This window comes from Streptomyces sp. NPDC028314 (assembly GCF_055565795.1).
The window spans coordinates 1-55,521 of record NZ_JBVHTP010000013.1 but is presented as its reverse complement, the minus strand read 5'-3'; the positions used below and the strand labels follow the sequence as shown (position 1 = coordinate 55,521).

At 72.3% G+C, this 55,521-nt stretch carries 56 protein-coding genes and 1 pseudogene (1 of these 57 only partly in view); 33 read left to right on the top strand and 24 right to left on the bottom strand.

What is annotated here, in order from left to right:
- From ACZ4TG_RS27535 to ACZ4TG_RS27525, 3 genes are all read right to left on the bottom strand, one after another.
- On the bottom strand, positions 1-356 hold the 5' portion of the coding sequence (locus ACZ4TG_RS27535; RefSeq protein WP_468167413.1) for a succinate dehydrogenase hydrophobic membrane anchor subunit. It extends 127 nt beyond the left edge of the window; only the first 356 of its 483 coding nucleotides appear in the window; it begins with the start codon at positions 354-356; the stop codon falls past the left edge of the window.
- A gap of 5 nt (positions 357-361) precedes the next feature.
- Complete coding sequence (gene sdhC, locus ACZ4TG_RS27530) at positions 362-742, bottom strand: succinate dehydrogenase, cytochrome b556 subunit (RefSeq protein WP_468167411.1); 381 nt, start codon at positions 740-742, stop codon at positions 362-364.
- A gap of 152 nt (positions 743-894) precedes the next feature.
- Complete coding sequence (locus tag ACZ4TG_RS27525) at positions 895-1,521, bottom strand: 2-oxo-4-hydroxy-4-carboxy-5-ureidoimidazoline decarboxylase (protein ID WP_468167409.1); 627 nt, start codon at positions 1,519-1,521, stop codon at positions 895-897.
- A 329-nt stretch (positions 1,522-1,850) separates the two neighbouring features.
- Here ACZ4TG_RS27525 and ACZ4TG_RS27520 point away from each other — a divergent pair, with 329 nt between their 5' ends.
- Together ACZ4TG_RS27520 and ACZ4TG_RS27515 are read left to right on the top strand one after the other, a co-directional pair.
- Positions 1,851-2,594: an RNA polymerase sigma factor gene (locus ACZ4TG_RS27520; RefSeq protein ID WP_468167736.1), complete on the top strand. Its 744-nt coding sequence runs from the start codon at positions 1,851-1,853 to the stop codon at positions 2,592-2,594.
- Positions 2,594-3,595, top strand: coding sequence for a hypothetical protein (locus ACZ4TG_RS27515; protein ID WP_468167407.1), 1,002 nt, complete (start codon positions 2,594-2,596; stop codon positions 3,593-3,595). Before ACZ4TG_RS27520 ends, ACZ4TG_RS27515 begins: the two co-directional genes overlap by 1 nt.
- 308 nt (positions 3,596-3,903) lie before the next feature.
- Here the strand turns inward: ACZ4TG_RS27515 and ACZ4TG_RS27510 are convergent, their stop codons facing one another.
- Complete coding sequence (locus tag ACZ4TG_RS27510; RefSeq protein WP_468167405.1) at positions 3,904-4,524, bottom strand: L,D-transpeptidase family protein; 621 nt, start codon at positions 4,522-4,524, stop codon at positions 3,904-3,906.
- On the opposite strand from ACZ4TG_RS27510, the gene ACZ4TG_RS27505 reads away from it, so the two are divergent.
- From ACZ4TG_RS27505 to leuE, 3 genes are all read left to right on the top strand, one after another.
- On the top strand, positions 4,523-4,834 hold the full coding sequence (locus ACZ4TG_RS27505; RefSeq protein ID WP_468167403.1) for a hypothetical protein: 312 nt from the start codon (positions 4,523-4,525) through the stop codon (positions 4,832-4,834). The two genes, ACZ4TG_RS27510 and ACZ4TG_RS27505, sit on opposite strands and share 2 nt — an antisense overlap.
- Positions 4,835-4,981: 147 nt before the next feature.
- Positions 4,982-6,574: an acyl-CoA mutase large subunit family protein gene (locus tag ACZ4TG_RS27500; protein ID WP_468167401.1), complete on the top strand. Its 1,593-nt coding sequence runs from the start codon at positions 4,982-4,984 to the stop codon at positions 6,572-6,574.
- Between the two features lie 125 nt (positions 6,575-6,699).
- Positions 6,700-7,344: a leucine efflux protein LeuE gene (gene leuE / locus ACZ4TG_RS27495; RefSeq protein ID WP_468167399.1), complete on the top strand. Its 645-nt coding sequence runs from the start codon at positions 6,700-6,702 to the stop codon at positions 7,342-7,344.
- A gap of 78 nt (positions 7,345-7,422) precedes the next feature.
- Here leuE and ACZ4TG_RS27490 read toward each other — a convergent pair whose 3' ends face one another.
- Positions 7,423-8,820 (bottom strand): polysialyltransferase family glycosyltransferase, encoded by a 1,398-nt coding sequence (locus ACZ4TG_RS27490; RefSeq protein WP_468167398.1) that lies wholly within the window; start codon positions 8,818-8,820, stop codon positions 7,423-7,425.
- Complete coding sequence (locus ACZ4TG_RS27485) at positions 8,817-9,791, bottom strand: glycosyltransferase family 2 protein (RefSeq protein WP_468167397.1); 975 nt, start codon at positions 9,789-9,791, stop codon at positions 8,817-8,819. The genes ACZ4TG_RS27490 and ACZ4TG_RS27485 overlap by 4 nt, the downstream gene beginning before the upstream one ends.
- A gap of 176 nt (positions 9,792-9,967) precedes the next feature.
- Between ACZ4TG_RS27485 and ACZ4TG_RS27480 the strand changes: the two genes are divergently transcribed.
- The 12 genes and pseudogenes from ACZ4TG_RS27480 to ACZ4TG_RS27425 all read left to right on the top strand — a co-directional run bounded on the left by ACZ4TG_RS27480 (position 9,968) and on the right by ACZ4TG_RS27425 (position 24,308).
- The gene (locus ACZ4TG_RS27480; protein WP_468167395.1) at positions 9,968-11,404 is read left to right on the top strand and encodes a DUF6716 putative glycosyltransferase; all 1,437 of its coding nucleotides are present in this window, start codon (positions 9,968-9,970) and stop codon (positions 11,402-11,404) included.
- Positions 11,401-12,327 (top strand): annotated as a pseudogene (locus ACZ4TG_RS27475) (cytidylyltransferase domain-containing protein); the annotation flags it as partial. The gene ACZ4TG_RS27480 and the pseudogene ACZ4TG_RS27475, both read left to right, overlap by 4 nt.
- A 396-nt stretch (positions 12,328-12,723) precedes the next feature.
- Positions 12,724-13,632 (top strand): N-acetylneuraminate synthase family protein, encoded by a 909-nt coding sequence (locus ACZ4TG_RS27470; protein WP_468167734.1) that lies wholly within the window; start codon positions 12,724-12,726, stop codon positions 13,630-13,632.
- An 82-nt stretch (positions 13,633-13,714) separates the two neighbouring features.
- Entirely contained in the window at positions 13,715-14,911 is a 1,197-nt protein-coding gene (locus tag ACZ4TG_RS27465) for a hypothetical protein (protein ID WP_468167393.1), read from the top strand.
- A 137-nt stretch (positions 14,912-15,048) separates the two neighbouring features.
- A complete protein-coding gene (locus ACZ4TG_RS27460) occupies positions 15,049-16,317 on the top strand; it encodes an amidohydrolase (protein ID WP_468167732.1) in 1,269 nt (422 codons plus the stop codon).
- 281 nt (positions 16,318-16,598) lie between these two features.
- Positions 16,599-17,663, top strand: a complete 1,065-nt coding sequence (locus ACZ4TG_RS27455; RefSeq protein ID WP_468167391.1) for a BMP family lipoprotein — start codon at positions 16,599-16,601, stop codon at positions 17,661-17,663.
- Between the two features lie 240 nt (positions 17,664-17,903).
- Positions 17,904-19,568, top strand: a complete 1,665-nt coding sequence (locus tag ACZ4TG_RS27450; protein WP_468167730.1) for an ABC transporter ATP-binding protein — start codon at positions 17,904-17,906, stop codon at positions 19,566-19,568.
- Positions 19,565-20,680 (top strand): ABC transporter permease, encoded by a 1,116-nt coding sequence (locus ACZ4TG_RS27445; RefSeq protein ID WP_468167389.1) that lies wholly within the window; start codon positions 19,565-19,567, stop codon positions 20,678-20,680. Before ACZ4TG_RS27450 ends, ACZ4TG_RS27445 begins: the two co-directional genes overlap by 4 nt.
- Positions 20,677-21,942, top strand: a complete 1,266-nt coding sequence (locus tag ACZ4TG_RS27440) for an ABC transporter permease (protein ID WP_468167387.1) — start codon at positions 20,677-20,679, stop codon at positions 21,940-21,942. Before ACZ4TG_RS27445 ends, ACZ4TG_RS27440 begins: the two co-directional genes overlap by 4 nt.
- Positions 21,939-22,337 (top strand): cytidine deaminase, encoded by a 399-nt coding sequence (locus ACZ4TG_RS27435; RefSeq protein ID WP_468167385.1) that lies wholly within the window; start codon positions 21,939-21,941, stop codon positions 22,335-22,337. The genes ACZ4TG_RS27440 and ACZ4TG_RS27435 overlap by 4 nt, the downstream gene beginning before the upstream one ends.
- 132 nt (positions 22,338-22,469) lie before the next feature.
- Positions 22,470-23,747 carry a thymidine phosphorylase gene (locus tag ACZ4TG_RS27430; protein ID WP_468167383.1) on the top strand — a complete coding sequence of 426 codons (1,278 nt, stop codon included), beginning with the start codon at positions 22,470-22,472 and terminating at the stop codon, positions 23,745-23,747.
- Between the two features lie 225 nt (positions 23,748-23,972).
- Entirely contained in the window at positions 23,973-24,308 is a 336-nt protein-coding gene (locus ACZ4TG_RS27425) for an STAS domain-containing protein (protein WP_468167381.1), read from the top strand.
- Here ACZ4TG_RS27425 and ACZ4TG_RS27420 read toward each other — a convergent pair.
- The gene (locus ACZ4TG_RS27420) at positions 24,195-25,202 is read right to left on the bottom strand and encodes a sigma-70 family RNA polymerase sigma factor (protein WP_468167379.1); all 1,008 of its coding nucleotides are present in this window, start codon (positions 25,200-25,202) and stop codon (positions 24,195-24,197) included. The two genes, ACZ4TG_RS27425 and ACZ4TG_RS27420, sit on opposite strands and share 114 nt — an antisense overlap.
- 175 nt (positions 25,203-25,377) lie before the next feature.
- Positions 25,378-26,661 carry an MFS transporter gene (locus tag ACZ4TG_RS27415; RefSeq protein WP_468167377.1) on the bottom strand — a complete coding sequence of 428 codons (1,284 nt, stop codon included), beginning with the start codon at positions 26,659-26,661 and terminating at the stop codon, positions 25,378-25,380.
- 119 nt (positions 26,662-26,780) lie between these two features.
- Here ACZ4TG_RS27415 and ACZ4TG_RS27410 point away from each other — a divergent pair, with 119 nt between their 5' ends.
- Positions 26,781-27,701: a LysR family transcriptional regulator gene (locus tag ACZ4TG_RS27410; RefSeq protein WP_468167375.1), complete on the top strand. Its 921-nt coding sequence runs from the start codon at positions 26,781-26,783 to the stop codon at positions 27,699-27,701.
- Positions 27,702-27,795: 94 nt separating this feature from the next.
- Here the strand turns inward: ACZ4TG_RS27410 and ACZ4TG_RS27405 are convergent, their stop codons facing one another.
- A complete protein-coding gene (locus tag ACZ4TG_RS27405; RefSeq protein WP_468167373.1) occupies positions 27,796-28,833 on the bottom strand; it encodes a helix-turn-helix transcriptional regulator in 1,038 nt (345 codons plus the stop codon).
- A gap of 263 nt (positions 28,834-29,096) precedes the next feature.
- Here ACZ4TG_RS27405 and ACZ4TG_RS27400 point away from each other — a divergent pair, with 263 nt between their 5' ends.
- Positions 29,097-30,227, top strand: coding sequence for an ATP-grasp domain-containing protein (locus tag ACZ4TG_RS27400; protein ID WP_468167371.1), 1,131 nt, complete (start codon positions 29,097-29,099; stop codon positions 30,225-30,227).
- A 128-nt stretch (positions 30,228-30,355) separates the two neighbouring features.
- Here the strand turns inward: ACZ4TG_RS27400 and ACZ4TG_RS27395 are convergent, their stop codons facing one another.
- Positions 30,356-30,727: a cupin domain-containing protein gene (locus tag ACZ4TG_RS27395; protein WP_468167369.1), complete on the bottom strand. Its 372-nt coding sequence runs from the start codon at positions 30,725-30,727 to the stop codon at positions 30,356-30,358.
- Positions 30,728-30,814: 87 nt separating this feature from the next.
- Complete coding sequence (locus tag ACZ4TG_RS27390) at positions 30,815-31,537, bottom strand: alpha/beta hydrolase (RefSeq protein WP_468167367.1); 723 nt, start codon at positions 31,535-31,537, stop codon at positions 30,815-30,817.
- 114 nt (positions 31,538-31,651) lie between these two features.
- On the opposite strand from ACZ4TG_RS27390, the gene ACZ4TG_RS27385 reads away from it, so the two are divergent.
- The 3 genes from ACZ4TG_RS27385 (at position 31,652) to ACZ4TG_RS27375 (ending at position 34,128) form a co-directional block, all read left to right on the top strand.
- Positions 31,652-32,800, top strand: coding sequence for an adenosine deaminase (locus ACZ4TG_RS27385; RefSeq protein WP_468167365.1), 1,149 nt, complete (start codon positions 31,652-31,654; stop codon positions 32,798-32,800).
- Positions 32,801-32,939: 139 nt separating this feature from the next.
- The gene (locus ACZ4TG_RS27380) at positions 32,940-33,212 is read left to right on the top strand and encodes a hypothetical protein (RefSeq protein ID WP_468167363.1); all 273 of its coding nucleotides are present in this window, start codon (positions 32,940-32,942) and stop codon (positions 33,210-33,212) included.
- A gap of 133 nt (positions 33,213-33,345) precedes the next feature.
- Entirely contained in the window at positions 33,346-34,128 is a 783-nt protein-coding gene (locus tag ACZ4TG_RS27375; protein WP_468167361.1) for a hypothetical protein, read from the top strand.
- Positions 34,129-34,161: 33 nt separating this feature from the next.
- Here ACZ4TG_RS27375 and ACZ4TG_RS27370 read toward each other — a convergent pair whose 3' ends face one another.
- The 5 genes from ACZ4TG_RS27370 to ACZ4TG_RS27350 all read right to left on the bottom strand — a co-directional run bounded on the left by ACZ4TG_RS27370 (position 34,162) and on the right by ACZ4TG_RS27350 (position 37,435).
- Complete coding sequence (locus ACZ4TG_RS27370) at positions 34,162-34,374, bottom strand: PspC domain-containing protein (protein ID WP_468167359.1); 213 nt, start codon at positions 34,372-34,374, stop codon at positions 34,162-34,164.
- Positions 34,375-34,414: 40 nt separating this feature from the next.
- Positions 34,415-34,969, bottom strand: a complete 555-nt coding sequence (locus ACZ4TG_RS27365; RefSeq protein WP_468167357.1) for a VanZ family protein — start codon at positions 34,967-34,969, stop codon at positions 34,415-34,417.
- 64 nt (positions 34,970-35,033) lie between these two features.
- Positions 35,034-35,630 (bottom strand): PH domain-containing protein, encoded by a 597-nt coding sequence (locus ACZ4TG_RS27360; protein WP_468167355.1) that lies wholly within the window; start codon positions 35,628-35,630, stop codon positions 35,034-35,036.
- Positions 35,631-35,655: 25 nt separating this feature from the next.
- Positions 35,656-36,327 carry a class F sortase gene (locus ACZ4TG_RS27355; protein ID WP_468167353.1) on the bottom strand — a complete coding sequence of 224 codons (672 nt, stop codon included), beginning with the start codon at positions 36,325-36,327 and terminating at the stop codon, positions 35,656-35,658.
- Positions 36,328-36,457: 130 nt separating this feature from the next.
- A complete protein-coding gene (locus ACZ4TG_RS27350; RefSeq protein WP_468167351.1) occupies positions 36,458-37,435 on the bottom strand; it encodes a hypothetical protein in 978 nt (325 codons plus the stop codon).
- Positions 37,436-37,678: 243 nt separating this feature from the next.
- Here ACZ4TG_RS27350 and deoC point away from each other — a divergent pair, with 243 nt between their 5' ends.
- Genes deoC through ACZ4TG_RS27335 form a run of 3 tightly spaced genes read left to right on the top strand, consistent with a single transcriptional unit; the run spans position 37,679 to position 40,972 of the window.
- Positions 37,679-38,641, top strand: coding sequence for a deoxyribose-phosphate aldolase (deoC, locus tag ACZ4TG_RS27345; protein WP_468167728.1), 963 nt, complete (start codon positions 37,679-37,681; stop codon positions 38,639-38,641).
- A gap of 5 nt (positions 38,642-38,646) precedes the next feature.
- A complete protein-coding gene (locus ACZ4TG_RS27340) occupies positions 38,647-40,083 on the top strand; it encodes an aldehyde dehydrogenase family protein (protein WP_362800398.1) in 1,437 nt (478 codons plus the stop codon).
- Positions 40,076-40,972 (top strand): aldehyde dehydrogenase family protein, encoded by an 897-nt coding sequence (locus ACZ4TG_RS27335; protein WP_468167348.1) that lies wholly within the window; start codon positions 40,076-40,078, stop codon positions 40,970-40,972. Before ACZ4TG_RS27340 ends, ACZ4TG_RS27335 begins: the two co-directional genes overlap by 8 nt.
- Before the next feature lie 132 nt (positions 40,973-41,104).
- Here the strand turns inward: ACZ4TG_RS27335 and ACZ4TG_RS27330 are convergent, their stop codons facing one another.
- On the bottom strand, positions 41,105-41,470 hold the full coding sequence (locus ACZ4TG_RS27330) for a hypothetical protein (protein ID WP_468167346.1): 366 nt from the start codon (positions 41,468-41,470) through the stop codon (positions 41,105-41,107).
- A 114-nt stretch (positions 41,471-41,584) separates the two neighbouring features.
- Between ACZ4TG_RS27330 and ACZ4TG_RS27325 the strand changes: the two genes are divergently transcribed.
- Positions 41,585-42,256 carry a uridine kinase family protein gene (locus tag ACZ4TG_RS27325; RefSeq protein WP_468167726.1) on the top strand — a complete coding sequence of 224 codons (672 nt, stop codon included), beginning with the start codon at positions 41,585-41,587 and terminating at the stop codon, positions 42,254-42,256.
- A gap of 200 nt (positions 42,257-42,456) precedes the next feature.
- Here the strand turns inward: ACZ4TG_RS27325 and ACZ4TG_RS27320 are convergent, their stop codons facing one another.
- A complete protein-coding gene (locus ACZ4TG_RS27320; RefSeq protein ID WP_468167344.1) occupies positions 42,457-43,149 on the bottom strand; it encodes a SigE family RNA polymerase sigma factor in 693 nt (230 codons plus the stop codon).
- Between the two features lie 171 nt (positions 43,150-43,320).
- Here ACZ4TG_RS27320 and afsQ1 point away from each other — a divergent pair, with 171 nt between their 5' ends.
- From afsQ1 to ACZ4TG_RS27305, 3 genes are read left to right on the top strand one after another with little or no spacing between them, the layout of a single operon-like run.
- Positions 43,321-43,998, top strand: a complete 678-nt coding sequence (gene afsQ1 / locus ACZ4TG_RS27315; protein WP_468167342.1) for a two-component system response regulator AfsQ1 — start codon at positions 43,321-43,323, stop codon at positions 43,996-43,998.
- A complete protein-coding gene (locus ACZ4TG_RS27310) occupies positions 43,995-45,482 on the top strand; it encodes a HAMP domain-containing sensor histidine kinase (RefSeq protein ID WP_468167340.1) in 1,488 nt (495 codons plus the stop codon). The genes afsQ1 and ACZ4TG_RS27310 overlap by 4 nt, the downstream gene beginning before the upstream one ends.
- Positions 45,466-46,083 carry a hypothetical protein gene (locus ACZ4TG_RS27305; protein WP_468167338.1) on the top strand — a complete coding sequence of 206 codons (618 nt, stop codon included), beginning with the start codon at positions 45,466-45,468 and terminating at the stop codon, positions 46,081-46,083. Before ACZ4TG_RS27310 ends, ACZ4TG_RS27305 begins: the two co-directional genes overlap by 17 nt.
- Before the next feature lie 686 nt (positions 46,084-46,769).
- Here the strand turns inward: ACZ4TG_RS27305 and ACZ4TG_RS27300 are convergent.
- A complete protein-coding gene (locus ACZ4TG_RS27300) occupies positions 46,770-46,982 on the bottom strand; it encodes a hypothetical protein (RefSeq protein WP_468167754.1) in 213 nt (70 codons plus the stop codon).
- Positions 46,979-47,107: a hypothetical protein gene (locus ACZ4TG_RS27295; RefSeq protein ID WP_468167336.1), complete on the bottom strand. Its 129-nt coding sequence runs from the start codon at positions 47,105-47,107 to the stop codon at positions 46,979-46,981. Before ACZ4TG_RS27295 ends, ACZ4TG_RS27300 begins: the two co-directional genes overlap by 4 nt.
- Positions 47,108-47,245: 138 nt before the next feature.
- Here ACZ4TG_RS27295 and ACZ4TG_RS27290 point away from each other — a divergent pair, with 138 nt between their 5' ends.
- Positions 47,246-47,566, top strand: a complete 321-nt coding sequence (locus tag ACZ4TG_RS27290; RefSeq protein ID WP_468167334.1) for a putative quinol monooxygenase — start codon at positions 47,246-47,248, stop codon at positions 47,564-47,566.
- Positions 47,563-48,810: a helix-turn-helix domain-containing protein gene (locus tag ACZ4TG_RS27285; protein WP_468167332.1), complete on the top strand. Its 1,248-nt coding sequence runs from the start codon at positions 47,563-47,565 to the stop codon at positions 48,808-48,810. Before ACZ4TG_RS27290 ends, ACZ4TG_RS27285 begins: the two co-directional genes overlap by 4 nt.
- Positions 48,811-48,909: 99 nt before the next feature.
- Here ACZ4TG_RS27285 and ACZ4TG_RS27280 read toward each other — a convergent pair whose 3' ends face one another.
- The 3 genes from ACZ4TG_RS27280 to ACZ4TG_RS27270 form a co-directional block, all read right to left on the bottom strand.
- The gene (locus tag ACZ4TG_RS27280) at positions 48,910-50,559 is read right to left on the bottom strand and encodes a phospho-sugar mutase (RefSeq protein ID WP_468167330.1); all 1,650 of its coding nucleotides are present in this window, start codon (positions 50,557-50,559) and stop codon (positions 48,910-48,912) included.
- 44 nt (positions 50,560-50,603) lie between these two features.
- Positions 50,604-51,410, bottom strand: coding sequence for a purine-nucleoside phosphorylase (locus ACZ4TG_RS27275; RefSeq protein WP_266949447.1), 807 nt, complete (start codon positions 51,408-51,410; stop codon positions 50,604-50,606).
- A gap of 155 nt (positions 51,411-51,565) precedes the next feature.
- Positions 51,566-52,003 carry a gamma-glutamylcyclotransferase family protein gene (locus ACZ4TG_RS27270; protein ID WP_468167328.1) on the bottom strand — a complete coding sequence of 146 codons (438 nt, stop codon included), beginning with the start codon at positions 52,001-52,003 and terminating at the stop codon, positions 51,566-51,568.
- Positions 52,004-52,200: 197 nt separating this feature from the next.
- Between ACZ4TG_RS27270 and ACZ4TG_RS27265 the strand changes: the two genes are divergently transcribed.
- The gene (locus tag ACZ4TG_RS27265; protein WP_468167326.1) at positions 52,201-53,640 is read left to right on the top strand and encodes an NAD(P)H-quinone dehydrogenase; all 1,440 of its coding nucleotides are present in this window, start codon (positions 52,201-52,203) and stop codon (positions 53,638-53,640) included.
- Positions 53,641-53,851: 211 nt separating this feature from the next.
- Positions 53,852-54,766, top strand: coding sequence for a DeoR/GlpR family DNA-binding transcription regulator (locus ACZ4TG_RS27260; protein ID WP_468167724.1), 915 nt, complete (start codon positions 53,852-53,854; stop codon positions 54,764-54,766).
- Positions 54,767-54,894: 128 nt separating this feature from the next.
- Here the strand turns inward: ACZ4TG_RS27260 and ACZ4TG_RS27255 are convergent.
- Positions 54,895-55,521 (bottom strand): biotin/lipoyl-containing protein (locus tag ACZ4TG_RS27255; RefSeq protein WP_468167324.1); only part of this gene is annotated, 627 nt, incomplete at its 5' end.

Sequence of the window (55,521 nt, the reverse complement as noted above, 5' to 3'; positions counted from 1 at the left end):
ACCGTACGCAGACCGTTGGAGCCGTGCAGCATGGCCAGCCACAGCATCAGCAGGTCCCAGACCTGCCAGAACGGGGACGCCCAGCGGCCCGCCACGAAGGCGAAGCCGATCTTGGATACGCCGCCGTCCAGCACCAGCTGGATGAGCAGGTGGCCGATCACGAGCACGACCAGGACGATGCCCGAGAGGCGCATGAAGAGCCACGCGACCATCTCGAAGTTGCCGCGGGTCGAGCGCGGCGTCTTGCCGGTGCGCTTGCGCGGGGCCTCGATGTACGGCGCCGGGTTGTCGGCGTCGTAGAGGGGCACGCCCTCCACGTCGCTGATGACCTTGGCGGAAGAAGTGTCAGAAGACATGCGTGTCACTTCCCGAACAGTTCGAGGTAGGCGTGGCCCAGCACGGGATACAGGGCGCAGCCCATCATCACGACCCAGATGCCCACGACCCACCAGAGCATCGTCTTCTGGTGGCGCGGGCCCTTGGACCAGAAGTCCACGGCGATCACGCGGAGACCGTTGAGCGCGTGGAACAGGATTGCGGCGACGAGGCCGTACTCCAGCAGCGCGACGATCGGAGTCTTGTAGGTAGCCACGACATCGTCGTACGCCTCGGGGGAGACGCGGACGAGAGCGGTGTCGAGGACGTGTACGAACAGGAAGAAGAAAATGAGGACGCCGGTGACTCGATGAGCCACCCAGGACCACATTCCTTCCCGGCCGCGGTACAACGTTCCAGCCGGCACGGAAAACCCTCCGGAAGCGGGGCGGGGGCCAGCCGGCTTCTTTGTCGGTCGGGCCCGGCCGGGTACGGTCCTCCGGCCCCGGACATCGTAGCGACGCTTTGTCGGTTCCCTTGCGCCGGGTCCATCGGTGTGATCAAACAGGCACGGACGGGCTATCCCACAGGGGCGAATAGCCCGAAATCGGCCACAGACAGCCCATCGGACGAGGTCAGCCCGTCCAGCAGGGCGGGCAGCCGGTCCAGCAGCCGGGCGAGCCGGGACTGCGCGAGGCGGCGCAGCTCGTCGGCCGAGATCGAGCGCTCCTCGTCCACCTCGTGAGCCATCCTGCGGCGGATCGCCGCCAGCAGGGCGTCGGCGTGTTCCTCCGGGGGGTGCCCGTCCAGGCAGATGACGAAGGCGTGCCGGAAGGTCCGCTCGTACTCCGCCCGGGCCGCGCCGAGGGCGAGCAGGGCGGCGTACGAGGCGCCGTGGCCGAGCTCCGCCGAAGACTCGCAGGCCAGGGCCTCCGTCAGGTCGCCCTGGGAGAGGTCGTACGAGGCCTCGTCGGCCGCGGCCAGCAGCGACGCGATGTCGGGGTAGGGCCGGTGGGCGGCCATCCGGTGTGCCCAGCGCCGGCTGCCGCAGCAGTGCAGCAGGGCCGCCTGGGCGGCTTCGTGGGACAGGGCGTTGAACCGCGCCAGTCCGGATCCGTGAGAAGGGTCGGAGCTGCCGCGGACCTGTGCCGGAAGGTGGCTGGACAGCGGGGGGCTCCTCGGGGCGTGGCGCGGGTGTACCGCCACGCTAGCGACGCACGGCAGGGTGTGTCGTACCCATCCGAGGTTTTCACCCGTAAGTGAGCCGAAAGGATGACGCCGGGCGTGCATGACCAGCCGGAAGAGGGGAAGACGACCGAGGCCGCCACCCCCCACAGGAGAGGCCCCGGTCGCCGTCCGACACGGACTCGTGCGACAAGCCCGTACCCCTGTCAGCGCCCGGGATGCGTTTTCTGTCACACCGCGCTCCGCGCAGGGTTGGTTGCTGGTTGTGCAACTCGTGGACGAGACGTGCTTGAAAGCCGTAACGTGCGCATTTGCGCCACACGTACAGGACAGTGAACGGGTTGGGGACTTTGCTGGGGGACGACGCGGAGCTGACCGCCGCGGTGCTCGCGGCACAGGACGGCGACGAGAACGCGTTCCGTGCTGTGTACCGCGCCGTGCACCCGCGCCTGCTCGGATACGTACGCACGCTCGTCGGGGACGGCGACGCGGAAGACGTGACCTCGGAAGCCTGGCTGCAGATCGCCCGCGACCTCGCCTCCTTCACCGGTGACGCCGACCGCTTCCGCGGCTGGGCCGCCCGCATCGCCCGCAACCGCGCCCTCGACCACATCCGCATGCGCGGCCGCCGCCCCGCCATCGGCGGCGACGAGAGCGAACTGACCGGCCACGCCGCGGACTGCGACACCGCGGGCGCGGCCATGGAATCCCTCTCCACCGGCAAGACCATGGCGCTCATAGCCCAGCTGCCGCAGGACCAGGCCGAGGCCGTCGTCCTGCGCGTGGTCGTCGGTCTGGACGCCAAGAGCGCCGCCGAGACCCTGGGCAAGCGCCCCGGCGCGGTACGCACCGCCGCGCACCGGGGACTGAAGAAACTGGCCGAGCTGCTGGGCGCCGAGGCCGATGCGCTCGCACTGGCGGACCAGGACGCGGAACCGGGCCTCCGCTTCGGCGATAATGCCGGTGGCCAGGCGCGGGACGGCGCGGCGGTACGGGATCTCGATGCCGTACCGGCGCAACGCGGCCGTGGCGGGGGCCTCGTAGAACAAACCGGTGTGACGCATTCACGTTGGCGGACGCAGAAGGACATGTGATGGCCGACGAGCGAAACAGGTGGCTGGACAGAGCCGCGGCGGACCGACTGCTGCGCGGCGAGCCACCGGTCGGTCCCGACGCCGACCCGCGGACCCGGGCCGAAGCCGCCCGGCTGCGCGCCGCGCTCGGAGCCCTGGCCCCGCTGCCGCCCTCCGGCCAGGAACTGCCCGGCGAGGCCGCCGCCCTGGCCGCGTTCCGCTCCGCGCAGGGCGCCGACCGGCCCGCGACGGCCCCGGCCGCCCCCGCCGCCGACGGCGCGTCCACCGCACGAGAACCCCTGGTGGACCTGGCACCCGCCGTACGGATACCCGCGCAGCGGCGGCGCAGCACGCCCATGCGGCTCGGCCTGGCGGCCGCCCTGGCGAGCGTCGCGGTCGGCGGCCTCGCGGCCGCCGCGAGCACCGGGCTGCTGGACCGCGGCACGCACGAGTCCGCGGGCCCGCTGCCGGCCGTCTCGGTCAGCGCGGACTCCGAGGCGAGCCCGGCCACCGGTCCCTCGGACCCGGCGCACACCACCCCGCAACTGCGGCCCACCCCGCTGCGGGACGGCGCGACCCCGTCCGGAACCCCGGGGGCTTCGCGGATACCGGGCACGGATTCCCGTACCACCCCCGGAATCACCGGCGGATACACCTCGGGGCCGGTCGCCTCGGGCTCCGCCACCACGGGTGCGGACGGCGGCGGCCGGGAGAAGCCCGCGGGCAAGACGCTGGGCGCCGACGACAACACCACCGCCGGCACCGACAAGGACCACGAGAACAAGGCGCGGGCCAGGGAGCTCTGCGAGGAGTACCGCGCGGGCCGGATCCTGGGAGAGCGGCGCGACCGCCTGGTCGGCTTCGCCAAGACCCGCGGGAACATCGCGCGCTACTGCGCCGACCTGCTGGACGGGCCCGCCGGCGGCACCAAGAGCGGTGCCATCGGCGACGGCGACGGGGGCGTCGTACAGGCCCCCACCCTGAGCCCGAGCGGTTCGCTCGGCTTCCGCACGAAGCGCTGAACCACGGCTGTAACACTTTTCGCGTGGCCGGCGCAGTACATAACGAGCCGACTGGTCATCGGCCGCGCATGAGCCGGGGTTCCCCCCGTACCCCTGGGCTCTGCGCAACCGGCGCGGGCGGGGCACGTTCCCCCGGCCCTGCCCGCGCCCTTTACTTCTCCGACCACCGCTGCTCCGACCACCGCTCCGGCCGCCTCTCGGGCCCGGGCGGCCCGGTCCCGACAGCGGCCCGGTCCCGACAGCGGCCCGGTCCCGACAGCGGGACGGGCCCCGGCACCAGCCCCGCCGCAGCGGCCGGGCCGCACGGCTCACCAGTAGACGACGACCTTGTCGCCGACCTTCACCTGGTCGAACAGCGCCGACAGCTTCGCCTTGTCCCGGACGTTCACACAGCCGTGCGAGGCACCGGCGTAGCCGCGGGCCGCGAAGTCCGACGAGTAGTGCACCGCCTGGCCCTCGCTGAAGAACATCGAGTACGGCATCGGCGTGTGGTAGATCGTGGACACCCAGTCCTTGGCCTTCCACCCCACCTGGAACTCGCCCTCGCGGGTCGGGGTGTTCTCCGAGCCGAAGCGCACGTCCATCGACGAGACGATCTTGCCGTCGATCATCCAGGCGAGGGTCCGGCTCTCCTTGCTGATGCACATCACCCGGCCCTGCATGCAGCGCGGGTCCGGCGCGTCGACCTCGTTGGTCGTCGGCGGGCGCAGCTCCGCCTCGGTCGGCTTCTTGCTGGCGCCCTCGATCTTCTTCCAGGTCGCCTCGTCCACCGAGCCGGTCGCCGGCAGGCCGTTGTTGGACTGGAAGGTCTTGACCGCGGCGGTCGTCTTGGAACCGTAGAAGCCGGTGGGCGCCACCGTCATCAGCTTGAGCTGCTTCAGCCGCGCCTGGAGTTCGCGGATCTGCTCGCTCTCGTCCCCGTTCGCCATGATCGGCTTCACGCCGGGCGACTGGGAGGGCGAGGCCGACTTCGACCCCGAGGACGGGGAGGAGGCCGACGGCGAGGCGTCACCGGGCTTGCCGTCGGCCGCCGAGGGCGAGCCGGACGGCGAATCGGAAGGGGAGGGCACCGCCGTGGACGCGGACGGAGCCGCGGAAGAGGAGCCTGCCGGCTCCGACTTCTGCGGTCCACAGGCGGTCGCGGCGAGCGCGACGGCGGTGGCCAACCCGAGCGTGCGGATTATGACTCTCTGGCGGTGCATTGCAGTCCCCCGATTTCTACGTCGTGTATCTAGGTGATGTCTCACGGGCGCGGACAGTTGCAGACGGTCTCGGGATGTTGCGCCATTGTGACCAGCGGCCGTCGTGGCGGGGTCACCCCCCAGCGTCGGCTGGGGGAGGTTGTATCAGCCCAGGACCGGTCGGCTCCACGGAGGATTGCGACATATGGCTCGTCCCACGGCACGCAGCGAGAGCGGAATCCCCATCGAACCGGTCTACGGACCCGGGGCCCTGACGGACTGGGACCCCTCCGTGAGCCTGGGGGCGCCGGGTGAGTACCCCTTCACCCGCGGGGTCTATCCCACGATGTACACCGGACGGCCCTGGACCATGCGCCAGTACGCCGGGTTCGGCACGGCCACCGAGTCCAACGCCCGCTACCGCCAGCTGATCGAGGGCGGCGGAACGGGTCTGTCGGTGGCCTTCGACCTCCCCACCCAGATGGGCCACGACTCCGACGCCCCGCTCGCCCACGGGGAGGTGGGCAAGGTCGGCGTCGCCGTCGACTCGGTCGAGGACATGCGCGTGCTCTTCGACGGGATCCCCCTCGACCGGGTGTCGACCTCGATGACCATCAACGCCCCGGCCGCGCTGCTGCTCCTGATGTACCAGCTGGTCGCGGAGGAGCACGGGATCGCGGGAGGGGCCCTCACCGGCACCGTCCAGAACGACGTGCTGAAGGAGTACATCGCCCGGGGGACCTACATCTTCCCGCCCGGCCCCTCGCTGCGGCTGACGGCGGATACCTTCCGGTACTGCCGGGCCGAGATCCCCCGGTGGAACACCATCTCCATCTCCGGCTACCACATGGCCGAAGCCGGGGCCTCGCCCGCGCAGGAGGTCGCCTTCACGCTGGCCGACGCGATCGCGTACGTCCGTACCGCACTCGCCGCCGGCATGGAGGTCGACGAGTTCGCGCCCCGGCTGTCCTTCTTCTTCGTCGCCCGGACCGCGCTGCTGGAGGAGGTCGCCAAGTTCCGGGCGGCCCGGCGGATCTGGGCCCGGGTGATGCGCGAGGAGTTCGGGGCACGGGACCCGAAGTCGCAGATGCTGCGCTTCCACACCCAGACGGCAGGGGTCCAGCTGACGGCGCAGCAGCCGGAACTGAACCTCGTACGGGTGGCGGTGCAGGCGCTGGCCGCCGTGCTGGGCGGCACGCAGTCGCTGCACACCAACGCCTTCGACGAGGCCATCGCGCTGCCCACGGAGAAATCGGCCCGGCTGGCGCTGCGCACCCAGCAGGTCCTGGCGTACGAGACGGACGTGCCGCACACCGTGGACCCCTTCGCGGGGTCGTACGCGGTCGAGCGGATGACGGACGAGCTGGAGGCCGAGGTGCTCGGGCTGATGCGGCGGATCGAGGACCTCGGCGGGGCGGTGGCCGCGATCGAGGCCGGGTTCCAGAAGGGGGAGATCGAGCGGAACGCGTACCGGATCGCGCGGGAGCAGGAGGCCGGCGAACGGGTGGTGGTCGGGGTCAACCGCTACGCGCTGGCGGAGGAGGAGCGCTACGAGCCGCTCCGGGTGGACCCGGCGATCGAGGCCCGCCAGTGCGCGGCGCTGGCGCGGCTGCGGGCGCAGCGGGACGGGGCGGCGGTGGACGCGGCGCTGGGCGCGCTGCGCGCGGCGGCGGCGACGGAATCGCAGAACGTGCTGTACCCGATGAAGGAGGCCCTGCGCGCCCGGGCCACGGTGGGGGAGGTCTGCGGGGCGCTGCGGGAGGTGTGGGGGACGTACGTCCCGGCGGACGCGTTCTGAGGGTCCGAGGGGTGGGGCCGGGGCCCGGCGTCCCAGGGGCGGGGCCCGGCGTCCCAGGGCCGGGCTCCCAGGGGCGGGGCGTAAACGAATATCGGCCTGTCGGACCGGCGTGGGACACTCCCCCCATGCTGGGTGTCACCGATTTGCCGACCTATCTCGCAGGCCTCGCCCTGATCATCCTCCTGCCGGGGCCGAACTCCCTGTACGTGCTCTCCGTGGCCGCCCGCAAGGGCGTGCGGGAGGGGTACAAGGCCGCCTCGGGGGTGTTCACCGGGGACACCGTCCTGATGGTGCTCACCGCCGTCGGCGCGGGAGCGCTGCTCAAGGCCAGCCCGCTGGTCTTCACGGCGGTGAAACTGCTCGGCGCCGGGTACCTGGCGTGGCTCGCGGTGGGGATGCTGCGGACCGCTTGGGGCATGTGGCGCGACCGGGCGGTCCGCCAGGAGGAAGCCCTGGCCGAACCGTCGGTGCCGGACGAGCGGCCCTACCGGCGGGCGCTGGTGGTGAGCCTGTTCAACCCGAAGGCGATCCTGTTCCTGCTGTCCTTCTTCGTGCAGTTCGTGGATCCGGGGTACGCGTACCCCGCGCTGTCCTTCCTGCTGCTGGGCGCACTGTCGCAGCTCGCCAGCTTCCTGTACCTCTCCACCCTGATCTTCACCGGCACCCGGCTGTCGGCGGCCTTCCGCCGCCGCAAGCGGCTGTCCGCGGGCGCGACCTCGGTGGCGGGAGTGCTGTTCATCGGCTTCGCGGCCAAACTGGCCACGGGCTGACGGTCCGGCCGGCGCCCCGGCCGGCGCCCCAGGCCGACGCCCCGGCTCTGCCCCGACCCCGCCGCGCCCCCGCCCCCGTCAGCGCAGCCGGCGGCGGATGTGGTGGGCCGCGCGGCGCAGGGTGCGGCTGCGCGGCAGGAAGGACAGCTGCGCGGGGATGCCGCCCGGCAGGCCTAGCGTGGTCAGGCGGCGCCGCCCGAAGTACCGCCAGGTCTCGGTCGTCAGGTTCGCGGCCAGGTAGCGCTCCGCCTCCGCCCGCCGGTCCGCCAGGATGCGCGGCTGCATCGTGAAGCCGACCGCCGTGACCAGTGCGGGCAGGTCCTCCCGGGGAGCCGGGCCCGCCCCCGAGAGGTCCGGGAGCAGCGCGTCCACCAGGGTCAGCGGGATCCGGTTGCTGTTCTGGTACGGCGCCAGGCGGGCCAGTACGGCCCCGGTCCCGGTCCGCGCGACCGGGATCCCGTACAGCGCGGCCGCGGTCAGCAGCCCGGTCGAGAAGCAGCCCACCACCAGCGCCGGCCGCAACCGCTCGTACAGCGTCTCCGCCAGCACGGGCTCCTCGATCACCGTCAGCCGCGCGCCGAGCCGCTCGGCCTCCGCCTCGGCCCGCCGCGAGTACGCCGCAGGAGCGCTCGGGTGCGGTTTGAAGACCAGCTCCCGGTGGCCGCGGGCGTACGCGCCGCGCACCATCTCCACGTGGAGCTCCTCCTCCTCGGCCGCCGACAGCAGGTCCAGGGCGGAGAGGTACTGGCCCAGCAGCACGGCCGGGGAGTCGCCGACACCGGTCACCGGCCCGCCGTACGGCGCCAGCTCGGCCAGCACCTTCAGGAACCCGGCCGTGGGCACCAGCTCCCCCCGCACCCCGAACTCCGTCAGCAGCAGCGGCTCCAGCCCCGGCACCAGATCGAGGTGCAGGACCCGCCGCACCCGCATCCCGACCTGGGGGTCCAGCCGGAAGCGGGTGGGCCCGTAGCTCATCAGCCCGTCGGCGTACACGTCGACCGCCGAGCCGGGGAACAGCTGGCACAGGCTCTGCGCCGGCGGCACCTGGAGGGATTCCACGACCAGTTCGACCCGGTCCTCCCCGAGGCCCCACAGCACCCGCAGCTGCCGCTCCCACAGCGGGACGTCCTCCGGCCGGGGCGACCAGCTGCTCGGGTGCTGCGGCGCGACGACGGCGTTCCAGTCGAGCACCTCGTCGAAGCGGGTGCGCAGCGCCTCGAAGCCGGGCATGGCCGCGAGGCCGGGGGCGATCTCGGCGGTGACGGAGTGGTTGCTGGTCAGCAGGATGCGGCGGCCGGCGGGCGGGAAGCTGCCCGCGTCGATGCCGGCCGCGAGCGTGGCCGCCCCGTACAGGGTGGAGGCGAGGAAGATCTGGGTGACCGGGGAGGCCTCGGAGGCCTCGGCGGCTCGGGCGGCCTGGGCGGCCTGGGCGGCCTGGGCGGCTCGGGTGGCCTCGGCGGCCGGGGCGACGCTCATGCGGCCGCTCCCGCCGGGGTGCGGCGGCGCAGCCTGCGCAGCAGCGCGGAGCGCTCGGCGTCCATCGAATCCAGCGCCTGGTCCAGTACCGCCCGGGGCATGCGCGCGAGCGCGGCCGCACTCATGGCGCGGAGTTTTCTGGCCACGGCCGGTTCGAACCTTTCGATGGATCCGATGTGGTGCGCGATAATTGCACAATATGTTCGGACGGCTTTGGGGAGAAGAAGATCGCATTCCCGGTCCCCGGCCGTGTCCGCCAGGACTTGATCAAATGCCCGGATGAAATCGAGCTGCCGCTCGTCCCCGATCTGGGTCAGCGACGTGGAAATCCCCCGGCGGTAGAAGACGCCCGGCAGCCCGACCGTCGCGAACGACCGCGCCTCCCGGTGCAGCCGCCAGATCCACGGCCGGTCCTCCGCCGTCCGCAGCCCGTCGGTGAAGTGCAGCAGCCCCCGGTCCAGCAGGCGCCGGTGGTACATCCCGGCCCAGGCGTACGGATAGTCCACCGCGGTGGCCCGCGAGGCCGGCAGGATCCCGGCGCGCGGATCCGCCACGATCCGCTCGGGCCCGTACGGGACGCGCTGCACACTGCGCGCCCGGCCGGTGACCTGGACATGGTCCGTGCGGACGAAATCGCAGTTCAGGGCCTCGATGGCGGCCAGCGTACGGGCCAGGTGGCCGGGCGCCAGCCAGTCGTCCCCGTCCAGGAAGGCGATGTACTCGCCGCGCGCCGCGTCCAGGCCGGTGTTCCGCGCGGTGGCCAGGCCGCCGTTCCCGTCCCGTCTGAGGTGGACCGCCCCCGGCAGTCCGGCCGCGGCCCGCTCCAGCAGTCCGGGCGTCCCGTCCGTCGACCGGTCGTCGACGAGCAGGAACTCGAAGTCTTCCCGGGCGTTCAGTTCGAGACTTCTCAGGGCATCGGGTGCGTACGTCTGCACGTTGTAGAACGGCACGACAACAGAGAGCTTGAGCACCCGCGAGACATTAGGACGTCGTCCGGCATTCACCATGGCCCGGATGCGGAATCCATGTGAACGAAGCGGGGCGGGAGCGTTAACCAGCACGCTTTCGCATTTCGTCGACGGGTTGTTAACCCGCTGTTGTGCGCTCGTTGGGCCGAACACCGGAAATGCGGAATAGCTTCTGCCGGGTGCCAGCCAGTAGCAGTCGTGGCGATCTCCGTATCGCCGTACTCGCAGATTCCGACACGCGATGGAAATGGGGGGCCCTCACCGCCCGCCGCCTCGCGCCCGACCACCGGCTCACCGGATTCCTGCTGCGCGGCCGGGCCACCCCCACCGCCCGCCAGCTCGGCGAGGTGGGCGTGGGCCCGGGCGACGGAGCGGACCGGCCCGCCGAGGTGACCTGCGCGGAGTTCCTCGCGGAGATCGCCTCCGGGCGCGAGCGCTTCGACGTGGTCGTCCTCGCCCTCGTCGGGGGCGCCGTCCAGGCCGTCCTGCACGGAGCCCGCGCCCTGTGGCCCGACCCGGCCGCCCGGCCCGTACTGGTCACCGGCTACGTCGGCGTCGTCTACGAGAAGCTCGCCGACGGGCTGCTGCTGCGGCACGGCGCCGACCTGGTCCTCGCCAACTCCCGCCACGACGCCGGCCGCTTCCGCGCCGTGTACGAGGGCGTGGGCGCGGACCCGCAGGCCGTCACCGAGACCGCGCTGCCCTTCCTCGACGGCGCCCCGTACGAACCCGCCGGGACCCGCGCCCACACGGTCGTCTTCGCCGTGCAGCCGTCCGTACCCGAGAGCCGCGCGGACCGTGCGTACCTCCTCGCGCGGGCCGCCGGCCACGCCCGGCTGCACCCCGGCAGACAGGTGCTGGTCAAGCTGCGCAGCAAGCCGGGGGAGCACACCACGCACCTGGAGGAGCACCCGTACCAGCGGCTGGCCGAGCGGATCCCGGGCGGGCTGCCGCCCAACTGCCGCCTGGTGTACGGGAACATGGGCGAGGTCCTGGACGAGGCCGACCTGCTGGTCACCGTCTCCTCCACCGCCGCCCTGGAGTCCCTGCACCGGGGCATCCCCACCGCCGTCCTGACCGACCTCGGCATCCGCGAGGCGCTCGGAAACCACCACTTCCTCGGCTCCGGCTGCCTGGTCTCCTGGGACCGGCTGGACGCGGGATCGCTGCCGAAGGCCGACCCGGCCTGGCTGGCGCACCAGGGCGTAGCCGCCCCGGCTGCCGGGGCCTCCGGAGTGGTTCCCGGGGCCGGTGCGGGTGCCTCTGGCGTGGTTCCCGGGGCCGGTGCGGGTGCCTCTGGCGTGGTTCCCGGGGCCGGTGCCGATGCCTTCGAGGCGGCCCGGAACCGGCTCGCGGAGCTGCTCGGGCGGGAGCAACTCCCGCCCGTCGCCCCCTACTACACCCGCGCCACCGCTCCCGGCTACCTGCCCGGGATCCTGGCCCGCCACCACCTCGCCCCCGACGGGACCCCGCTGCCCGGCGCCGTCCGGCGCGGCTCCGGGGAGTCCCGGGCCCGCCGCTGGCTCCGCGCCCACCTGCGCGAGGCCGCGCGGGGGGCGTACCGGCACGGCGTCCAGCGGGTGGCCCCGGTGATCCGCCGCCTGGGGGAGCTGTGAGCCGCCGGCCCGGCCGCCGGTCGGCCGAACCCGTGCAGGGCGCGGCCACCGCAGCCGTCGTCGTCAACGCCACCGCAGCCGCCGCCGCAAACGCCCCGGCCGGCGCCGCCCCGGCGCCCCGGCCCGCGGCGGTGCTCCCGGTATCCCGGTCCGTGGCGGCTGCCCCGGCGTCCGGGTCCGTGGCGGCTGCCCCGGCGTCCGGGCCCGCGGCGGTGGTCCCGGTGTCCCGGTCCGTGGCGGTGGCTCCGGCGTCCGGGTCCGTGGCGGCTGCCCCGGCGTCCGGGTCCGTGGCGGCTGCCCCGGCGTCCCGGCCCGCGGCGGTGGCTCCGGTGTCCGGGCCCGTGGACGCCGCCCCGGCGTCCGGGCCCGCGGCAGCCGCTCCGGCATCTCGGCCCGCTGCAAACGCTCCTACGCCCCGGCCCACGGCGGCGGCTCCATCCCGGTCCGCGGCAGCCGCGCCGGCGCCACGGCCCGCCGCGGGCCCCCCGGCCGGCGCCGCGTCGGCGTCTCGGGCCGCCCTCGCCGCCGCCACCGCGGTGCCGGCGCGCGGGCCGCGGGTGCTCGCCGTGATTCCCGCCCGGGGCGGGTCCAAGGGCGTCCCGGGCAAGAACCTCGCGCAGGTCGGCGGGACGCCGCTCGTGGCGCGGGCCGTGCGGGCCTGCCTGGCCGCCCCGACCGTCACCGACGTGGTGGTCACCACCGACTCCGAGGCGATCGCGAAGGCGGCCCGCGCCGCCGGGGCCGACGCGGTGCGCCGCCCCGCCGCGCTCTCCGGGGACACCGCGAGCAGCGAAGCGGCCCTGCTCCACGCGCTGGACTCCTTCGAGGAACTCCACTCGGTCACCGTCGACGTGGTCCTCCTGGTCCAGTGCACCAGCCCCTTCCTCACCCCCTCCGACGTCGAGTCCGTGGCCGCCGCCGTCGCCTCCGGCGCGGCCGACTCCGCGCTGACCGTGGCCCCCTTCCACGGGTTCCTGTGGCGGACGGGCCCCGACGGCTCCGGAGCCGGGGTCAACCACGAGACGACGTACCGCCCCCGCCGCCAGGACCGGCCCCAGGACCTCCTGGAGACCGGCGCCGCCTACGCCATGGCCGCCGCAGGGTTCCGGACCGCCCGGCACCGGTTCTTCGGCCGGACCCTGCCCGTCGCCACCGACCCGGCCCGGGTGCTGGAGGTCGACGACCCCCACGACCTCGCCCGGGCCCGCCTCCTCGCCCCGCTGTTCGAACCACACCCCACCGCACGGCCCGCACCGCACCCCGCGCATCCCGACCCGAGCCCCACACCCCCACGCACCGTTCGAAGGACACCACCTGCCATGAGCGTCAGCCCCAACTCCCGCCTGCGCACCTTCGGTTCGCGGATCGCCGGCCCCGGACACCCCGTCTACGTCGTCGGCGAGATCGGCATCAACCACAACGGCGACCTCGGCAACGCCTTCGCCCTCATCGACGCCGCCGCCGAGGCCGGCTGCGACGCCGTGAAGTTCCAGAAGCGCACCCCGGAGATCTGCACCCCGCGCGACCAGTGGGACATCGAGCGCGATACCCCCTGGGGCCGGATGACCTACATCGACTACCGCCACCGCGTCGAATTCGGCGAGTCGGACTACCTCGCCATCGACGAGCACTGCGCCAAGCGCGGCATCGACTGGTTCGCCTCCCCCTGGGACACCGAGGCCGTCGCCTTCCTGGAGAAGTTCGACGTCCCCGCCCACAAGGTGGCCTCCGCCTCCCTCACCGACGACGAGCTGCTGCGCGCCCTGCGCGCCACGGGCCGCACCGTCGTCCTCTCCACCGGCATGTCCACCCCGAAGCAGATCCGGCACGCCGTCGAGGTGCTCGGCAGCGACAACATCCTCCTCTGCCACGCCACTTCGACGTACCCGGCCAAGGCCGAGGAGCTCAACCTGAAGGTGATCAACACCCTTCAGGAGGAGTACCCCAACGTCCCGATCGGCTACTCGGGCCACGAGACCGGCCTGCAGACCACCCTGGCCGCCGTCGCCCTCGGCGCCACCTTCGTCGAACGGCACATCACCCTCGACCGCGCGATGTGGGGCTCCGACCAGGCCGCCTCGGTCGAGCCGGGCGGCCTGACCCGGCTGGTCCGCGACATCCGCACCATCGAGACCGCCCTGGGCGACGGCGTCAAGCGCGTCTACGAGTCCGAGCTGGCCCCGATGAAGAAGCTCCGCCGCTTCCAGGGCGACCTCGCGGCGGTCTGACCCCCGGTCCGCTCCGCTCCGGCGGGGCCTGCGGTTCCGGCGGACGGGCAGCCCCCGCCCCGCCCCTGACGAGGAGTACGTGGTGACCCCTTCCGCATCCACCCTGGCTTTCGTCGAAAGCCCGGTCCAGCTCCTGAACGTGCTGGAGTGGGCCTACGCGCAGCGCTCCGCCGACGCGGCCCGCGGCCGCCTGCTGGACGGCGTCCCGAGCCAGTCCGGCCGGGGCGGCGCCCCCGCGGCCGACGCCGCCGGGACGTCCCCCGGCGCCGGTCGGCGCGATCCGCGCGACCCCGGTCCGGCCGGCGCGCAGGCGCCGCGGATCGTGGTCCTGCCGCCCACCGACCCGATGTCCCGGGGCCAGCTGCGCCGGATCGCCGGGATCGCGCGCGACGAGGGGTACGCCGTCCACTGGCAGGAGGCGCGCGGCGGATCCGGGGCCCCGTTCAAGGCACTCGCCGCGCTCGCCGCCGACGTGCGCCGGGCCGGGCGGATCGTGGTCGGCGACCCCTTCTCCCGCTTCGTCCAGCTCCTGCTCGCCCCGGCGCGGGACGCCGAACTGGTCGTCGTCGACGACGGCACCGCCACCATGGAGTTCGTCGCACAGCTCGGACGCGGGGAGCGGCTGCGCCGCTGGCACCGCGCCGGCGGCGGGGCAGGGTCCCGGATGCGCGAGCTCGCGTACGCCCCGGTCTCGGGGACGGCGCGGCGCCGGCTGACCCCGCGCGGCGGGCGCCGTGTCGAGGTGTTCACGTCGATGCCGGTCACCCCGCTGCCCGGGATGGAGCTGCGGGTCAACGAGTTCGCCTGGACCCGGTCCCGCTTCGGACCGCCGCGCCTGACCAAGGGCACCGACCTGGTCGGCACCTCGCTCGTCGAGACCGGGGTGGTGGACCCGGCCCGCTACCTGGACGCGGTGCGCGCCCTGACCCGCGAGCACACCGCGACCCGGTACTTCGCGCACCGCCGCGAGTCCCCGGAGAAGCTGCGGGCGCTGAGCGAGGCGACCGGGCTGGAGATCGTCCGCCCGGACCTGCCGCTGGAACTGATCGCCCGGCGCGGACCGGTCGGCCGTACGATCGTCAGCTTCCCGTCCACGGTCGTCCACACGCTGCCGTACGCCCTCATCGGCACGGGTGTGACGGTGGCCGTATGCGATATCGACCCCGCCTGGCTCACCGGCACCGCCTCGCCGCGCGCCCGCAGTTTCCTCGCCGGGGTCATCGACACCGCCCGCGATGTGCGCAGACTCCCCGCTCAGACGGCTCCGGCGGCCGGTTGAGCGCGCGAGTTTACCCCCGCGCGTAAGCGGTCATGCGTCCAGAGGTCGGGTTTCTTTCCCCTAACGGCATGAACTTTTTGTGATCTCCGGCCAGTTGACCCATCCGTGCGCCTACCCTTCAACGGGTGAACCAGTTGATGTCCCGCGAGTCCCAGACCGCCCTGCCCGGCAAGCCCGACCGGCCCGAGCTGCCCGGCAAGCTTCCGGACCACCTGCGTGCCGAACTGATCGCCTTCCGCCGGGACTTGCACATGCATCCCGAGCTAGGACACCAGGAGTTCCGTACCACGGCGGCGATCAAGGCCCGGCTGGAGAAAGCCGGCCTGCGACCACAGGTGCTGAAGTCCGGCACCGGCCTCGTCTGTGACGTGGGTACCTGGGACGGCGGCCGGCCGATGCTGGCGCTGCGCGCGGACATCGACGCCCTGCCCATCCCGGACGCCAAGACGCACGTCCCGTACCGCTCCACCTTCCCCGACCGGGCGCACGCCTGCGGCCACGACGTGCACACCGCGGTCGTCCTCGGCGCCGGGCTGGTGCTCGCCGAACTCGACCGGCAGGGCATGCTCCCGCACCCGGTGCGGCTGCTGTTCCAGCCCGCCGAGGAGGTGCTGCCGGGCGGCGCGAGCGACGCCATCGAATCCGGGGTGCTGGACGGCGTCGGCAAGATCGTCGCCGTGCACTGCGACCCCCGCGTCGACTCCGGGCGGATCGGACTGCGGGCCGGCCCGATCACCTCGGCCTGCGACCGGCTGGAGGTCACCCTGGCCGGCCCCGGCGGGCACACCGCCCGCCCGCACCTCACCACCGACCTGGTGACGGCGGCGGCCCGGGTGGCCGTCGACGTACCGGCCGTGCTGGCCCGCCGGATGGACGCCCGCTCGGGCATGTCGGTCACCTGGGGCAGGATCGAGGCCGGGCACGCCTGCAACGTCATCCCCATGCTGGCGGAGCTGTCCGGCACCGTCCGGTGCCTGGACATCAACGCCTGGCACGAGGCCCCCGACCAGATCCACGCGGCGATCGACGAGGTCGCGACCCTGCACCGGGCCAAGTCGGAGATCACCTACGTACGGGGCGTCCCGCCCGTGGTCAACGACCCGGTGGTGACCGAACTGCTCCGCGAGGCGATGGCGGCCCGGCTCGGCGCGGAGTCGGTGGAGGGCACCGAGCAGAGCCTGGGCGGGGAGGACTTCTCCTGGTACCTGGAGCACGTCCCCGGAGCGATGGCCCGCCTGGGCGTCCGCAGGCCGGGGGACACCGCCAAGAGGGACCTGCACCGGGGCGACTTCGACGTGGACGAGTCCGCGATCGCGGTCGGCGTGGAGTTCTTCACCGCGGCCGCCCTGCTCGACGGGCGGGGCGAGGCCCGGCTGGACGGCCGCCTCGCGCGGTCGGCCCGCTAGCGCAGCGCGGGCGGCGGGCGGCGGGCAGCGGGCGGAGGCCGGGACGGCGGCAAAGCCCGGGCAAAGTCCCTACCGCATCGGCGGGCCTCCCGGTAAAGGTGTCCAGCCCTTGGTACACAAGGGCTGGACAGGGGAGGAGTTACTGATCGGTCACTGTCCGGTTCGCGACGATCCGATAACGACTCATGAACGGGCCTTTAACTGACATCTACGCGCGTTACGATCGCCGCGAAACCAGCGCCGGTCGTGGCGCTTCGGTCAGGTTTTGAAGGAGCCTCCCCTTGCGCCGGATCACCAGGATCGCCACCGTGGGCATCGCGTCCGCTGCGCTGGCCCTCTCGGCCACCGCCTGTGGCGGTAAGAAGTCGTCGGACACCTCTTCCTCGTCCTCCGAGGGCACGAAGGCCGCGGGCGCCGCCATCGCGTACGACATCGGTGGCCGCGGCGACCAGTCGTTCAACGACGCCGCCTTCGCGGGCCTCGAGAAGGCCAAGACGGAGCTGAAGGTCACCACCGCCGAGGCGGAGCCCACCGACGGCGAGGGCGAGGCCGACAAGGTCCAGCGCCTCACCGAGCTGGCCCGCAAGGGCAACAACCCGGTCATCGGCGTCGGCTTCGCCTACGCCCCGGCCATCAAGAAGGTCGCGCCGAAGTTCCCGAACACCACGTTCGGCATCATCGACGACACCTCGGTGACCGGCCCGAACATCGCCAACCTGGTCTTCAACGAGGAGCAGGGCTCGTACCTGGCCGGCGTCGCCGCCGCCAAGGTCTCGAAGACCGGCACGGTCGGCTTCATCGGCGGTGTCGAGGTCCCGCTGATCAAGAAGTTCGAGGCGGGCTTCACCCAGGGCGTCAAGGACACCAACCCGAACGCCAAGGTGCTGTCGGCCTACCTGACCCAGCCGCCGGACTTCGGTGGCTTCTCCAAGCCCGACCTGGGCAAGGCCACCGCCAACGGCCAGCTGGACGCGGGCGGCGCCGACGTGATCTACGCCGCTGCCGGTCTCGCCGGCTCGGGCGCCATCGAGGCCGCCGCGGGCAAGGGCAAGTGGGCCATCGGCGTCGACTCGGACCAGTACAACCAGGCCGGTCTGTCGAAGTACAAGGAGCACATCCTGACCTCGGTCACCAAGGATGTCTCCGACTCGGTCTTCAACCTGATCAAGTCGGTCAAGGACGGCAAGCCGTCGACCGGTGAGATCCGTTACGGCCTCGACAAGGACGGCGTCGGCCTGGCCGACTCCAACCCCGAGTACAAGAAGATGGCCGACGTCATCGCCGCGGTGGAGAAGGCCAAGGCCGACATCATCGCCAAGAAGATCACCGTCAAGACCGCCCCGTAAGGGTCCGTCTGACACGCGGTAATGGTCTCCGGGGTTCGGGAAGCGGTGTCTGCCGCCTCCCGGGCCCCGAGCCGTGTTCGGTGAGGTTGTGGCCAGTTGGCCGCAAGTTTTCACTTTCGACAGTGCTACGCGCGTAGAGGCATCGTGGACGCGATAACGTCCAGCTCCCGCCCACCCGCCCGGCCGATATCCGCCCTGTCCCCCTGCCTCCAGCTCCTTCCGCGCCAAGGAGAGTGCGTCATCAACGCGTCCAGCCCCCCTCTCGCCGTAGAACTGCACGGCATCACCAAGCGTTTCCCCGGCGTCGTCGCCAACAAGGACATCGCGATCACCGTCCGCAAGGGCACCGTCCACGCCCTCGTCGGTGAGAACGGCGCCGGCAAGTCGACCCTGATGAAGATCCTCTACGGCATGCAGAAGCCGGACGAGGGCACCATCGCCATCGACGGGGAGCAGGTCTCCTTCCACAGCCCCGGCGACGCCATCGCCCGCGGCATCGGCATGGTGCACCAGCACTTCATGCTCGCCGACAACCTCACCGTCCTGGAGAACGTGGTTCTCGGCGGCGAGAAGCTCTACGGCATCGGCGCCAAGGCCCGCAAGAAGATCAAGGAGATCTCGGACGCGTACGGCCTCGGCGTACGCCCCGACGCCCTGGTCGAGGACCTCGGTGTCGCCGACCGCCAGCGCGTGGAGATCCTCAAGGTCCTCTACCGCGGTGCGAAGATCCTCATCCTCGACGAGCCGACCGCCGTGCTCGTGCCGCAGGAGGTGGACGCGCTCTTCGACAACCTGCGCGAGCTCAAGGCCGAGGGCCTGACCGTCATCTTCATCTCGCACAAGCTGGGCGAGGTCCTGAAGGTCGCCGATGACATCACCGTCATCCGCCGCGGCACCACGGTCGGCACCGCCGACCCGCGCACCACCACCACCAAGCAGCTCGCCGAGCTGATGGTCGGCTCCGAACTCCCCTCCCCGGAGACCCGCGAGTCCACGGTGACGGACGTCCCGATGCTGACGGTGCAGGGCCTGAGCCTCGCCGCGGCGGGCACCTTCGCCGTCGAACCGGAGGTCCTGGCGCCGCAGGCGCCGCAGGAGTTCTCCGTCCGCGAGAGGCCCGAGGGCGGGCGGCTGCTGCTCGACGACATCAACTTCACCATCCACAAGGGCGAGATCCTCGGCATCGCCGGTGTGGAGGGCAACGGTCAGACGGAGCTCATCGAAGCCCTGATGGGCATGAACTCCGCCGACGCGGGCGTCATCACCCTCGACGGCCGGGACATCACGAAGACGGCGGTGCGCAAGCGCCGCGAGGGCGGCATCGGCTACATCCCCGAGGACCGCCACCGCCACGGCCTGCTGCTGGAATCCCCGCTGTGGGAGAACCGCATCCTGGGCCACGTCACCGAGGCGCCCAACTCCAAGGGCGGCATCCTCGACCCGAAGGCCGCCCGCAAGGACACCGAGCGGATCGTGCGCGAGTACGACGTCCGCACGCCCGGCATCGAGGTGACCGCGGCCTCGCTCTCCGGCGGCAACCAGCAGAAGCTCATCGTCGGCCGCGAGATGAGCCACAACCCGAAGTTCCTCATCGCCGCCCACCCCACCCGCGGTGTGGACGTCGGTGCGCAGGCGCAGATCTGGGACGCCATCCGCGAGGCCCGCCGCGAGGGCCTGGCCGTGCTCCTGATCTCCGCTGACCTGGACGAGCTGATCGGCCTGTCCGACACCCTGCGCGTGATCTACCGCGGCCGCCTGGTCGCGGACGCCGACCCCGCCACGGTCACCCCGGAAGAGCTCGGCACCGCCATGACGGGCGCCGCTTCCGGGCACCTGGAAGCCACCGACAACCACTCCGCCGGTGCCGACGCTGGTACCGATGCCCCGGAGGACGAGGCCCGATGAAGAAATTCGACAAGGACCGGCTGCTCCTCGGCTTCGCCGGGCCCGCGCTCGCGCTGGTCAGCGCGTTCCTGCTGACGATGGTCGTACTGGCCGCGACGGGCGTGGACCCGATCGAGCCCATGCGCCTGATGGTGGAGAACGCCGGCTACGAGGACGTACAGGTCCTCATCGTCAACCAGGCCGGTACGTACTACCTGGCAGCCCTGGCCGTGGCCATCGGCTTCCGGATGAACCTCTTCAACATCGGCGTCGACGGCCAGTACCGCCTCGCCGCGATGATCTCGGCCCTGGTCGGCACCGCCGTCAGCCTGCCGGGTCCGCTGCACATCCTGCTGATCGTGCTGGTCGCCATGCTGACCGGTGCCTTCTGGGCCGGCATCGCGGGTGTCCTCAAGGCCAAGCGCGGGGTCAGCGAGGTCGTTTCCACGATCATGCTGAACGCGATCGCGACCAGCCTGATCGCCTGGCTGATCCTGCCGAAGAACCTCGGCATCCAGCCCGAGGGCTCCAACGACCTCACCACCGGCGAGATCGCCCAGTCCGGCTGGTTCCCGGCCCTGAGCATCGGTGACGGCCTGGAGATCTACGGCTTCACCTTCGTGGCCTTCGCCCTCGGCGTCGTCTACTGGTTCGTGCTCAACCGCACCCGCTTCGGCTTCGACCTGCGCGCCACCGGCGCCAGCGAGTCCGCCGCCCAGGCCTCCGGTGTGGACGCCAAGAAGATGATCATCACCTCGATGCTCATCTCGGGCGCGGTCGCCGGCCTGTCCGGCATGCCGCAGCTGCTGGGCGAGACCCACACGTACAACCTGTCCTTCCCGGTCGGTGTCGGCTTCACCGGCATCACCATCGCGCTGCTCGGCCGCAACAGCCCGGTCGGCATCCTCCTCGCCGCGTTCCTGATGGCCTTCATCGACAAGGCCTCGGCCTCGCTCGACACGGCCGGGTACGCGAAGGAGATCGGCACGATCATGAAGGGCCTGATCGTGATCGCGGTCGTGGTCTCGTACGAGCTCGTCCGCCGCTACGGCATCCGCCGCCAGCAGCAGAAGGTCGGCGAGGAGCTGGCCGCAGGCCACGCCATCAAGACCGATAAGGAGGTCGCGGCGTGAGCACCAGCACCGTCTCCGCGACGAGCGCCGCCCCGAAGAAGTCCGGCGGCCGCAAGAAGCTCAGCCTGCCCTGGATCATGCTGATCATCGCGGGTGGCCTCGCGCTGATCTCCCTGGTCCGCCTGATCAGCGGCGCCAACGACCTGACCTCCGTCGGCCAGGTCTCCGGCGCCCTCTCCCTCGCGGTCCCGATCGGCCTCGCCGGCCTCGGCGGCCTGTGGGCCGAGCGCGCGGGCGTCGTCAACATCGGCCTCGAAGGCATGATGATCCTCGGCACCTGGTTCGGTGCCTGGGCCGGCTACCAGTGGGGTCCGTGGACCGGCGTCATGGCCGGTGTCATCGGCGGCGCCATCGGCGGCCTGCTGCACGCGATCATCACGATCACCTTCAACGTCAACCACATCGTCTCCGGTGTGGCCGTGAACATCCTCGCCTTGGGCTTCACCCAGTACCTGTCGAACTTCACGTTCGCCGACGCGCCGGGCGGCTCCTCCAAGCAGTCCCCGCAGGTCGAGCCGATCTACAAGATCACCGTGCCAGGGCTGTCCGACTGGTTGTCCGACCTCCAGGGCAAGCACTGGTTCTTCATCTCCGACCTGGCCGGCGTCCTCGGCGGTCTGGTCACCGAGCTGTCCCTGCTGACGGTCGTCGCGCTGGTGCTGATCCCGGCCACCTGGTGGGTGCTGTGGCGCACCACCTTCGGCCTGCGACTGCGCTCCTGCGGTGAGAACCCGGTGGCCGCCGAGTCCCTCGGCGTCAACGTGTACAAGTACAAGTACATCGCCGTGATCGTCTCGGGCGGCCTGGCCGGCCTCGGCGGCGCGTTCCTGTCGATCGTCGCCAGCCCGATCTACCAGGAGGGCCAGACCGGCGGCCGCGGTTACATCGGTCTCGCCGCGATGATCTTCGGTAACTGGATGCCCGGCGGCATGGCGCTCGGCGCCGGCCTGTTCGGCTTCATCGACAGCCTCAAGCTGCGCGGTGGCGCCGAGAACGTCCACGCGCTGCTGCTGCTCGTCGCGATCGTGCTGCTGCTGGCCGCCGTCTGGCAGGGCTACAAGAAGAAGTACGTCCCGGCCGCCGTGTCGGCCGTCTTCGCGGTCCTGGTCGCCCTCTGGTACGCGACGACGGACTCGGTCCCGAGCCAGTTCGTGGACGCGGCCCCCTACGTCACCACCCTGCTGGTGCTCGCGCTGTCCGCGCAGCGCCTGAGGATGCCGAAGGCGGACGGCCTGCCGTACCGCAAGGGCCAGGGCAAGTGACGACGGCGCTCACCCCCGACTGGGAGGCCCTGCGGAAGGCCGCCCGGGACGCCATGTCCCGGGCGTACGCCCCCTACTCGGGCTTCCCGGTCGGTGTCGCGGCGCTGGTCGACGACGGCCGCACGGTCGTCGGCTGCAACGTGGAGAACGCCAGCTACGGGCTCGGCCTGTGCGCCGAGTGCGGCCTGGTGTCCTCCCTCCAGGCCACGGGCGGCGGCCGGCTGACGCACTTCACCTGCGTCGACGGCAAGGGCGACATCCTCGTCCCGTGCGGCCGCTGCCGCCAGCTGCTGTTCGAGTTCGGCGGCCCCGAACTCCAGGTGGAGACGCCGGAGGGGGTCCTGCCCCTCTCGGCGATGCTGCCGCAGGCCTTCGGGCCCGACCACCTCAGATAGGCGTGGCCTTGTGACGGCCCTTCCGCACGCGTGCGGAAGGGCCGTCGCCCTTCGCCCCCTCATCAGTCAACCCACATGGCTCTATGCGCGTAGAGTTTTCGAACGTACGCACCGCCGGAAGGAAGTCACCTCATGGACGTCATCTCCGTCATCCGCACCAAGCGCGACCGCGGCGAACTGAGCCCCGAGCAGATCGACTGGGTCATCGACGCGTACACGCGCGGCGTGGTCGCCGACGAGCAGATGTCCGCGCTGGCGATGGCCATCCTGCTCAACGGCATGAACCGCGCCGAGATCGCCCGCTGGACCGCCGCCATGATCGCCTCCGGCGAGCGGATGAACTTCGACTCCCTCTCCCGCCCGACCGCCGACAAGCACTCCACCGGCGGCGTCGGCGACAAGATCACCCTGCCGCTGGCCCCGCTCGTCGCCGCCTGCGGCGCGGCCGTCCCGCAGCTCTCCGGCCGCGGTCTCGGCCACACCGGCGGCACCCTGGACAAGCTGGAGTCCATCCCCGGCTGGCGCGCGCTGCTCTCCAACGAGGAGATGCTGCACGTCCTGGACACCACCGGCGCCGTCATCTGCGCGGCGGGCGACGGCCTGGCCCCGGCCGACAAGAAGCTGTACGCCCTGCGCGACGTGACCGGCACCGTCGAGGCCATCCCGCTCATCGCCTCCTCCATCATGTCGAAGAAGATCGCGGAGGGCACCGGCTCGCTGGTCCTGGACGTCAAGGTCGGCAGCGGCGCCTTCATGAAGAACATCGAGGACGCCCGCGAGCTCGCCTCCACGATGGTCGCCCTCGGCACGGACAGCGGCGTCAAGACGATCGCCCTGCTCACCGACATGTCCACCCCGCTCGGCCTGACCGCCGGCAACGCGCTGGAGATCCGCGAGTCGGTCGAGGTGCTCGCCGGCGGCGGCCCCTCGGACGTGGTCGAGCTGACCCTGGCCCTGGCCCGGGAGATGCTGGACGCGGCGGGCATCAAGGACGCCGACCCGGAGAAGGCCCTGGCCGACGGCTCCGCGATGGACGTCTGGCGCCGGATGATCTCCGCCCAGGGCGGCGACCCGGACGCGGCCCTGCCGGTGGCCCGCGAGCAGCACGTCGTCACCGCCCCCGAGTCCGGCGTGCTGACGCGCCTGGACGCGTACGGGGTGGGCGTCGGCGCCTGGCGCCTGGGCGCCGGCCGCGCGCGCAAGGAGGACCCGGTGCAGGCGGGCGCGGGCATCGAGCTGCACGCGAAGCCGGGCGACACGGTCGTGGCGGGCCAGCCACTGATGACCCTGCACACGGACACCCCGGAGAAGTTCGACTACGCCCTGGCCTCCCTGGACGGGACGTTCGACATCGCCCCGGCGGGCACGGCCTTCTCCGCCACGCCGATCGTGCTGGACCGCATCGCCTGACCTGCGGTTTCCCTGTCGGGTGAACGGGACCGGCGGACCCCCGCCGGTCCCGTTCGGCATGGTGGGGCCGTTGCGCTTCCGGCGCGGTTGAGCTTCCCACGCCGTTCGGCTTCCGCGCGGTTCGGCTTCCCGCGCCGTCCGGCCTCGCCAGCGCGACAAGACGGCCCCCGGCGGGCACTTCCCGGTCGGCCGATGAGTTCGGGCGGGCCCGGCAGTCACCCCTTCGTGGAGATCATCCGACTCGCCCTGCCCGGCCCCACCCCGACCGCACAGGACACGGCACGGCTGTGCGCCCGCCTGGCCCGGCTCTACGCGGCCGGGGCGGGCGCCGTGGTGTGCGACGCCGCCGCCGTCACCGCGCCCGGCCTGGCCGCCGTCGAGACGCTGGCCCGGCTGCGGCTGACCGCCCGGGACCGCCCCTTCCGGGTGACCGGGGCCTCGCCCGGGCTACGCGCCCTGCTGGACCTCGTAGGACTCGTCGAGCTGCTCGGGGAGCCCGAACAGCGGGAACCACCGCTCGGTGTCCAGGAAGGCATTGAGCCCGACGATCTTCCCGTCTGAGATCTCCAGCACCTGGAGCGCCCACGGCAGGTGCCCCGGCAGGCCGTCCGCGCGCGGCCGGTACTGCCCGAAGGCCGGCATGCCGTTCGCCGTGGTCGGGACCAGGCGGGAGCCCTTGCAGCCGATGCCCTGGTTCAGGTGCCAGGCGGCGATGTCCTCGTGGCCCTGGAGCCACAGGTCGAACGGCGGCATCGACAGCACCGCGTCCTCGTGCAGCAGGGTGGTGAGCCGCGAGATGTCGTAGGCCTCGAAGGCGGTCAGGTACTGCTCCAGCAGCTTGGCCTGCTCCCCGTCCAGCGGGTCCGCCGCCTCGCTCTCGCGGACGCGGGTGGCGGCCAGCGTGGCCCGGGCCCGCTGGAGGGCGCTGTTCACCGAGGCCACCGTGGTGTCCAGGAGGGTGGCGACCTCGTCCGCCTTCCAGGCCAGCACCTCGCGCAGGATCAGCACGGCCCGCTGCTTCGCCGGCAGGTGCTGGAGCGCCGCGACGAAGGCCAGTCGGACCGATTCCTTCGCCAGCGCCATCTCCGCCGGGTCCGCGGTCTGCGGCAGCACCCGCCCGTCGGGCACCGGCTCCAGCCAGGTCACCTCGGGCCGCTCGTTGAGCACGGCGGAGGCCTGGTGCTGCGGGGCACTGAGGTCCATCGGGCGGGCCCGCTTGTTCCCCGCGTTCAGCAGGTCCAGGCAGACGTTGGTGGCGATCCGGTACAGCCACGAACGCAGCGAGGAGCGGCCCTCGAACTTCTCGTACGCCCGCCAGGCGCGGATGTACGTGTCCTGCACCGCGTCCTCGGCGTCGAAGGAAGAGCCGAGCATCCGGTAGCAGTAGCCGGTCAGTTCCACCCGGTACCGGTCCATCGCGGCGTCGAGGTCCGGGCTGGTGGCAAGATCACTCATGTCCGTCGATCCCCCTGGAAGTTCCGATACCCCGGAAGCTACCGGAGGGGTCTGACAGCCGCCTCCCGGGAGCCGGAACCCGGCGGATTCCCCGCCCCGGGCACCGCGCGAGCGCGACACCGCACCCGTCACGGCGCGGTCGCCGCGCGCGTCACCGCACGCGACACCGCACGCGTCACCGCGCGGTCGCCGCCGGAGCCATCGGCCGCCGCTGTGCCCGCGCCGCGTGCGACCCGTACAGGGTGATCGACACGACGCCCAGCACCGCCAGCAGCGCGATCCCGACCGTGGCCGCCCAGCCCGAGGAGTGGTAGGCCAGCGCCCCCAGGGTGCCGCCCGCGCTGGAGCCGAGGTAGTAAGCGGACTGGTACAGCGCCGAAGCCTGCGCCCGGCCCGTCTTCGCCGTGCGGCTCACCGCCGCCGAGGCCACCGCGTGCCCCGCGAAGAAGCCCGCCGTGATCAGCACCAGCCCCGCCAGGATCGCGGCGAGGGAGTCCGCCAGCGACAGCAGCAGCCCCAGCGCCGTGGTGGTCACGGCCAGGTACAGCGCGCCGCGCCGCCCCGCCCGCTCCACGAGCCGGCCGGCCGCGGCCGAGGAGACCGTACCGACGAGGTAGACCAGGAAGACGGACCCGACGACGCCCTGCCCGAGCGAGAACGGCTCGTCCACCAGCCGGTAGCCGATGACCGTGTACACCGCGCCGAAGACGGTCATGAACAGCGCGCCGATCCCGTACAGCCGCAGCAGCAGCGGATCGCGCAGGTGCCCGGAGACCGTACGTCCCACGGCGCGCGGGTTCAGCGGCGCGGGCCGGAAGAACCGCGCCCGGGGCAGCAGGAACAGGAAGGCCACCGCGCAGGCCAGCGACATCAGCCCGACCGTGAGCAGCCCGGCCCGCCAGCCCCATGCCTGGGCCGCCCAGCCGGTGACGATGCGGCCGCTCATGCCGCCGATGGAGTTGCCCGCCACGAACAGGCCGATCGCGGCGACCAGGGCCTTCGCCTTGACCTCCTCCGCCAGGTACGCCATCGCGGAGGCGGGGATGCCGGCGAGCGCCGCTCCCTGCGCCGCGCGCAGGACGACGAGCCACTCCAGGTTGGGCGCGAAGGGGACGAGGAGCCCGACCACGACGGCCACGACCATCGAGCAGGTCATCATCCGGGTCCGCCCGAACCGCTCGGACAGGGCGCTCAGCGGCAGTACGAACAGCGCGAGCGCGCCGGTGGCCGCGGACACCGTCCAGCTGGCCTGACCCGCCGTCACGCCGAAGCCGGCGGAGATCGCGGGCAGCAGCGCCTGGGTGGAGTAGAGGAGGGCGAAGGTCGCGAGACCCGCGGCGAAGAGCGCGAGGCTCATCCGGCGGTAGCCGGGGCGGCCGGGGGAGTGGGGTTCCGGGGTGGGGGACGACAAGGTGGAGGCACCCGGGATGACGGGTGCCCCGGTATGAGCGGGAGGCATACGAAAACCGTAGGCCCGTCTTTTTCATGCGTCCAATGCACGAATTCGCGATAATCGATCCACTCGTGCATCAGTGCAGCTCAGGAGGGCGCATGTCAGCGAACCGTTACGAAGAAGACATGGCCGTGACAAGTCTGCTGGCGCCCCGGCTCGCCTACTTCGCCGCCGTCGCCCGGCACGAGCACGTCACGCGCGCCGCGCACGAGTTGGGCGTTCCGCAGTCCACCCTGTCCCGGGCCATGGTCCGGCTCGAACAGGACCTGGGCGTCACGCTGTTCGCCCGCACGGGCCGCACCGTCGCCCTCACCACCGCCGGCCACACCTTCCTGGCCTCCGCCGAGCGGGCCCTGACGGAGATCTCCCGCGCGGCGGAATCCGTCCAGCAGGACGCCGACCCGGCCGCCGGCAAGGTCGCCTTCGGCTTCCTGCACACCCTGGGCTCCGAGACCGTACCCGGCCTGATCCGCGCCTTCCGCGCCGACCACCCGCGCATCCGGTTCTCCCTCGTCCAGAACTACGGCGAGGCCATGCTGGAGCGGCTGCGCGCCGGCGAGCTCGACCTCTGCCTGACCTCCCCGCTGCCCGACGCCCCCGACCTCGTCGCGCGCCGCCTCGACGAACAGCGGCTGCGCCTGGTGGTCCCCGACGACCACCGCCTCGCCGTCCGCAAGCGGATCCGGCTGGCCGAGGCCGCCGAGGAAACCTTCGTCACCCTGGAGTCCGGCTACGGACTGCGCCGCATCACCGACGACCTGTGCGCCGAGGCCGGGTTCACCCCGAAGGTCGCCTTCGAGGGCGAGGAGGCCGAAACCCTGCGCGGCCTGGTCGCGGCGGGCCTCGGCGTGGCCCTGCTGCCGCCGCCCGCCGTGGCCCGGCCCGGGGTGGTCGAGCTGACGGTGACGGCGCCGCGCGCGGTCCGCGAGATCGGCGTGGCCTGGCTCGACGGACACCCCGACACGCCGCCGGTCGCGGAGTTCAAGCGCTTCCTGCTGTCCCGGCGCGGCCGGCTGATCCCGGAACTCCAGGGCGGCCCGGTCTGAGCCCGAGCGGCGGCCGGTGCGCCGGACCCGCCGCCGCTGAGGCGGGCCGCTACTCCTGCGCCGCCGCCGAGGGCCGCTACTCCTGCGCCGCCCGCTACTCCTGCGCCGGCTCCGGCTCCAGCGTCGCAGCCGGCTCCGCCGCCGCCGAGGACAGCAAGTACCCGGCCTGGAAGCGGGACTTGGCGCCCACCGCCCGCATGATCTCCGCGATGTGCCGCTGGCAGGTCCGCTCCGACATCCCCAGCCGCCGCGCGATCACCTTGTCCTCCAGCCCCTCCGACAGCAGCCGCACGATCGTCTGCCGCAGCTCCTCCGAGAGCGACCGGGCCGCCTCCGGACTCACCGTCACCGGGAACGGCTCCGCGCCCAGCCAGGACCGCTCGAACGCCGAGGTCATGAAGTGCACGACGCTGGGCTCCCGCACCACCAGCGCCGCCCCGCTGCGGTCCGGCACCGCCATCAGCCCCGTGTGCCGGTCGAAGACCAGCATCCGCATCAGCCCGTCGCCCAGCGTCCGTACCTGCGCGCCCAGCGCCGTCACCCGCTCCACGTACGCCGCCGTCGGCCGCGAGTACCGCGCCGTGTGCTGGTAGATCGTCCGCATCCGGACCCCGCGCGCCAGCAGCGCCTCGTCCCGCCCGATCGACTCCTCCAGCGCCTCCTGCGGCCGGCCCCCGCCCGGCTGCGAGGTCAGCAGCTCCTCCTCGGCCGCCGCGGCCAGCTCCGCGATCAGCCCCCGTACGGCCCCCAGGTCGGTCACCAGCTCCAGCCGGCCCGCCCCGCTCAGGTCCCGGTGTGCGGCCCCCGCCTCGTACGCGGGCACCAGCGCCTCCAGCCGCCCCCGCAGCCGGTCCATCTCGTCGTGGGTCTCCCGTACGAGCAGGGCCAGCGGGGCCAGCGCGCGGGCCGCAGCCGCCCGGGGGGCCACCGCGCTCCACCGTTCCGGTCCGCCGCCGGGAGCCCGCTGGAGCAGGTGCGCCGCGGCCAGCTCGGTGATGGCCGCGGCCGCCCGCACGCCCAGGTCCGCCGTGGCCTCCGCCGCCGCGAAGGCATGCCGCTCCACCGCGTACGCGTACAGGCGCCGCGCCGCGGGACTCAGTTCGCCCATGTCCTGGGCCGCGTCGGCTGGCATATGCATATTCGTCCCGGCCTGTGGTCGTTTATAAACCCCTCGTGTTCCCGCAAGGCGGCAAGACGACGCCCGGCCGAGCGCTTCCGGCATATGCCGAACCGGCACAGTGGAACCACGGCGTGGAGGGGGAGCGCGGTATGCGGCAGCGGACGGCCGACCAACGGCACCAGCCCGTGGCAGTCCTGCTGAGCCCGCGGCCCGCCGTGGTGGCAGCCGCCCGCCGAGCGGGCGCGCGCACTGTGGTGGTCGCGCCGGGTCCTTCGGTGCCATCCGACCGTGAGGGGGCGGAGCGGCGGGTACGGACGGACTGGCGCGACCACCCGCGCCTCGTGGGGGCGCTCGGCCGCCTGGAGGGGGTCCGCCACGGCCGGGCCGCCGTCTTCGGCTTCGACGCCGCGGGAGCCCTGGCCGCCGCCCGCGCCAACGAGGAACTCGGCCTGCCCGGCACGCCCGCCGCCGCCGTCACCGCCCTCATGGACAAGGCCGCCCTGCGCGCCCGCTCCAACACCCTGCACCCCGCCCGCCCCGTTTCGTTCGCCCGCTGCGGCCGCGCCGACCTGATCCCCTTCATCGCCACCCTCATCGGGTACCCCTGCGTCATCAAGCCCCGCTCGGGCGCGGACGGAGAGGGCCTGCGGCTGGTCCCGGGCCCCGCCGCGGCGCAGGCGTCCGCCCGCAGCTACCCGGCCGTCACCGACCTGCTCGTCGAGGAGTTCCTCGAAGGCCCCGAGCTGGCCGTCGAAGCCCTCTCCCGCGAGGGCCGCCACCGCATCCTGGGCTGGTCGCGCCGGCTCCCCGGCCCCGCGCTGACGGCGACCGGCCACCACCTGCCGGTCGCCCTGGACCCGGCGGTGGCGGAAGCCGTACGGGCCCTCGTGCGCGGAGTCCTCGACCTCGCCGGCCACCGCGACGGCCCCTCCCACACCGAGGTCGTCCTCACCGCCCACGGCCCCCGCCTGGTCGAGGCGCACGCCCGGCCCGGCCGCGAGGAGCTCACCCAGCTGCTCCGGCTCGCCCACGGCACCGACGTGCTCGGCCTCGCCCTCGCCGCCGGACTCGGCCTCCCCGAGCCGGTCCGCCAGCCGCGCGCCGCCCATGCCGGGCTGCGCTACGTGGACTTCCCGCCCGGCTGGCGCACCGACGGCGCCGGGCCGGGCATCGCGGCGGCCCGCGCCGTGCCCGGGGTGGTCCGGGTCCAGCTGCAAGTGCCGCGCGGCGCCACGGTCCTGCGCCGGCCGACCGGCGCGCGGCACCACGCGTACGTCCTCGCGGCGGCCCCGACCGCGGGCTCTCTGGCCGGCATCCTGGACCGGGCGACGGGCCTCCTGGGCGGCCGGCGGGATTCCCCCGGGATCCATGTCGTGCGGTCGTCGTCGACGGACGGCCCCGAATAGACGCGGACTCCCCGCACCCGGCACCCGGCACCCGGCACCCGGCACCCGGCGCGCCCGCGCCCGCCCGCTCCGCGTACGTACGCGCCGAAGTACGGCGCGCGGCCGCTCGGGATCCGACCGCCCCGGACTCAGCCCGAAGCCGGCTTCGCGTACGCGGCGAAGCCGGTCCAGTCGACGGTGACGCACGGCTCGTCGCCGAGGACCCAGGCGTCGTGGCCGGGGCTGATCCGCATGAAGTCGCCGGGGGCGAACTCCTCGCTCTCCCCGTCGTTCGCGACGACCTTCATCCTGCCGCTCACCACGTACGCCGTGTGGTCGGCCTGGCAGCTGTCCGTGCCGGCCAGTGGCTTGATGTGCTCCGACCAGCGCCAGCCCGGCTCGAAGACCGCGCGGCCGACCGCCCCGCCGTCCGTCCGGATCAGGTCCAGCCTGCCCTTGCCGTCCACGAACGGTCGCGTCTCGTCCGCCTCGTCGAAGCTCTTGCGCACGATCCCGGCCATGCCGAATCGCCTCCCGCGGAGAAGCACCCCGAGAGTCCCGAGTCCACTCCTCACCTTACGCTCGGGCAGGTCCGCCGCCGGGGCGGTTCAGCCCCGCAGGGACCGCCCGAACCCGGAGGCGAGCGGCATCCGCAGGCCCAGCGGCGGCGGCGCGGCGAGGGCATCGGTCACCGGCCGCGAGTACCGCCCCGAGAACACCGCGCCCAGGACGAAGTCCACCGCCAGCGCGACCACTTCCGCCTGGTGCTCCCGCAGTCCGTGCCCGTCCGAATGCACCTCGAAGCGGCACGTGGAACGATTCGCCTTCTTCGCCCGCGCCGCCAGCCGGAAGGAGGACTCCGGGTCGCTGCGCGCGTCGTTCGTCCCGTGCACGATCAGCACCTGCCGCCCCGAGAGCTGTTTCACCGGATCAGGGGAGTCCTCGGAGGCCTCCGCCTTCCCCAGGGAAGGGGCGAGTGCCAGCACCGAGTTGACCGCCTCGTGGTCCGCCGCCAGCAGCGCCGCCCGGCCCCCGGCGTCGTATCCGGCCAGGCACACCGGCACGTCCCCGTACCGCCGCACCGCCTCGTCCGCGGCCCACCGCGCGTCCTGCTCGCGGGTCCCGCCCCCGTGCAGGACCGTGTGCGCGACCAGCCCCTCCGCCCCGCCCGCCCGGGCCAGTGCCCGCGCGAGCGGACGCACCGGACCGGGGGACAATCTGGACGCTCCCGGGAGCAGGAGCACCACACCACTGACCGTCGTGACCGAGCCGTTCGCGCCGGCCGCCCGCCCCAGGCGGGCCCCGCGCGCCGGCGGCGCATGCTGTGCCATGGCGGAACAGTCTCAGACCGAGAGGTGTACGCCACCCGTCCGCACGGTCACTGTTACGTATCGACGGCCGTCGCGGACACCACGCTCTACGCGCGTAGGAGCTAGAGTGCCCAGATGACGAGCGAGACCCCCAACCTGCCCACCCCGGATCAGATCCGCCGCTCCCCGAAGGTGCTCCTGCACGACCACCTCGACGGTGGACTGCGCCCCGGGACCATCATCGAGCTGGCCCAGGAGGCCGGCTACGAGAACCTTCCCGAGACCGATGCCGACAAGCTGGGCGTCTGGTTCCGGGAAGCCGCCGACTCCGGCTCCCTCCCGCGCTACCTGGAGACGTTCGCGCACACCTGCGCCGTCATGCAGACGAAGGAGGCCCTCTTCCGGGTCGCCGCCGAGTGCGCCGAGGACCTGGCCGAGGACGGCGTCGTGTACGCCGAGATCCGCTACGCCCCCGAGCAGCACCTGGAAGCCGGCCTGACCCTCGAAGAGGTCGTCGAGGCGGTCAACGACGGCTTCCGCGAGGGTGAGCGCCGCGCGAAGGCCAACGGCCACCGCATCCGCGTCGGCGCGCTGCTGACGGCGATGCGCCACGCGGCCCGCGCGCTGGAGATCGCCGAGCTCGCCAACCGCTACCGCGACAACGGCGTGGTCGGCTTCGACATCGCCGGCGCCGAGGCCGGGTTCCCTCCCACCCGCCACCTGGACGCCTTCGAGTACCTCAAGCGCGAGAACAACCACTTCACCATCCACGCGGGCGAGGCCTTCGGCCTGCCGTCGATCTGGCAGGCCCTGCAGTGGTGCGGCGCCGACCGCCTGGGCCACGGCGTGAAGATCATCGACGACATCGAGGTCGCCGAGGACGGCTCGGTCACCCTGGGCCGCCTGGCCTCGTACGTCCGGGACAAGCGCATCCCGCTGGAGATGTGCCCGACCTCGAACCTGCAGACGGCCGCGGCCGCCTCGTACGCCGAGCACCCGATCGGGCTGCTTCGGAAGCTGCACTTCAGGCTGACGGTCAACACCGACAACCGGCTGATGAGCGGTACGAGCATGAGCCGTGAGTTCGAGCACCTGGTGGACACCTTCGGCTACTCGCTGGACGACATGCAGTGGTTCACCGTCAATGCGATGAAGTCCGCGTTCATTCCTTTCGATGAACGACTGGCCATGATCAACGAGGTCATCAAGCCCGGTTATGCCGAGCTGAAGTCGGAATGGCTGTTCCAGCAGACCGCTTCGACCAGCGGTTCCGTCCTGGCGTAGGCCATGGCATGACGTACTGAAAGCGCCCGGGAGAGGCAATTCCCGGGCGCTTTCTCGTATTTGATGATGTTTGCGGGACGGGGTTTGAAGTGACTAGTTTGCGGAGCCGCTCATTTCCCCGTCGCAAGGACGATCTTTCATGAAGCAGTCAGCTGCCAAGACCCTCGGTCTCGCCGCCCTCGGTGCCGTCGCCGCCGTCGCCGCCGCCGCCGGTTCCGCCGCCGCCGTACCTGCCGTGGGCCTGACCGACGCGCTCGGCCCGGTCACCCAGGCCGCGCAGGGCCTCACCAGCCAGCAGCACGTGAGCGCCGAGGACGGCCAGAGCGACCCCGCCGCCCCGGTCGGCCAGCTCGCCAACACGATCGGCCCCGCGCTCGGCGGCCTGCCCCTCGGCGGCGCCCTGGGCGGCTGACCCGCGCCGCGAATCGCACGCGAGCACGCGAGGCGCACACTCCTTCGAGCGGGTGTGCGCCCCGTCGTGCCGTGTGCCACGATCACCACCAACTGCCCGCCGACGCACGGGGTATGAGGTCTCGGTCATGCACATGAAGGCACGATTCACGGCACGGCTCACGGCAAGGCGCGCGGCGCGGACCGCGGTGTTCGCACTGCTCCCCGCCCTGCTCCTCGGGACGGCGGGATGCAGCGGCAAGGACGCCCCCGCCGGCGCGAAGGCCCCGGATCCCAAGGGCTCCGCCGCGGCCTCCCCCTCGGGCGCCCCCGGAGCCCCGGCCGCACCGGCCGCGCCGAAGACCGGCGGCACGAAGCTGGAGCGCTCCGCGCTGGAACAGGGCGATCTGCCCGGCTACCAGGTCTCGGCCCAGGGCAAGAACCCGAACGCCCCCGACGGCCAGCCCCAGGCCGACAAGAAGGCCTGCCAGCCGCTCGCGGACATCATGGGCGACAAGCCCGACCCGGTCGCGCGCGAGACCGTCAACCGCGGCGTCGGCTCCCAGAAGCAGGTCGGCCTCGCCGTCTCCGCCTCCGTCAGCTCGTACGCCGAAAGCGACGCCAAACGGCTGATGTCCCGGCTGCGCGACGCGGTCGGCGCCTGCGGCACCGGCTTCTCCGCCACCGTCGAGAAGCAGACCGGCAGCTACCGCGACGTGAAGGCGACCTCGTACAAGACCGCCGGGGACGAGAGCGTCAGCTGGACCACGACCGCCGCCGCCCAGGGCGTCTCGGCGCAGGTCCACCTGGTCGTCGTACGCGAGGGCGACACCGTCGTACGGCTCATGGCCCTCAACGTGGCCGCCGCCGACAAGAAGGGCCAGGTGCCCCAGGAAGTGGCGGACAAGCAGCTGGAAAAGGTCCAGCGGGCGGCCTGAGGGAATTCCCGGCCGGAATACCGGCCCGACCTGCTACCAGGCGGTGTGCGCGGAACCCGTGCCGTACTTCTCGTTCGGCAGCAGGACCCACAGCGCCAGGTAGATCAGGAACTGCGGACCCGGCAGCAGGCACGACAGGACGAAAATGATCCGCATCGTCCTCGTCTTGATTCCGAAACGCTGCGCGAGACCGGCACAGACGCCACCGATCATCCGTCCGTCACGGGGGCGGGTAATCGCGCTCATGGGGTTTCTCCTTCGTATGGGATCGCTTTCCTGCGATGCCTCAATACTCGCGCGGAACCGCCGACAGAACCTCGCTCCAGGGGCCGAGCCCGACCCTGGTAATTCTCGGGGTGTGCCCCTGAGACCGCCGGAGCCGGGCCCTCAGGGCCGGCACCACGGCGAGGTGCGCGAGCACCACCCCGGCGGTGTTCAGCAGCATCGAGTCCACGTCGACCACCTGGCCGGGGACCGACGTCTGCAGCATCAGGATGCTCAGCGAGACCAGCGCACCCGCCGCGGCCGTCCGGGCCAGCGAGGACCACGCGGCCAGCGGGGACGGCGCCAGCCGCCCGCTGACCAGCGGCAGCAGAACCCCGAGCGGAGCCAGCAGGGCCAGACCCTCACCGATCCGCCGGGCCGCCTCCAGCGGCCCGTACGCGAGGTCCGCCCGGATCCCCTCCAGCGGGCTCAGGTTCGCCGCGGCCGCCCAGGGCACGTCCAGTGGTCGCAGGCTCAGCCAGCCGACGAGGAGAAGATGGGCGGCCAGCAGGGCCCCGCCCATGAGCCGGAGCCGGAGATGTATGGCGGCGCTGCCGCCGCCCTCAAGACGCTGCACACCTGCGAGGACGCGCACCCCGGCGGTGGTGGTTCCGGTACTGCGGGAGTGACTCGGGCGCGGCTCAGCCGGTGGCGAGCAGGACGATCAGCGCGACCGCGCCGAGCACGGCCGGCACGATGATCTCGTACGACCACTTCACGGTGACACCGCCCTGCGCACCCGGCCGCGCGGCCCCGCGCTCGGCCAGCTCCTGAAGCTCGTCCACCACCTTGTCGGCGGCGGCCCGCTGCGGCTCGTCGACCGCCGCGACATCCTGCCCCCGCTGCCGGCGCTGGACCTTCTTGCGCTCGCGCAGCGAGACGGGCACGGACCAGAGCTGGTACTTGGCCCCCTCCGCCAGCACCTCGGCCGAATATCCGGCGCGGATCGCGTCGACGGCCGCCCAGGGCAGCTCGACGACCCGGAAGGGGTTGCGCACCCGCATCCGGTCGTCGTTGGCGAAGACCGCGGGCCGGATGGTGAACGCCACGGTCAGCGGCACGGCGAACACCGCGATGGACAGCGCCACCCACCGGGCGGCCCCTTCCCCGCGCACGACGGCGTCCCCGCAGAGCCAGGCGATCAGCGCGAGCATCAGCACCCCGGTGACCACTGCCATGGGGGACCGGTAGACCCGGTCGTCGTAGACCGGTTCTTCAAGGGGCTGCTGGCTGCTCATGCGGTCGATTCTGCACCACGCCGTCTCAGCCCACGAGATCGGCGTACAGGATGATGTTGTCGGGCCGGTGGCCGTCGGTGAGCGCGCCGCCGCAGGTGATGATCCGCAGCTCCGGTCGGGCGGTGTCGCCGTAGACCTTGGCCGTGGGGAACCGCTTCTTGTCGACCTGTTCCAGTTCGCGGACCTTGAAGACGGCCGTGGTCCCGTCGGCCCGGGCGACCGAGATCTCGGAGCCCGTACGGACGCGCGAGACGTCCTTGAGCACCGCCGGTCCGCGCGCGGTGTCGAAGTGCCCGATCAGTACGGCGGGACCGGTCTCGCCGGGGGTGACGCCCTTGGTGTACCAGCCGATCTTGTCCCCGTCGGCCACGGAGGGCACCTCCACCGTGCCGTCGGCGGCCAGCCCCAGCCGCAGCAGCGGGGAGGCGTCCACGCCGGCCGCGGGGATCCGTACGCGTACGGGCTCGGAGGCGGGCAGCGGGGCGGCCGCCACGGGAGCCGCGGGGGCGCTGGTGGGCGTGACCGAGGGCGGGGCGGCGGAGGCTGCGGCGGCTCCGGGCGCGGGCGGGGTGGCGGCGCCGGCGCCGGCCCCGGGCGCAGGCGCAGGCGGGGGCGGGGCGGCGGTGGCCGCGCCGCAGCCGGTCAGGGCGGCGGTGAGGAGGACGGCGGCGAGCAGCGGGCGGACGCGGTGGGCCATGGAGGACTCCGGAACGGCTTTCGGCGGGCCACCGGGTCGGTGGCCCGCCGCAGGAGGGCAGGAGGAAGAGGGGGCGCCGGCCCCGGGCGGCGCGGAGGCGCCCGGGGCGGGACTGCTCCGGGGACCGGCGTCAGCCCCGGGTGGCGCGGCGGCGCCGCAGGACCACGCTGGCGCCCAGGGCGCCGAAGGCGGCGGTCAGGCCGGCGCCGGCCGCCATGGTGGCGGTGTTGCCGGTCTCCGTGACCGTCTCGACCGGGAGCTCGGCGCCCGCGGCGACCGGGCCCTTCGGGACCACCTTCGTCTGGCCCGCGGTCTGCGGCTTCACCGCAGCGGGGGTGGTGGGGGCGGTGGCGGGCTTCGCGGGCGTCGTCACCGGCTTGTCGTCGGCGAACTTGTAGCCCGGCTTGCACCCCTTGGGGAACGCGGGGAAGTCGGCCCGGCCGACCTGGTCGTCGCCGCCCTGCGTCTTCCACTCGAAGACGGGCTTGGCGCCGCTCGGGTTCACGATCCGGGCCATGATGCCCGCGGACTCGTGGACCGAGGGGTGGGTGCGGTCCAGCTCGCCCCAGTTGTAGCTCTCGCCGGCCCCCCGGAGGACCGCCTTCGGGCCCAGCTCGGAGACGTACAGCTGGGCCGACATGCCCGCGCCGATCGCCACCTCCACCGGCCCCGCCTTGCAGTCCGTGCCGGCCTCGCCGGCGGGCAGCGGGTAGGACTTGGCGCTCCCGTCCGCGGCGGTGACGAGGAGCACGGGGGCGGCGCCCGCGGCCTTGGTGAGTTCGAGGTCCAGGCCCTTGGCCTTGCCGTGGAGCTGGGTCCGGTCCAGCTTCGTCACGACGCGGACCAGGTAGGCGTCGCCGGGCTTCCAGGCGGTGCCGACCTCGCGGATCCAGGCCTCGGGGCCCTCCGCCTTGTTGCGCAGCACCGCGACCAGGCCCTCGCCGATGTAGACGGGCTTGCCCTCGTAGCGGCTGCTGTCCGACGCGGCGGCTGACCGGGGGGCCGCGGCGGTCGCGGCGGTCGCGGCGAACGCGGAGCCGGCGGTCGGGAGGAGCACCGCGCCGGCGAGGGCGACGGTGACGATCGAGGTACGGAGGGCGGTACGCATAACGACTCCTTGATGCGTGGGTGAGGAGAGTGGAGGAGAGTCGCATGCCGCGTTGCGTCTGTTTCGGCTTGTTGACCGGTCAGGGGTGGCGGGCTGCTGAAGAGAAATCTATGGATCTTGTACGTGCGGACGATGGGCTTCCTGTCATGGCCGCGTAACAAGAGGCGGATGTGTCGATTCCATATGAATCGGGGGGAGGGGGTGACAGGTCGCTACGCGCGTAGATATGCTCATGTGGTGACCATGCCCACCACCCTCACCGCATTCGCTGACGTGACGACGTCCGACAGCGCGCTGCGCCGCTTCCTGCACGGGCTGCCCGGCGTAGACGCAGTCGGACTGGAGGCCCGCGCGGCCTCCCTCGGCACCCGCTCGATCAAGACGACGGCCAAGGCGTACGCCATCGACCTGGCCATCACGATGATCGACCTGACGACGCTCGAGGGTGCGGACACCCCGGGCAAGGTCCGGGCGCTCTCCGCCAAGGCCGTCAACCCCGATCCGACCGACCGTACGACGCCCATGACCGCCGCGGTCTGCGTCTACCCCGACATGGTGGCCACCGCCAAGGCGGCCCTGAACGGCGCCGACGTCAAGGTGGCCTCCGTCGCCACGGCGTTCCCGGCCGGCCGTGCCGCCCTGCCGGTCAAGCTCGCGGACACGGCCGACGCCGTCGCCGCCGGCGCCGACGAGATCGACATGGTCATCGACCGTGGCGCCTTCCTCGCCGGCCGCTACCTGGAGACCTACGAGCTGATCAAGGCCGTCAAGGAGGCGTGCGTACGCCCCGACGGGACCGCCGCTCGCCTCAAGGTCATCTTCGAGACCGGCGAGCTGTCGACCTACGACAACATCCGCCGCGCCTCCTGGATCGGCATGATGGCCGGCGCCGACTTCATCAAGACGTCCACCGGCAAGGTCGGGGTGAACGCCACCCCCGCCAACACCCTCCTGATGCTCGAAGCCGTACGCGACTTCCGGGCGCAGACTGGAATCCAGATCGGCGTGAAGCCGGCCGGCGGCATCCGGACCACCAAGGACGCCCTCAAGTTCCTGGTCCTGGTCAACGAGACCGTGGGCGAGGACTGGCTGAGCAACCACTGGTTCCGCTTCGGCGCCTCCAGCCTGCTCAACGACCTGTTGATGCAGCGCCAGAAGCTGAGCACCGGCCGTTACTCCGGTCCCGACTACGTGACGGTGGACTGATCACCATGGCATCTGTATTCGAGTACGCACCCGCCCCCGAGTCCCGCTCGGTCGTCGACATCGCGCCCTCCTACGGGCTCTTCATCGACGGAGAGTTCACCGACGCCGCCGACGGCAAGGTCTTCAAGACCGTCTCGCCGTCGTCCGAGGAGGTCCTCGCCGAGGTCGCCCAGGCGGGCGCCGCCGACGTGGACCGCGCCGTGAAGGCCGCCCGGAAGGCCTTCGAGAAGTGGTCCGCGCTGCCCGGTTCCGAGCGCGCGAAGTACCTCTTCCGCATCGCCCGGATCATCCAGGAGCGCAGCCGCGAGCTGGCCGTCCTGGAGACCCTGGACAACGGCAAGCCGATCAAGGAGACCCGCGACGCGGACCTCCCGCTGGTCGCCGCGCACTTCTTCTACTACGCGGGCTGGGCCGACAAGCTCGACCACGCGGGCTACGGCGCGAACCCGCGCCCGCTCGGCGTCGCCGGGCAGGTCATCCCGTGGAACTTCCCGCTGCTGATGCTCGCGTGGAAGATCGCCCCGGCGCTCGCCACCGGCAACACGGTCGTGCTGAAGCCGGCGGAGACGACCCCCCTCTCGGCGCTGTTCTTCGCGGACATCTGCCGCCAGGCGGGCCTGCCCAAGGGCGTCGTCAACATCCTCACCGGCTACGGCGACGCGGGCGCGGCGCTCGTCGAGCACCCGGACGTCAACAAGGTCGCCTTCACCGGCTCGACGGCCGTGGGCAAGAAGATCGCCCGCCACGTCGCCGGCACCGACAAGAAGGTCACCCTGGAGCTGGGCGGCAAGGGCGCCAACATCGTCTTCGACGACGCCCCCATCGACCAGGCCGTCGAGGGCATCGTCAACGGCATCTTCTTCAACCAGGGCCAGGTCTGCTGCGCGGGCTCGCGCCTGCTGGTCCAGGAGTCGATCCACGACGAGCTGCTGGACTCCCTCAAGCGCCGCCTGAGCACCCTTCGCCTGGGCGACCCGCTCGACAAGAACACCGACATCGGCGCGATCAACTCGGCCGAGCAGCTGGCCCGGATCACCGCGCTCGCGGAGACCGGTGAGGCCGAGGGCGCCGAGCGCTGGTCCCCGGCGTGCGAGCTGCCGTCCGCCGGCTACTGGTTCGCCCCGACGCTCTTCACGAACGTCACCCAGGCGCACACCGTCGCCCGTGACGAGATCTTCGGCCCGGTGCTGTCCGTGCTGACCTTCCGCACGCCCGACGAGGCCGTCGCGAAGGCCAACAACAGCCAGTACGGCCTGTCCGCCGGCATCTGGACGGAGAAGGGCTCGCGCATCCTCGCGGTCGCGAACAAGCTCCGCGCGGGTGTGGTGTGGGCCAACACGTTCAACAAGTTCGACCCGACCTCGCCCTTCGGCGGCTACAAGGAGTCGGGCTTCGGGCGCGAAGGCGGCCGTCACGGCCTGGAGGGCTACCTCGATGTCTGAGTCTTCGACGCGTCTGAGCGTCTTCAAGACCTACAAGCTGTACGTCGGGGGCAAGTTCCCCCGCTCCGAGAGCGGCCGGGTGTACGAGGTGAGCGACTCCAAGGGCAACTGGCTGGCCAACGCTCCGCTGTCCTCCCGCAAGGACGCCCGTGACGCGGTCGTCGCCGCCCGCAAGGCGTTCGGCGGCTGGTCGGGCGCGACCGCGTACAACCGCGGCCAGATCCTCTACCGCATCGCCGAGATGCTGGAGGGCCGCCGCGAGCAGTTCGTCCGCGAGGTCGGCGAGGCCGAGGGGCTGTCCAAGTCCAAGGCCGCGGCGGTCGTGGACGCGGCGATCGACCGCTGGGTCTGGTACGCGGGCTGGACCGACAAGATCGGCCAGATCGTGGGCGGGGCCAACCCGGTCGCGGGCCCGTTCTTCAACCTCTCCACCCCGGAGCCGACGGGCGTCGTCACCGTGATCGCCCCGCAGGACTCGTCCTTCCTGGGCCTGATCTCGGTGATCGCCCCGGTCATCGCGACCGGCAACACGGCGATCGTGATCACCTCCGAGAAGTCCCCGCTCCCGGCGCTGTCCCTGGGCGAGGTGCTGGCCACCTCCGACCTGCCCGGCGGCGTGGTCAACATCCTGTCCGGCAAAGCCGGCGAGATGGGCCCGCACCTGGCGTCCCACCAGGACGTCAACGCGATCGACCTGGCGGGTGCCGACGCGGCGCTGGCCAAGGAGCTGGAGATCGCGGCGGCCGACAACCTCAAGCGCGTCCTGCGTCCACAGCCTGTGGACGACTGGAGCGCCGACCCGGGCACGGCGCGGATGACCGCGTTCCTGGAGACCAAGACGGTCTGGCACCCGACGGGTTCGCTGGGCTCGGGCGGGTCCGCGTACTAGGCGGACCGGACCCGCAACCCCTGGACAGGCCCCGGCAGCGACCCCCGTGCTGCCGGGGCCGTTTTTTGCCGGCGGCTTCGCCTCCGGGGCCGCCGGTGTCCCCTTCGGCTCAGCCGCCGGTGCCGGGCGGGGTTACTTGGCGCCGCTCAGGGGGCCGAGGAGGGAGCCCACGGCTGCCGTGGGCAGTTCGCCGACGGACGGGCCCTGCGTCAGCGTGCCGGTGACCATGGAGGTGCCGAGCGCCGGGAAGTCCGCGACCCTGGTGGCCACTCCGTTGTCGAGCGGGTCCACACCGGTGTGGGCGAGCGGGTTCACCTTCAGGTTGGAGATCGGGTCGGCGACACCGGCCAGCGCCGCCGGGACCGAGAGTTCACCGGCCTGGGCGCCGCCTGCGGCCATCGCCAGAGCCGCGCCGGCCATGGTGAGGGTGAGGCCTGCGGTACGGAGGACACCGGTTCCGGTGCCGGCGCCGTTTCCGGGGGCTGCGTGACGTGCCATGAGGATCCCGCCTGTGGTCGTAGTCGCGTGCGCACGCAGCGTAGTGGAGGTGCGGGTGTGGATTCCAACCGGCCGCGCGGATGTGAGAGTCCTCGCAGGGCACGTCGCCGATGTATCGATACCGGGGGTCATGGTTCACACTGGTGTCCCGTGAGCTGTTCCTCTCCTCTGCCTACGCGCGTCGTGCTGTTGACCGGGCCCTCGGGCTCCGGCAAGTCCTCGCTCGCGGCCCGGTCCGGGCTGCCCGTGCTGCGCCTGGACGACTTCTACAAGGAGGGGGACGACCCCACCCTCCCGCTGGTCGAGGGCAGTTCCGACATCGACTGGGACTCCCCGCTGTCGTGGGACGCGGAGGCGGCCATCGCCGCGATCGCGCAACTCTGCGCGGCGGGCCGGACCGAGGTGCCGGTGTACTCCATCGCCACGTCCTCGCGGACCGGCTCCGAGACGCTGGACATATCCCGCACCCCGCTGTTCATCGCGGAGGGGATCTTCGCCGCGGACGTCGTGGCCCGGTGCCAGGAACTGGGGCTGCTGGCCGACGCGATCTGCCTGCGGGGGCGGCCTTCGACCACCTTCCGGCGGCGGCTGACGCGGGATCTGCGCGAGGGGCGCAAGTCCCTGCCGTTCCTGCTGCGCCGGGGCTGGAGGCTGATGCGGGCGGAGCGGGGGATCGTGGCCCGGCACACCGCGCTCGGCGCCCACGCCTGCGGCCGCGACGAGGCCCTCGGCCGCCTGGCCGCCTGCGCGGCCGGCCGCCACCGCGCGGCCGCGACTCCCGCGTAGCCCGGACGCCCGACCACCCGGGACCTGCCGGCCCCGCCGCCGCGGCCGAGGACGGCCGGGCCCCGTTCGGGCCGCGCACGCGAAAAGGCGGGATCACGCGGACCCCCGGCCGCTTGATCCCGCCTTTTCCCCCGTGGCCCCCGTCCCACCCCCGCAGGACGGGCCCCCTGGCCCATGGGTCTTTCCCCCGTTGGTCTTGGTCAGGCGACGAGCTCCCCGAAGGACTCCGCCTCGTCGCGGCCGAAGCTCAGCCCCTCGTCCTCGCGCAGGCGGCGAAGCGAGCGCCAGATGCTCGACTTCACGGTGCCGACGCTGATGCCCAGGATCTCCGCGATCTCCGGGTCGGTCCGGCCCTCGTAGTACCGCAGCACCAGCATCGTGCGCTGCGGCTCCGGGATGCGGGCCAGCGCCTGCCACAGCACCGCGCGCAGTTCCGTACCGCGCATCGCGTCCGTGTCGGAGGCCGTCTCCGGCAGCTCCTCCGTCGGGTACTCGTTCAGCTTCCGCCGACGCCAGGCGCTGATGTGCAGGTTCGTCATCGTGCGCCGCAGGTAGCCGCCGACGGCCGCCTTGTCGCTGATCCGGTCCCAGGCGCGGTAGGTGGAGAACAGCGCGCTCTGCAGCAGGTCCTCCGCCTCGTGGCGGTCGCCGGTGAGGTGGAAGGCCGTCGCGTAGAGGGCGGCGCGCCGCTCCTGGACGTACGCCGTGAACTCCGCCTCCGAGGAGGACGGGATCCGCGGGGCGGGAACCGCCTGGTACGTGTTGGCGTCAATGGCTACAGGGTGCGCCGGTCGCGGACGGGCGACCGTCGCCGTACGGACACCCGCCCGGCGGTTCACATCGTGCAGCCGCGTGACAACCGCGCTGGTGGTGGTGCTGTGCAGCGTGTTCATCTCGCGCCCCCCGTCGTGGAGTCTGCTTCGGTCCGTTCGTTGGTAGAAGCCTGCCCCCCGGACATAACCGGGGTGTCCTTCGACTGTCACAGGCCTGTCACAGCGACCTGTGAGCGGATCCGGGGCGCCGGACGGTCGAACTCCCAACGGCCGATGGGACAGAATGAGCCCGTGCCTTTCCTGTTGCTGATCGAGGACGACGACGCCATCCGCACGGCCCTCGAACTCTCCCTGTCACGCCAGGGCCACCGAGTGGCCACCGCGGCGACGGGCGAGGACGGCCTGAAACTGCTGCGCGAGCAGCGGCCGGACCTGATCGTGCTGGACGTCATGCTGCCCGGGATCGACGGCTTCGAGGTGTGCCGGCGGATCCGGCGCACCGACCAGCTGCCGATCATCCTGCTCACCGCCCGCAGCGACGACATCGATGTCGTCGTCGGTCTGGAGTCCGGTGCCGACGACTACGTGGTCAAGCCCGTCCAGGGCCGGGTGCTCGACGCCCGCATCCGGGCCGTGCTGCGCCGCGGCGAGCGGGAGGCGAGCGATTCCGCCGTCTTCGGTTCCCTGGTCATCGACCGGGCCGCGATGACCGTGACGAAGAACGGCGAGGACCTCCAGCTCACCCCGACCGAGCTGCGCCTGCTGCTGGAACTCAGCCGCAGGCCCGGCCAGGCGCTGTCCCGGCAGCAGTTGCTGCGGCTGGTCTGGGAGCACGACTACCTCGGTGACTCGCGGCTGGTCGACGCCTGCGTGCAGCGGCTGCGCGCCAAGGTCGAAGAGATCCCCTCCTCGCCGACGCTGATCCGCACCGTCCGGGGTGTCGGCTACCGGCTGGACTCACCGCAATGATCAGAGCCCTGTTCGCGGGCCGGCGCTGGACCAGCCTGCGGCTGCGGCTCCTCATGGTGTTCTCCCTGGTCGCGCTGACGGCCGCGGTCTCCGCGTCCGGGATCGCGTACTGGCTCAACCGCGAGGCGGTGCTCACCCGTACCCAGGACGCGGCGCTCGGCGACTTCCGCCAGGAGATGCAGAACCGGGCCGCGGCCCTGCCGGCCGACCCGACCTCCGAGGAACTGCAGCGCACCGCCGAGCTGATGGCGGGCAGCAGCCCCGGCTACAGCGTGCTGCTGGTGCACGAGCGCAAGGACAAGCAGAAGGTGTTCGGCGCGGCGGGCCCCGACGCCTTCGGGCTGAACGACGTACCGAAGTCCCTCCAGCACGCGATCAACGACGAGCAGAAGACCACGGCCGCCAACGACGCCGAGTACCACATGTACTGGCAGCGGACGAAGCCGCGCGGCAATCCGTACCTGGTCGGCGGCACGCGGATCGTGGGCGGCGGGCCGACGGGCTACATGTACAAGTCGCTGGCGCAGGAACGGGACGACCTCAACGCGCTGGGCTGGTCGCTGACCATCGCGACGGGCCTGGCGCTGCTCGGGTCCGCGCTGCTCGCGCAGGCCGCGGCCCGTACCGTACTGAAGCCCGTGCAGCGCCTCGGCGACGCGGCGCGGCGCCTCGGCGAGGGCGAGCTGGACCACCGGCTGGAGGTGTCGGGCACCGACGAACTCGCGGACCTGTCGCACACCTTCAACAAGACGGCCGAGGCGCTGGAGAAGAAGGTCGCGGACATGAGCGCGCGGGAGGAGTCCAGCAGGCGGTTCGTCGCGGACATGTCCCATGAACTGCGGACCCCGCTGACGGCGTTGACGGCGGTGGCCGAGGTGCTGGAGGAGGAGGTCGACGACCTCGATCCGATGATCGCGCCGGCGGTGGCGCTGGTGGTCAGCGAGACCCGGCGGCTGAACGACCTGGTGGAGAACCTGATGGAGGTGACCCGCTTCGACGCGGGGACGGCCCGCCTGGTGCTGGACGACGTGAACGTCGCCGACCAGGTCACGGCGTGCATCGACGCGCGGGCCTGGCTCGACGCCGTCGAACTCGACGCGGAGCGCGGGATCGTGGCCCGGCTCGACCCGCGGCGCCTGGACGTGATCCTGGCCAACCTCATCGGGAACGCGCTCAAGCACGGCGGCTCGCCGGTGCGGGTGTCGCTGGCCGTGGAGGGGGAGTGGCTGGTGATCGTGGTCAAGGACAACGGTCCGGGCATCCCGCAGGACGTCCTGCCGCACGTCTTCGACCGCTTCTACAAGGCGAGCGCGTCCCGCCCCAAGTCGGACGGCAGCGGCCTGGGCCTGTCCATCGCCATGGAGAACGCGCACATCCACGGCGGCGACATCAGCGCCGCCAACGGGCCCGACGGCGGAGCGCTGTTCACGCTGCGGCTGCCGGTGGACGTGGGGAAGGTGATCACCCGTGACGAGGACGCGTAGGGCTCTGGCGGCGGCGGTGGTGCTCCTCGCCGTGTCGGGGTGCGGGATCAGGGCGACCACCGTGCCCGTGGACGTGGGCCCGGCACCCTCGCGGGTGTCGTGCGACACCCCGGCGGAGCCGAGCGGGGTGCAGGGCTTCCGGGCCACGGTGGAACTGGTGTGCGGATCGCAGCTGGTGGGCGTGGAGCGGGTGGTTCCGATCCCCGAGAAGCGGGTGCTGCGGGATCCCGTGGCGCTCGTCGCGCAGGCGCTGCTGGAGGCGCTGGAGCGGACGCCGGGCGGTGAGGAGCGGGACGCCGGCTTCACGACCGGGGTCCCCGCGGGGCTGACGGCGGTCGCGCCGAGGCCGGGCGATCCGGCGGGCGCGGTGCGGCTGAGCCGCAAGCCGGAGGATCTGCCGCCGGTGGCGCTGTCACAGATCGTGTGCACGCTGGCGGGCAGCGAGGCCGTGTCGGCGGGGCCGGGGCCGGTCGTCCTGGGCGGCCCGGACGCGGATCCGCCGCGGGCGTGGGACTGCACGGACGCGGTCCGCTCCCGCCCGGAGTCGATCCCCACCCTGGGCGACGTGGTCCGCCCTTCGGCTTCGCCGTCCGGGTCCTGAGGCGCCGGGAGCGCTGCGGCGCGCTGGCTTTTTCCCCCTCGGCGGCAGCCTCGGTTCGGCGGCTGCCTTGGCTGGGTGCCTGGCTCGGCTGGGTGCTTGGCTCGGCCGACTGGGAGCTTGCCTCGGCTGGGCGCCTGGCCCGGCTGGGCGCCTGCTCCGGCTCGGTGCTTGCCCTGGTTCGGCGCCTGCCTCGGCTCGGCTGCCGCCCCGGCTCGGCGGCTGGCCACCCGATTTTCTGTCCGCGGGCGGTGGGTGGGGAGCGGGGTCCTGGCCGGTCGGCATCGGGGAGGGGCTGGGGGCTTCCCGCCAGTCCATCGTCCTTCCGTGCCGTGCCGGCCCGTCAAGGGCGCTCACTTCGTTCGCGTCGCTGCGCGATCGCCTTCGGCGACCCTTGACAGGCCGTCCCGTCCCGGAAAGACAAAGACTGTCGGGAAGCCCCCAGGAGGACGGTCAGGGGGGACGAGCAGCAGGAACGGCCGCATCAGGGAAGCGGCGCGGCCCTCCGCAGCCAGGCGGGCCCGACATCGGGCCGATATGCGGCCGATCCAGGGCCAGGGGCGGCCTACCCGCACGAAACGGTGACGAGAGCGTCCTGCGGACACCAGGCGCGTCGGATCGCTACCCGCTTCGCACGGCTTGGCGTCCGGCGGCCGTCTGGGGCTGATCGTGGCACCGCCCGGTCGTGGTCAGTTCGGCGGCCACCGCCGGTTCAGGCACACTTCCAAGGTGTCGATGTAGTCGGCGGGCACGATGTTGCCCACTGCGGTGGTGAATTCGAGACCGGACGGGTCACGGATGTAGGCCAGCCGCATCCACCGCTCGGCGCCGGTGCCCGAGACGTTCTCGTTGACCACGGCCATCAGCTCACCTTCGGTGCCGGACGTACTCGTACTGCTCACTCATCGGATGCCCCCTCGAAGGTGTCGAGGAAGCGTTCCCAGCCGACCTGCGCACGGTCGAGTAGGTCCGCACTGGGCTCGACCGTCGCGGCCACTCGGTCGGCGTCTACGGGGATCTGACACATGCGCATCCCTCATTTGCTCACGTTAGGTAGCAGTGCGACTACGACGCTACTCGCAGTTTTTCTGCGAATCAAGAGAAAGTGTCACTCGCAGGATCACTGCGTGTCTGCGACACTGTCTGCGACTCGAAAGGAGCACGTATGAGCGAGGGATTCGGCCTGGTCGTGCGCTTCTCGCTGCGCGACCAGGAATCCGCGATGGCATTCGACGAGCTGTGCGCGGCCACCCTGGAGAGCATCAAGAGTGCGGAGCCGGGCACGCTGGCGTATGTGGTGCACGTACCGGTGGGCGAGCCCCTGGTTCGCGTGTTCTACGAGCTGTACGCGGACCGTGCGGCGTTCGAAGTCCACGAGACGCAGCCGCACACCAAGCACTTCCTGGCCCGGCGGGACCAGTACCTTGCCGATGTCGAGGTCACGTTCCTCGACGTGATCGGCGGGAAGGGAGCGGCGCGGCGGTGAGTTCCGAGGAGCGGCGTGTCTTTGGGGCGCGAGTGGCTGATCTGCGCAGGCAGAAGGGTGTGACGCAGGGGGAACTCGCCTCGGCCATCGGTCGCACCGCGAGCTGGCTGTCACAGGTCGAGCGGGGCATTCAGCCGGTGAACCGCCTGGACGTGCTCCGGCTTCTTGCCGACGGCCTCGGCGTGCCGCTCCAGGTACTCCAGCCCGATGCCCCACGCTCGGCCGATGCCGCGCCGTCGTCCGGGATGGAGGCGGAGGCGGAGGCGAATGACCTTGACCAGGCCCGTCTGTTGCTCTCCGGGCATCCCGCGCTCGATGTCCTTCTGAATCCGTGTCACGAATTCCAGCCCGACGGCCTCGTCGGCCTTCGAGCGTCGGTGGACGCGATCTGGAAACTCACCCACCGTGCCGAGTTCGCCGAACTGAGCACGGCGGTGAGCGTGTTGGTTCCCAGGTTGGAGCGGGCCTGCCGTATCGCGCCGGCCGAGTACCGACCCGAACTGCACGATCTGCTGGCGAGGACCTACCAGGCCCTCGCCGCGGCCTTCGTGCGCCAGCACGAGGCGGATGCCGCATGGGTCGCGGCGGACCGGGCGATTCGTGAGGCCGAGCTCTCCGGCGATCCGCTGAGCGTGTTCGCCGGTGTCTACCGGCTGTGTCACGCCTTTGTGCGTCTGAAGCACCTCGACCAGGCGGAGCGTGCCGCCTCCACGGCAATCAGCGCCATCGAACGCGCCGGGATCAGCGAGCCCACACCTCAGTATCTTTCCGTCCTGGGGTCGCTGCACCTGGTGCTGGCACTCGTACATGCCCGTTCGGGCGCGAGATCTTCCGCGCGGCAGCAGATCGACGCCGCTCGAAGCGTCGGCCGGCGGCTGGGCGAGGACCGCAACGACTTCAACCTCGAATTCGGTCCGACGAACGTGGAGATCCAGGCCGTCTCGACCGCAGTCGACCTGGGCGACGCGGGTGAGGCTCTCGACCTCGCCACGGGACTCCGTACGGAGGGCCTGTCCGCCGAGCGGCGGGCCCGCCTGCTGATGGACACGGGCCGAGCCCACGCACAACGCCGCCAGTACGCGGACGCACTCGACTGCCTGCTGCGCGCCGAGGAACTGGCACCCGAGATGATCCGTACCCACATCGCGGCCCGTACGGTCATCAGCGACCTCGTGCTCGGCGCAGGACGTACCGCGTCCGACGAACTCCGGGCTCTGGCCGAGCGCACGGACAGCCTCGGTTGAGCGCGATGGCCGGGCCGTCGGCACCCTTCGGGAATGCCGTCGGCCCCCTCAGCGGGAGCTGAGGGGGCCGACGGCGTTGCAGGGGGCGCGGCGGGGAGGCTAGATGCCCGCGGCCGCCGAGAGGTCCTTCTTGATCGCGTCCAGGATCTCCTGTCCGCGGGTGCGGGCCGGGGCCAGGTCGGAGGCTTCCGCCACCGGGACCACGACCTCCAGGTAGCACTTCAGCTTCGGCTCCGTGCCGGACGGGCGGACGATCACCCGGGCCTTGTGGTCGCCGTCCAGGTAGTACCGCAGGCCGTCCGTCGGCGGGAGGGACTCCGTGCCCTGGTTCAGGTCCTCCGCCGAGACGACCCGCAGGCCCGCGAGGGAGGTCGGGGGCTCGGCCCGGAGCTGTGCCATCGCCGAGGCGATGACCGACAGGTCCGACACGCGGACCGACAGCTGGTCGGTGGCGTGCAGCCCGTGGGCCATCGCCAGGTCGTCCAGCAGGTCGGTCAGGGTGCGGCCCTGCTCCTTGAGCTCCGAGGCCAGCTCCGCCACCAGCAGGGCGGCCGTGACGCCGTCCTTGTCGCGGACGCCCTCGGGGTCCACGCAGTAGCCGAGCGCCTCCTCGTAGCCGTACCGCAGGCCCTCGACGCGGGCGATCCACTTGAAGCCCGTCAGGGTCTCCTCGTAGCCCACGCCCGCCGCGTCCGCGATCCGGCCCAGCAGGGACGAGGAGACGATGGACTCCGCGAAGACGCCCCGCGCACCCTTGTGGACCAGGTGGGCGGCCAGCAGCGCGCCGACCTCGTCGCCGCGCAGCATCCGCCACCCGCCGTCGCCGTCGGGGACGGCCACGGCGCAGCGGTCCGCGTCGGGGTCGTTCGCGATCACGATGTCCGGGTTCACCTCGGCGGCCTTCGCGAAGGACAGGTCCATCGCACCCGGCTCCTCCGGGTTGGGGAAGGCGACCGTCGGGAAGGCCGGGTCCGGCTCGGCCTGCTCGGCGACGAGTACGGGCTCCGGGAAGCCGTGCCGGGCGAAGGCCGCCATCACGACGTCCTTGCCGACGCCGTGCATGGCCGTGTAGACGGTCCGCACCCCGCGGGGGGACCCGGGGGTCAGGACGGCGTCCGTACGGGCCAGGTAGGCCTCCAGGACCTCGTCGCCGAGGGCCTCCCAGCCGGACTCCGGACGGGGGACGGAGGCGAGGGCGGTGATCCGCCCGATCTCCGCCGCGATCTCGACGTCCGCGGGGGAGACGATCTGGGAGCCGTCGCCGAGGTAGACCTTGTAGCCGTTGTCCCGGGGAGGGTTGTGGCTCGCGGTCACCTCGACGCCGGCGACGGCGCCCAGGTGCCTTATGGCGTACGCGAGGACGGGCGTCGGCAGCGGGCGGGGCAGGACGGCCGCGCGCAGCCCGGCACCGGTCATCACGGCGGCGGTGTCGCGGGCGAAGTCCGCCGACTTGTAGCGCGCGTCGTAGCCGACCACGACCAGGCCGCCGTCGTGGCCCTGGGCCTTCAGGTAGGCCGCCAGGCCCGCCGCGGCCCGGATGACCACGTTGCGGTTCATCCGCATCGGGCCCGCGCCCAGCTCACCGCGCAGTCCGGCGGTGCCGAACTGGAGCATGCCGGAGAAGCGGTCCGCGAGCTCCGCGGTGTCCCCGGCCTCGATGAGCGCGCGCAGCTCGGCCGCGGTCTCCGGGTCCGGGTCTTCCGCCAGCCAGGCCTGGGCCCGGGTGATCAGGTCGTCCTGTTCCTGCACTACTTCCGCCTTACCTCTCGTACGGTGCGGGTGCCTGTCCCGTGTCAGATGCGGGCGAGGACCTGGGTCAGCAGCTTGCCCATGCGCGCGGCCGAGTCACGGCCGGCCTGGAGCACCTCTTCGTGGTTGAGGGGCTCGCCGGAGATGCCCGCCGCCAGGTTGGTGACCAGGGAGATGCCGAGCACCTCGGCGCCGGCCTCACGGGCGGCGATGGCCTCCAGCACGGTGGACATGCCGACCAGGTCGGCGCCCATGACGCGGATCATGTTGATCTCGGCCGGGGTCTCGTAGTGCGGGCCGGGGAACTGGACGTAGACGCCCTCTTCGAGGGTCTCGTCGATCTCCTTGCACATCGCGCGCAGGCGCGGCGAGTAGAGGTCGGTGAGGTCCACGAAGTTCGCGCCGACGATCGGCGAGGTGGCCGTCAGGTTGAGGTGGTCGCTGATCAGGACGGGCTGGCCGGGCTTCATGCCCTCGCGCAGACCGCCGCAGCCGTTGGTCAGGACGACGGTCTTGCAGCCCGCGGCGACGGCGGTGCGCACGCCGTGGGCGACGGCGGCGACGCCGCGGCCCTCGTAGTAGTGGGTCCGGCCGAGGAAGAGCAGCGCGCGCTTGTCGCCGATCTTGTACGAGCGGATCTTGCCGCCGTGGCCCTCGACCGCGGGCGGCGGGAAGCCGGGCAGCTCGGTGACGGGGAACTCGGCCTCGGGCGCACCGAGCGCCTCTGCGGCGGGGGCCCAGCCGGAGCCCATGACGAGGGCGACATCGTGGGTTTCGGCGCCGGTCAGCTCACGCAGGCGGGCGGCTGCGGCGGTGGCGTCGGCGAAGGGGTCGGTAACAGATGCGTTCACGCTGACGAGCGTAACCCGTCCGGGCCTACGCGCGTAGATGGCACAGCTCACGGTGTTCGGATCGTTGCCTTGTCGTTTCCGCCGAAAAGTCCCGGGCGGTGGCGGCGGGCGGTGCGGAGCACCCCGTGCGGCCCCGGCCGCACCCCGGACAGGGCCTAACAAGGGCGCTTGCGGAGTTCCATCACGTAGTCGTGCGGGGCGCCGGCGGACTCGGCCGCGTCCGCGATCTCGCCGAGGTAGCGCGCCGAGGGAAGGCCGCCCTCGTAGCCGTTCAGGACGTAGACCCAGGCCGCTTCCTCGCCGTCCAGGGTGTGGACCCGTACCCGCATCCGGCGGTAGATGTCGAGCCCGACGCCCTCCCAGCGGTCCAGCGAGTCCTCGTCCAGCGGGGCGACGTCGTAGAGGGCGACGAAGACCTGGTGGCGCGGGGCTTCGACGATCGTGGCGAGTGCGCCCTCCCAGCCCATCTGCTCGCCGCCGAAGGTCAGCCGCCAGTCGTTGATCCAGCCCGTGCCGCGCAGCGGCGAATGGGGAGCGCGGCGCGTCATCAGCCGCGGGTCGAGGTTGCCGGCGTACGCGGCGTAGAGCGACATGAGGTCGAGGGTACGGGAGGGGCGGGGATGACGGAGCTGCGGCCGGGCACGGGGCCGCCGTCCCGGATGGCGGGACCGGGCGCGAAGCACCTTGAAGCGTGCGGGACAATGGGGCACGGAATGCATCCCCCGGGGAGACCCCCCGGAAGCCCCGGCCGGGGCGGCAGCCGGCCGGGTAGACGTGAGGCGGAGTTTTCGTGACCCGGATCGTGATCATCGGCGGCGGACCCGGCGGGTATGAGGCGGCCCTGGTGGGGGCCCAGCTCGGCGCGGAGGTGACCGTCGTCGACTGCGACGGTCTGGGCGGTGCGTCGGTGCTCACCGACTGCGTGCCATCGAAGACCCTCATCGCGACCGCCGAGGTCATGACGACCTTCGACTCGTCGTACGAGGAGCTGGGGATCGTCGTCGCGGACGACACCCCGCACATCGAGCAGGCCGCGCGCGTCGTCGGCGTCGACCTCGGCAAGGTGAACCGGCGTGTCAAGCGCCTCGCGCTCGCCCAGTCCCACGACATCACCGCCTCCGTGACCCGGGCCGGCGCCCGCGTCATGCGCGGCCGCGGCAAGCTCGGCGGCCCGCAGGGCATCGACGGCACCCGGGACGTCATCGTCACGGCCGCCGACGGCTCGGAGACGATCCTGACCGCCGACGCCGTGCTGATCGCGACCGGCGGCACCCCCCGTGAGATCCCGGACGCGATGCCCGACGGGGAGCGGATCCTGAACTGGACCCAGGTCTACGACCTGGAAGAGCTCCCCGAGGAGCTCATCGTGGTCGGCTCCGGCGTCACCGGCGCCGAGTTCGCCGGCGCGTACCAGGCCCTCGGGTCCCGGGTGACCCTGGTGTCCTCCCGCGACCGCGTGCTGCCGGGGGAGGACCCCGACGCGGCCGCCGTCCTGGAGGACGTCTTCCGCCGCCGCGGCATGAACGTCATCGGCCGCTCCCGCGCCGAGTCCGCCAAGCGCGTCGGGGACCGGGTCGAGGTCACCCTGTCCGACGGCCGGGTCATCACCGGCACGCACTGCCTGATGGCGGTCGGCGCGATCCCGAACACGCGGAACATGAACCTGGAGGAGTCCGGGGTCCGGCTCAAGGAGTCCGGGCACATCTGGACCGACAAGGTCTCCCGTACGTCCTCGCCCGGCGTGTACGCCGCCGGTGACGTGACCGGGGTGTTCGCGCTCGCCTCCGTGGCCGCTATGCAGGGCCGCATCGCGATGTACCACTTCCTCGGCGACGCGGTGGCGCCGCTGAACCTCAAGACGGTCTCCTCGAACGTCTTCACCGACCCCGAGATCGCCACCGTCGGCTACACCCAGGCCGACGTGGACTCCGGCAAGATCGACGCCCGTGTGGTGAAGCTGCCGCTGCTGCGCAACCCGCGCGCCAAGATGCAGGGCATCCGGGACGGCTTCGTGAAGATGTTCTGCCGTCCGGGCACCGGCATCGTGGTCGGCGGCGTGGTCGTGTCGCCGCGGGCGAGCGAACTGATCCACCCGATCTCGATCGCGGTCGACAACAACCTGACGGTCGAGCAGATCGCAAACGCGTTCACCGTGTACCCCTCGCTGTCCGGTTCGATCGCCGAGGTCGCTCGCCAGCTGCACACCCGGAAGATCGCCGGGGAGGCGTAGGCGCCGCCAACCGCCGTTCTCCACAAGGGGCTTGGGGTCACCCGGGGTGACGTGGCGGACTGTTCACGGAACTGTCCGGCCGCGTATACCACTAGTCGACCCAACTTATGGACAACATCGGTATTCCGGCGCAAGGAGCTGAAAGTAGACGGTCGTTGGGGTTACTGTCAGTTTCGTGTTCGCTGCAGAACGTCGCCAATTGATCCTCGAAATGGTGCGGGCCAACGGAGCGGTATCGCTCCGTGAGCTCGCCCGCGTCGTCCAGACCTCCGAAGTGACCGTACGGCGGGACGTGCGGGCACTGGAGGCAGAAGGACTCCTCGACCGCCGGCACGGCGGTGCGGTCTTGCCGGGCGGATTCACGCGGGAGTCCGGCTTTCCGCAAAAGTCCCATCTCGCGACGGCGGAGAAGACCGCCATTGCCGATGTCGCCGCCTCCCTCGTGGAAGAGGGCGAGGCGGTCGTCGTCGGCGCGGGCACCACGACCCAGGAGCTGGCCCGCCGGCTCGCCCGGGTGCCCGGACTGACCGTCGTCACCAACTCGCTGCTCGTCGCCCAGGCGCTGGCCCATGCCAACCGGGTGGAGGTGGTGATGACCGGCGGCACCCTGCGCGGGTCCAACTACGCGCTCGTCGGCAGCGGAGCCGAACAGTCCCTCCAGGGGCTCCGGGTGTCCCGGGCCTTCCTGTCCGGGAGCGGTCTGACCGCCGAACGCGGGCTGTCCACGTCCAACATGCTCTCCGCGAGCGTGGACCGGGCGCTGGTACAGGCGGCCGCGGAGGTGGTCGTACTCGCCGACCACACGAAGCTCGGTACGGACACCATGTTCCAGACCGTGCCCACGGACGTGATGACGCGGCTGGTGACGGACGAGCCGCCCCCGCACGACGACCGGGCGGCCACGGAGCTGCAGGCGCTGGCCGATCAGGGCGTGCAGATCACGGTGGCCGGTGCGGCAGCCTCCGGCGGCGGGGACGGGATGCAGGGGCGCCGGCCCCGGCGGGAGTCCCCGCTGCCGGTGCAGCGCCGCGGAGGGCCGACCGCGCAGCTGCGGAGCGCGCCCGCCGGGCTGCTGGAGCAGCAGGCGGGCGAGCGCGCGCGGGTCGCGGACATGCGGCGCCGCTAGCCGCTACGGGCGGGTACATGCGGCGCCGCTGGCCGCTGGCCGCTACGGGTGGCGGGCCGGGCGGTGTCATACGAAGGCCCCGCCCGGGCGGACCGGGCGGGGCCTTCGCATGTCGCATGGGACCGGTGTCAGTCCTTGATCTCGCAGATGGTGGCGCCCGAGGTGACGGAGGCGCCGACTTCGGCCTTGAGGCCGACGATGGTGCCGGAGCGGTGCGCGTTGAGCGGCTGCTCCATCTTCATGGCTTCGAGTACGACGACCAGGTCGCCCTCGTTGACCTGCTGGCCCTCCTCGACCGCGACCTTGACGATCGTGCCCTGCATCGGGGACGCCAGGGTGTCGCCGGAGGCGGCCGGGCCGGACTTCTTGGCGGCGCGCCGCTTCGGCTTCGCACCGCCCGCGGCCGCCGTGCGGGCCAGGGTCATGCCCAGCGAGGACGGAAGCGAGACCTCCAGGCGCTTGCCGCCGACCTCGACGACGACCGTCTCGCGGCCGGGCTCCTCGTCGGACTCCTCGGCGGCCGGAGCCACGAACGCCTTGATGTCGTTGACGAACTCGGTTTCGATCCAGCGGGTGTGGACCGTGAAGGGTCCTTCCGCGGGGGCGAAGGCGGGGTCGGTGACGACGGCGCGGTGGAAGGGGACGGCGGTGGCCATGCCCTCGATCTCGAACTCGGCGAGGGCGCGGGCGGCGCGCTGGAGGGCCTGTTCGCGGGTGGCGCCGGTGACGATCAGTTTGGCGAGGAGGGAGTCCCA

Coding starts and splice junctions, on each gene's coding strand:
- ACZ4TG_RS27415 (WP_468167377.1), bottom strand. CDS start 26,661: ATGCCTCCCGCTCATACCGGGGCACCCGTCATCCCGGGTGCCTCCACC.
- ACZ4TG_RS27270 (WP_468167328.1), bottom strand. CDS start 52,003: ATGTCGCTCTACGCCGCGTACGCCGGCAACCTCGACCCGCGGCTGATG.
- ACZ4TG_RS27340 (WP_362800398.1), top strand. CDS start 38,647: ATGGCATCTGTATTCGAGTACGCACCCGCCCCCGAGTCCCGCTCGGTC.
- ACZ4TG_RS27335 (WP_468167348.1), top strand. CDS start 40,076: ATGTCTGAGTCTTCGACGCGTCTGAGCGTCTTCAAGACCTACAAGCTG.
- deoC (WP_468167728.1), top strand. CDS start 37,679: ATGCCCACCACCCTCACCGCATTCGCTGACGTGACGACGTCCGACAGC.
- ACZ4TG_RS27505 (WP_468167403.1), top strand. CDS start 4,523: ATGATCGGCTTCACGCCGGGCGACTGGGAGGGCGAGGCCGACTTCGAC.
- ACZ4TG_RS27445 (WP_468167389.1), top strand. CDS start 19,565: ATGAAGAAATTCGACAAGGACCGGCTGCTCCTCGGCTTCGCCGGGCCC.
- ACZ4TG_RS27385 (WP_468167365.1), top strand. CDS start 31,652: ATGACGAGCGAGACCCCCAACCTGCCCACCCCGGATCAGATCCGCCGC.
- ACZ4TG_RS27500 (WP_468167401.1), top strand. CDS start 4,982: ATGGCTCGTCCCACGGCACGCAGCGAGAGCGGAATCCCCATCGAACCG.
- ACZ4TG_RS27310 (WP_468167340.1), top strand. CDS start 43,995: ATGATCAGAGCCCTGTTCGCGGGCCGGCGCTGGACCAGCCTGCGGCTG.
- ACZ4TG_RS27350 (WP_468167351.1), bottom strand. CDS start 37,435: ATGCGTACCGCCCTCCGTACCTCGATCGTCACCGTCGCCCTCGCCGGC.
- ACZ4TG_RS27510 (WP_468167405.1), bottom strand. CDS start 4,524: ATGGCGAACGGGGACGAGAGCGAGCAGATCCGCGAACTCCAGGCGCGG.
- ACZ4TG_RS27260 (WP_468167724.1), top strand. CDS start 53,852: ATGGTGCGGGCCAACGGAGCGGTATCGCTCCGTGAGCTCGCCCGCGTC.
- ACZ4TG_RS27420 (WP_468167379.1), bottom strand. CDS start 25,202: ATGAGTGATCTTGCCACCAGCCCGGACCTCGACGCCGCGATGGACCGG.
- ACZ4TG_RS27410 (WP_468167375.1), top strand. CDS start 26,781: ATGGCCGTGACAAGTCTGCTGGCGCCCCGGCTCGCCTACTTCGCCGCC.
- ACZ4TG_RS27370 (WP_468167359.1), bottom strand. CDS start 34,374: ATGAGCGCGATTACCCGCCCCCGTGACGGACGGATGATCGGTGGCGTC.
- ACZ4TG_RS27390 (WP_468167367.1), bottom strand. CDS start 31,537: ATGGCACAGCATGCGCCGCCGGCGCGCGGGGCCCGCCTGGGGCGGGCG.
- ACZ4TG_RS27460 (WP_468167732.1), top strand. CDS start 15,049: ATGTCCCGCGAGTCCCAGACCGCCCTGCCCGGCAAGCCCGACCGGCCC.
- ACZ4TG_RS27290 (WP_468167334.1), top strand. CDS start 47,246: ATGAGCGAGGGATTCGGCCTGGTCGTGCGCTTCTCGCTGCGCGACCAG.
- ACZ4TG_RS27295 (WP_468167336.1), bottom strand. CDS start 47,107: ATGTGTCAGATCCCCGTAGACGCCGACCGAGTGGCCGCGACGGTCGAG.
- ACZ4TG_RS27330 (WP_468167346.1), bottom strand. CDS start 41,470: ATGGCACGTCACGCAGCCCCCGGAAACGGCGCCGGCACCGGAACCGGT.
- ACZ4TG_RS27395 (WP_468167369.1), bottom strand. CDS start 30,727: ATGGCCGGGATCGTGCGCAAGAGCTTCGACGAGGCGGACGAGACGCGA.
- ACZ4TG_RS27380 (WP_468167363.1), top strand. CDS start 32,940: ATGAAGCAGTCAGCTGCCAAGACCCTCGGTCTCGCCGCCCTCGGTGCC.
- leuE (WP_468167399.1), top strand. CDS start 6,700: ATGCTGGGTGTCACCGATTTGCCGACCTATCTCGCAGGCCTCGCCCTG.
- ACZ4TG_RS27405 (WP_468167373.1), bottom strand. CDS start 28,833: ATGCCAGCCGACGCGGCCCAGGACATGGGCGAACTGAGTCCCGCGGCG.
- ACZ4TG_RS27490 (WP_468167398.1), bottom strand. CDS start 8,820: ATGAGCGTCGCCCCGGCCGCCGAGGCCACCCGAGCCGCCCAGGCCGCC.
- ACZ4TG_RS27375 (WP_468167361.1), top strand. CDS start 33,346: ATGAAGGCACGATTCACGGCACGGCTCACGGCAAGGCGCGCGGCGCGG.
- ACZ4TG_RS27515 (WP_468167407.1), top strand. CDS start 2,594: ATGGCCGACGAGCGAAACAGGTGGCTGGACAGAGCCGCGGCGGACCGA.
- ACZ4TG_RS27320 (WP_468167344.1), bottom strand. CDS start 43,149: ATGAACACGCTGCACAGCACCACCACCAGCGCGGTTGTCACGCGGCTG.
- ACZ4TG_RS27355 (WP_468167353.1), bottom strand. CDS start 36,327: ATGGCCCACCGCGTCCGCCCGCTGCTCGCCGCCGTCCTCCTCACCGCC.
- ACZ4TG_RS27430 (WP_468167383.1), top strand. CDS start 22,470: ATGGACGTCATCTCCGTCATCCGCACCAAGCGCGACCGCGGCGAACTG.
- ACZ4TG_RS27470 (WP_468167734.1), top strand. CDS start 12,724: ATGAGCGTCAGCCCCAACTCCCGCCTGCGCACCTTCGGTTCGCGGATC.
- ACZ4TG_RS27360 (WP_468167355.1), bottom strand. CDS start 35,630: ATGAGCAGCCAGCAGCCCCTTGAAGAACCGGTCTACGACGACCGGGTC.